Consider the following 56,932-nt stretch of genomic DNA (forward strand, 5'->3'; position numbering starts at 1 on the left):
ACCACGATGCTGCGCCATAATGGACATCGGTTAAAAGCCGATTTAAGTTCTTAACTTCGTTAATGGTTTTCGTTTCGACTAGCAGAGTGTGTTTACCACCTTGCAAATACGGCGCGTCGTGACCGAAAGTGATGACCTCGTCATCGTTGCCTGTCGCCACAGCAACATGGGCAAAGTACTTCGCCCCTTTCGCTGAGAAGAACACGATATCTCCCCGATTTGGTGGGTTTGAAAACATCCCTTTTTTGGTTAAGTTGCCATGAATCCACCGACCTGGCTCGCTTCCATTCATTCCGCTTTGCATTTGATTAATAATTAAGTCACCGGCTTCATCTTTTGATAAACGGCCAGTTTCAATCCCTGCTGCTATGGGCAAATGAAAACAGCACAGTCCACATGTCATAAATTCTGGCTGATTATTATTTTTTGAATCGGTTACCCAATGGTGGAAACCACCTGTTCCTGCAGCGATCCACTTAAAGCCAAAGTTTTCAAATTGCTCTAGTTTTCTCGTAACAACTTCGCTCATTTTATTTCTCCACCCTAGTAAAACGTAGTAAAGTCTCTTTACCTACTAATATGCATTTGCGTGCATTATTTAATTCTATGAACCATTTGGGTAACTGAAAAATATGGATAAGTAAAAAAGATAAGCAGGTTGCATTTTGTACTGTAATCAGTAGGTAGGATTCAATTGAACAACGGGACCTCAATGGATACGTCACGTTTATTTAAACGCATGTTTGAATGACGTAACAAATAAATTACAATGTTTCAGGTCAGACCTCTACAAAAGGAGATTTCATGAGCACGCTGGAAGTAAAAACGCGCTCGGGTGAGCGCGTTGCTATCGTTGCAGGGTTAAGAACACCGTTTGCACGTCAAAGCACAGAATTTATTAAAGTTCCTGCTGTGGATCTTGGAAAAATGGTGGTAAGTGAGTTGTTAGCTCGAACCAATATACAACCCGAGTTAGTCGATCAGTTAGTGTTCGGCCAAGTAATACAGATGCCTGAAGCGCCAAATATTGCCCGTGAAATCGTCTTGGGCACCGGTATGAATGTTGCTACCGACGCCTATAGTGTGACCCGCGCCTGTGCGACGAGTTTTCAATCAGTCGTAAATGTGGCTGAAAGCATTACGTCAGGGAGTGTCGATATTGGTATCGCTGGCGGTGCGGATTCTTCTTCCGTATTGCCAATTGGGGTCTCCAAACGGCTTGCTGCAGGGTTACTTGCATTAAGTAAATCTAAGACTTTAAGCCAGAAGCTGAAAATCTTAAAAAGCTTGTCTTTGAAAGACTTGTTACCTGTTCCACCAGCAGTCGCTGAATATTCTACTGGCCTATCGATGGGACAAACGGCCGAGCAAATGGCAAAGTCTCACAGCATTAGTCGCCAAGAACAAGATGCGCTAGCACATCAGTCGCATTCGCGGGCTTCTGAGGCTTGGAATAGCGGGAAAATATCAGGCGAAGTGATGACCGCTTTTCCAGAGCCTTATAAAAAGTGGCTCGATAAAGACAACAACATTCGTGAAGATTCAAGCCTAGAAGGTTACGCAAAACTTCGACCCGCATTTGACCGCCAATACGGGACGGTGACCGCGGCAAACAGTACTCCACTCACAGATGGTGCTGCTGCGGTTTTGGTGATGAGAGAAGGTAAAGCGAAGGAGCTTGGCCTTGAACCGTTAGGCTATATTCGTTCATATGCCTTTTCAGCTATTGGTGTCGAAACAGATATGTTAATGGGGCCTTCCTATGCGACGCCCATTGCATTAGATAGAGCAGGGGTAACTCTGGCTGATTTGGATTTAATCGATATGCATGAAGCTTTTGCTGCGCAAACTCTGGCAAACGTAAAAATGTTCGCAAGTAAGTCTTTTGCGAAGGACAAACTTGGGCGTAAACAAGCCATAGGCGAAATTGACATGGATAAGTTTAATGTGCTCGGAGGCTCAATTGCTTATGGACATCCATTTGCTGCGACTGGTGCGAGAATGATTACGCAAACGTTAAGAGAATTAAAACGTCGAGGCGGAGGACTTGCACTGAATACTGCATGTGCCGCTGGTGGGTTAGGGGCAGCGATGGTTTTGGAGGTTGACTCATGAGCACGAAAGAGAAAACAGCGTTTAAGTTAACGGTAGACAGCAAAAGTTTAGCCTGGCTTGCTATCGATGTTCCCGGCGAAAAAATGAATACGTTGCAAGCTGAATTTGCACAAGAATTACAGCAAGTATTTGAGCAACTTGACGAACAAGCTGCACTGTTAAAAGGGTTAATCATCCATTCCGCCAAGCCTGATAACTTTATTGCTGGGGCAGATGTCAGAATGCTGGATGTTTGCAAGAGCGCTTCAGAAGCAGAAGGTTTGGCAAAACAGGGACAAGAGCTGTTTCAACGAATTTCCGATCTTCCTTACCCAGTAGTCGCCGCCATTCACGGCCCTTGCTTAGGTGGTGGAATGGAGTTGGCTCTAGCCTGTGATTATCGGGTATGCAGTGATTCTGATAAAACGCGATTAGGTTTGCCAGAAGTGCAACTTGGCTTACTGCCGGGCTCGGGAGGCACTCAGCGTTTGCCACGTTTGATCGGTTTATTGCCGTCACTTGATCTTATTTTAACGGGTAAGCAGTTAAGGGCGAAAAAAGCGAAAAAATTAGGTTTAGTTGATGCTTGTGTCCCCAATACTATTTTGCTGCAAGCTGCAGAAAATATGATAGAAAAGTCGGCTAAAAAACGGGAAAAGCCAAAGAAAATCACATTAAAAGAAAATATCATCACTAATACTAACTTCGGTCGCAAGTTCGTTTTTGAGCAAGCAGGAAAAAAGAGTCAGAAGAAAACTCGTGGTAATTATCCCGCAGTACCTGCCATTTTGGAAGTAATGCGTGTTGGTTTTGAGCAAGGTATGAATGAAGGTCTTCAGGTTGAAGCTAAGCGGTTCGGTGAGCTAGTCATGACGCCCGAATCCAGAGCGTTGCGCTCGATATTCTTTGCTACAACAGAGATGAAAAAGGATCGGGGTGCCGATGCTGAACCTAAGCCTCTGTCTGCTGTAGGTGTGTTGGGTGGCGGGCTTATGGGGGCAGGAATTAGTCATGTGAGTGTGGGCAAGGCTGGAGTGCCCGTTCGAATTAAAGATGTTTCCAACGATGGTGTGTTGAATGCGCTAGCGTACAACTACAAATTATTTGAAAAGCAAAGAAAACGGAGAATATTATCGAAAGCGCAATTACAAAAGAAAATGATGATGCTTTCTGGTGGAACAGACTTTACCAGCTATCAAAAGGCAGACATCGTTGTGGAAGCCGTTTTTGAAGATTTAGCACTGAAAAAGCAAATGATCAGTGATATTGAGCTCAATGCGAGTGAGAGCACTATTTTTGCTACAAATACGTCTTCTTTGCCAATTCATCAGATTGCGGAAGACGCGAAAAGACCAGAAAATGTGGTTGGCCTTCATTATTTCAGTCCTGTTGAAAAAATGCCTCTTGTCGAGGTTATCCCTCATGATGGCACGTCGGCACAGACCATCGCTAGCGTCGTTGAATTTGCTCGCAAGCAGGGGAAAACACCCATTGTAGTGAAAGATAAAGCGGGTTTTTATGTTAACAGGATCTTAGCTCCATACATGAATCAGGCAGCGTATATGCTGATGGAAGGTGAGCCAATAGAAAGGTTGGATGCCGCTCTATTGAATCAAGGCTTTCCAGTAGGCCCTATTACCTTGTTAGACGAAGTTGGCATTGATATCGGGGCTAAGATAACACCAATACTAATCAATGAGCTTGGCATTCGATTCCGTGGCCCAGAAGTATTCGATACTCTACTTAATGATGGAAGAAAAGGTCGTAAAAGTGATAAAGGCTTCTATCACTATAAAGGCAAAAGGAAACAGGTCGATAAATCGGTCTACAAACTTCTTTCTATCAAACCTGAGTCCAAGTTGTCTGAAGAAGAGATTTCTATGCGCTGTCTTCTCCCAATGCTGAATGAAGCCGTACGTTGCTTAGATGAAGGAATCATTAAAAGCCCACGTGATGGTGATATTGGAGCCATTTTCGGTATTGGCTTCCCGCCATTTCTCGGAGGCCCGTTCCGCTATATGGATCAGCTAGGGCTAAAAACGTTAGTCGAGCTAATGAATGATCATGCGCAAAAATTTGGAGATGTATTTGCTCCGTGTGATGGGCTACTCACTAGAGCTGGAAAAGATAAGAGTTTTTATTAGCGGTTAGACGATGACCAAGAAACTCTACTTTTAGTGAGATGTAAAAAAGCCACCATATCATATGGTGGCTTTTTTGAAAAATGGCTCCCCCTGCGGGACTCGAACCTGCGACATACGGATTAACAGTCCGCCGTTCTACCAACTGAACTAAGGGGGAATTGCTTGAAGCGCTGCGAATATTATCTTTAGGACGAGATCCTGTCAACCTCAAAAATAAGACAAAGTGAAAAATATAGTTATTTAAAAACCTTTACTTTTGCGAATCCCTTACGACTATTACCCTTTATTTACTTATCCACCAAAACTGTGGATAACTGTGTTGGTGGTTGGTTGAAATAGAAAACTTGATTGAATAATAACCGAATGTTTTGCGCTACTATTCCATGCTTACGTTGTATTCATTTGATAATTCAGACTTTTATTCGTCTACTGTTCGGCAACTGTTGATATTTAGTCAAATTGTACAGACAATATACAGGTTATTTTTTTGACCGTGGATTAGTTAACCTCTGCTTTGGATAAGCTAATCCACTCAGCACGTCTCTTTGAGCGTCTAACGTTTTTAAAATCAACGCAATAGACTCGCTATTACCTTATGATTTTGCCTTGCTATCCATCTTAACTAGCCATACTGAGTTATTAAGCTTGATGTTCATTTGAAATATAAGGTGTTGATGACTTTCTGATCCAAACCTGAGGTTAGTTAAGCAATATGGATTTCTGATTTGATGTAAATGGCAGATAAAGCGAGAATAGGTACGATATACAGCTAATGCACATTTATCTGATGTATTGAATGGATTATTAATGAGGTTGGTATGAGTAAAGTGTTCGATTTAGTGTCTGAGTATCGTCCATCGGGAGATCAGCCTACTGCGATAAATCAGCTACTTGAAGGGTTAGACTCAGGACTAGCGCATCAAACGTTATTAGGTGTTACCGGATCAGGTAAAACCTATACATTGGCCAATGTTATTGCTCAGGCACAGCGGCCTGCGATTGTACTCGCCCCTAACAAAACACTGGCCGCCCAGCTTTATGGAGAAATGAAGTCGTTTTTTCCAAATAACGCTGTCGAGTACTTCGTGTCTTACTACGATTATTATCAGCCAGAAGCCTATGTCCCTACTACGGACACTTTTATTGAAAAAGATGCGTCAGTAAATGCCCATATCGAACAAATGCGCCTGTCTGCCACTAAGGCATTGTTAGAGCGAAAGGATGCGATCATAGTGGCTTCCGTTTCTGCTATCTATGGTCTTGGGGATCCTGAGTCGTATTTACAGATGATGCTGCATATACGGCGGGGGGACTTTATCAACCAACGTGATATTTTGCGCCGACTTGCCGAGCTACAATATTCGCGTAATGAAGTTGCTTTTCAACGAGGACAATTTCGAGTTCGTGGAGAAGTGATTGACGTTTTTCCCGCAGAGTCAGATCAAGACGCTGTGCGGATAGAAATGTTTGATGATGAAGTGGAATGCATCAGTATTTTTGACCCGCTGACTGGAGCAATTAAGCAGAGGGATATCCCTCGCTACACAATTTACCCAAAAACTCATTATGTCGCACCACGTGATCGCATCTTAGAAGCCATTGAAAACATTAAACAAGAGTTACGTCTACGGCAAACCTATTTACGCGACAACAACAAATTAATAGAAGAGCAGCGTATAAGCCAAAGAACTCAGTTTGATGTTGAAATGATGACTGAGCTTGGTTTTTGCTCAGGGATCGAGAACTATTCAAGGCACCTTAGTGGTCGCAACGAAGGTGAACCACCACCGACACTATTTGATTATTTGCCTCATGATGGACTGCTAATTATTGACGAGTCTCATGTCACTGTCCCGCAAATTGGGGCAATGTATAAAGGCGATCGTTCACGAAAAGAAACACTGGTTGAATTTGGCTTTCGCTTACCTTCCGCATTGGACAATCGACCGCTGAAGTTTGAAGAGTTCGAGTCTTTGGCACCGCAGACAATTTTTGTTTCTGCTACCCCAGGTAACTACGAATTGGATAAGTCAGCCGGTGACGTCGCCGATCAAGTTGTTCGACCTACTGGTTTACTAGACCCAGAGTTAGAGGTTCGCCCAGTAGCGACTCAAGTCGATGATCTTCTCTCTGAAATAAGGATTAGAGCGAAGAAAGATGAGCGAGTGCTTGTCACGACTCTAACTAAACGTATGGCTGAGGATTTAACTGAATATTTAGATGAGCATGACGTAAAAGTTCGCTACTTGCATTCTGATATAGATACTGTTGAAAGGGTTGAGATAATACGAGATTTACGCTTAGGTGAATTCGATGTGTTGGTTGGAATTAACTTGTTGCGAGAAGGTCTCGATATGCCAGAAGTATCTTTGGTCGCTATCCTTGATGCTGATAAAGAAGGTTTTTTACGATCAGAGCGATCACTAATCCAGACTATTGGCCGTGCGGCAAGGAACATTCAAGGCAAAGCTATTTTGTATGCTGACTCGATAACAAAGTCGATGAAAAAAGCAATGGATGAGACTCATCGCCGTCGAGAGAAGCAACAAGCTTACAACGAGGAAAATGGTATAACTCCAACGGCGCTGAAACGTAATGTACAAGACATTATGGAGCTTGGTGACATCGCGAAATCTAAAAAGCAGAAATCAAGCAAACAAGTGCCGTTATCAAAGGTGGCTGAGCCTTCTCAAACCTATCAGTCTTTTTCGCCTCAAGAGCTGGAAAAGGAAATTTCGAAATTGGAAGCGCAAATGTATCAGCATGCTCAGGATCTAGAATTTGAGCTCGCTGCAGAAAAACGAGATAAAATCGAAGTTATGCGTAAGCAGTTTATATCGAACAGCTAGAATAAAAATCAGGTAAAAAAATAGCCAATAGAAAGAGGTTCTATTGGCTCATATTTGTGAATACTAAGTTCACTAACAACGTCAGTTGGCTAGGTAACCCGTTAGGGTTAGTTATTACTCAGCATATACCGTGCCAATTATATATTACGGATAATTGATATATTTTGGTTATTTTTAAGGAAAAAATTTGCAAAATGCAATTCGTAATGCAATCATTTATACAAAATGCAAAGCATTATGGCTAGGTTATGCAACAATCAACACTGAATCAAAAAAATAAGTATTTGCTGATGGTGGAGGACACCGCATCAGTCGCAGTTTTGTATCGTTCATATCTAACCCCGTTAGGGATAGACATCAATATTGTTGGTACAGGTAGAGAGGCGATAGAAAGCTTAACCTTTCGTACTCCAGACCTCATTCTCCTCGATCTGCGCTTGCCTGATATGACAGGTATGGATGTGCTTTACGCCGTCAAGCAAACACATCCGGGTGTTCCAATCATTTTCATGACTGCACATGGCTCTATCGATACGGCTGTTGAAGCTATGCGCCATGGCGCTCAGGACTTTCTTATTAAACCTTGTGAGGCTGATCGTCTCAGAGTGACGGTGAACAATGCTATTCGCAAGGCGACCAAATTAAAAAATGAAGCGGGCGATCCTAGTAATCAAAAATATCAAGGTTTTATAGGTAGTAGCCATACAATGCAGGCTGTCTACCGTACTATAGATTCTGCGGCTTCAAGTAAAGCAAGTATTTTCATCACGGGCGAGAGTGGTACAGGCAAAGAGGTTTGTGCTGAAGCGATACATGCAGCAAGTAAGCGCGGGGACAAGCCGTTTATTGCCATTAACTGCGCCGCAATACCAAAAGATTTGATTGAAAGTGAGTTGTTCGGCCATGTAAAAGGCGCTTTTACTGGCGCTGCAACAGATAGGCAAGGTGCGGCTGAGCTAGCTGATGGAGGCACTCTTTTTCTAGATGAGCTTTGTGAAATGGATTTAGATTTGCAGACCAAGTTGTTGCGTTTCATACAAACTGGTACGTTTCAGAAAGTGGGCTCTTCAAAAATGAAAAGTGTTGATGTACGTTTTGTATGTGCGACAAACAGAGACCCATGGAAAGAGGTTCAAGAAGGCCGCTTCAGAGAAGACTTGTATTATCGATTGTATGTTATCCCTCTCCACTTGCCTCCATTAAGAGATAGGGGCGAAGATGTCATAGAGATTGCATATTCTCTTTTGGGCTTTATGTCTCACGAAGAAGGAAAAGATTTTATTCGGCTGGCTCCAGAGGTTGTTGAGCGCTTTAATCACTATGAGTGGCCAGGAAATGTGCGTCAGTTGCAAAACGTGTTGAGAAATGTCGTGGTTTTGAACAATGGTAAGGAAATCGATCTTGATATGTTGCCGCCGCCACTGAATCAGCCAAATGACAACTTGATACGGGTTCAGAAGCAAGATATTGCAAGCCTGACAGTTCAAGATATCTTCCCACTTTGGATGACGGAAAAGGTTGCAATCGAGCAGGCAATTGAGGCTTGTAACGGCAATATTCCCAAGGCTGCGGGATACTTAGATGTTAGCCCTTCGACAATTTATCGAAAACTTCAGGCTTGGAATTCAAAAGAAAAGGAAAATCTATAAATGGCATTGGAAGTTCTGAATCAAGAAAAAATAGATCGACTTGCGGCTGAAGTAGGCAAAGAAAATGTGCCTGTATTATTGGAAATATTTCTTGGTGAGCTAGACGCTTATATTACTAACCTCGTATCCAATCCAACAGGGAGTCTTTCCGAATATTTAAAAGAGATTAGCCATGCTTTAAAAAGTAGTGCAGCGAGCTTCGGAGCAGAAGCCCTGTGCGCTAGTGCAATTGCGATTGATGCAAAAGCTAAAGCAGGGCAACCGGTAGACGAGAAGAAGGATACTGACGAGATGCTAGAAGTGCTACAACAGACCTACAAGCGTTATCGCCAGATAGTATCGCAATAACCTACTTTTTCTTCACAATATACTCTCAATGGCGCTCTGCAGCTTTGTTCTGTCATGACGCCATCCTCTGTTTGGAGAGGCCAATTCAACATTTCTGCAGGTCCAGTCACTTTCAATAGCAGAATAGTCATCTTCACCAATAACGATATCGATTTTCCTTGCTTGGCATGCTCGTTCAACCCATTGCAATTTTTGTTGTAGCGTCATGCGGCCCGCCGGTCCAGTTTCAGGTGCTAAGTTGTCGATAAATATGAACTTTGCGTTATTATTATTCGCAATGGCATAACCGATATCTGGCAACAGCAAGGGTGGCATTATACTGGTCAAAAAACTACCTGGGCCAATGATGATCAAGTCAGCTTGCTCGATAGCGTGAACGCCTTCTTTCGTTGCCGGAACACTAGGCGCTAATTCTAATCTACAAAGGTTTTCCACCATTTCGTCAATACTGGTTTCTCCTGTAACCCAGCGTCCATCGACGGATAGAGCAGACAAATCAGAAGGGTGCTCAGACATTGGGATTATGTTGACATTCACCTTTAACATGTCGCGGATTAGATTGATTGCATCTAACGGCCTTACGGAAAGGTTATCCAAACCCGTTAGCATCAAATTGCCTAGATTGTGTCCATCAAGTTCACCTGCGCCTTTAAATCGATACTCAAACATCATAGAGCTGATTGAAGGTTCGGTGATCAGCTGATTAATGCAATTGCGAGTATCTCCCCAAGCAATTCCACCTTGGCAGTCCCGAATGCGGCCAGTAGAGCCGCCATTATCTGTTGTAGTAACAATACCGGTGGCGTTGCTACCGAAGTCATTTAAAGCCGAAAGTACTCTTCCTAGCCCGTGGCCTCCACCTATCGCCACTATTTTCTTATCTGTGTACAGAGTCATACAAACAATCTCTCGCCCATTATTGGTCTTTAGGTCTTTATTGAGCGTGCTTATTTATTATTATTTAGGTCAACAAACCTTGTATCCCAAAAAGAATAATTTGTTATTGGATAATGTTTGTCAAAGTTCCATTGAGCTAGAGCAATGAAAATGTTGACGTGCATTGATATTAATTATCGGCAAAGATATTTGGTTCTTTGGTTTTTTTGGGGCGGTTTTAGAGCTAATATCTATTAGTGAGTGGGTAAACGCTACCCATTCACAGAATATTTTGAGCTATCTCTGGTATTTTATCAATTGATAGGTAAAATCCCACACTCAAAATAGGTTTAATTAGCTACCAATGGTCGGTTTACCACTATTGGTTGCCATAGCTCCGAGCTCATCGAGCTAAGTTCACCCGTGAATAAGCTTTATGAGCCAGTGACTGAAGTCACAAGGGCACAGTTGGAAATGACTATGCCTCCCGTGTTTGGAAAGGTGTTGAATGGCGCAACAATTCGAAGATAAATTTCAGCGCAAGTTTTATTATTTGCGTTTGTCAGTTACTGACGTTTGTAACTTTAAATGTACTTATTGCCTCCCTGAAGGTTATCAACCTGTGGATGGCGAAAAATCCTCTTTTTTAAGTCTGCCAGAAATCAAACGTGTGGTTAAAGCGTTTGCTGATTGTGGTACCTCAAAAGTACGTATTACTGGTGGTGAACCTAGCCTTCGGCGCGATTTTAGCGATATCATTAACACTGTCGCTAGTATGCCGGGTATTGAGAAAGTAGCGACCACTACCAATGGCTATCGTATGGCTAAACAAGTTGAACAGTGGCGAGATGCGGGGTTAACTCACATCAATGTTAGTGTTGATAGTTTGAGCCCAAGAATGTTTCACCAAATAACAGGTGAAAACAAGTTTAATCAGGTAATGGCAGGCATCGATAAAGCTTTTGAAGTTGGGTACGAGCAAGTTAAGGTTAACGCTGTTTTAATGAATAACTTTAACTCGCGGGAAATTCCGGCTTTTCTAAGTTGGATTAAAGAACGGCCGATTCAATTGCGATTTATTGAGCTGATGCAAACCGGAGAAATGGATGAGTTTTTCCAACAAAACCATGTCTCTGGAGCTCTGATTCGCACTCAGTTACTCAATGATGGCTGGCTACCAAAAGTCAAGCAAGCGAATGACGGTCCTGCTCAAGTGTTTGTTCATCCTGACTATCAAGGCGAAATTGGTTTAATCATGCCTTACGAGAAGGGCTTCTGCGAAACTTGCAATCGATTAAGGGTATCTGCGAAAGGTAAACTTCATCTTTGTTTGTTTGGTGATCATGGGGTTGAGCTGCGTGATCTGTTGCAAAATGACGAGCAAGAAGAAGAGCTAATTACCCGAATTCAAACCCAATTAGAGTCTAAATCGGTTAGTCATCATTTGCATGATGGCGACTCAGGGGCGACACCACATCTAGCGTCTATCGGTGGCTGATATTTCCGATCCGATATAACGTGTTTCATAAGAAAAAACTTTAATACTGTCCCAAGTAACTAAACTTGGGAATCCTATATAAATCGACTTAAACAGGTGAATACGATGGGCCACGCAGCAAGTGTATTTAAACCAGCAAAAATTGCAGTTTTAACTGTTTCCGATACTCGCACAGAGGAAAATGATACGTCAGGTGGTTATTTAGCAGAACACGCAAAAGAAACCGGGCATGAAGTCGTCGATAAACAAATCGTTATTGATGATAAGTATAAGATTCGCGCTATCATTTCTAACTGGATTGCTGATGAAAATGTTCAAGCGGTTCTAATCACAGGTGGAACTGGGTTTACATCTCGTGACAGCACTCCAGAAGCCATCACGCCACTATTTGATAAACATGTAGAAGGATTTGGTGAGTTATTCCGCGCAGTTTCTTATGAAGAAATCGGCACATCAACCATCCAATCACGTGCAGTTGCGGGTTTCGCGAATAATACCGTTATTTTCGCAATGCCGGGTTCAACTGGTGCATGCCGCACAGCTTGGACAAAAATAATTAAGCAGCAGTTGGATGCGACCAATCGTCCATGTAACTTCATGCCACATCTTTCTGCCGAATTTTGTCAGGGCTAACTAATGAGTAAACTTTCCCACATCAATACTTCAGGTGAGGCGAATATGGTTGACGTTTCCGCGAAAGCGGAAACGGTTCGAGAAGCTCGCGCAGAAGCTTTCGTAGAAATGTCTACCGAGACACTGCAATTGATTGTTTCAGGGAATCATCACAAAGGTGATGTGTTTGCTACAGCGAGAATCGCAGGCATTCAAGCTGCTAAGAAAACGTGGGACCTCATACCACTTTGTCATCCCTTGTTACTTTCAAAAGTAGAGGTTCACCTCGAGGCCATAGAAAGTGAAAATCGTGTTCGTATTGAATCGGTTTGCAGACTCTCTGGTAAAACTGGAGTCGAGATGGAAGCGTTAACTGCTGCTTCAGTCGCAGCACTAACAATTTACGATATGTGTAAAGCAGTGCAAAAGGATATGGTGATAAGCTCAACTCGGCTTTTGGAAAAATCTGGCGGAAAGTCAGGTCATTTCAAGGTACAAGAATGATAAAAGTACTTTTTTTTGCTCAAACTCGAGAACTCATAGGTCAGGATTCTCTCGAACTGGAATCTAACTTTGCTACGGTAGAAGAGTTGCGCAATTACCTCGCAAGTCAACCAGGTAAGTGGGCGCTTGCTCTGGAACAAGGTAAGTTACTCGCAGCCGTCAATCAGGTGATTGTCTCTTTCGATAACCCTGTTGTTGATGGAGATGAAGTCGCATTTTTCCCTCCGGTTACTGGTGGTTAATATGGCAATAAATATTTCTGTTCAACTTGAACCATTTTCGATCAGTGATGAATATCAGAGGCTTTCCGCCGATCCTTCTGCAGGATCTGTCGTGACATTTATTGGTAAAGTTCGAGATATGAATTTAGGTGATGATGTAAAAGGTCTTCGCTTAGAACATTACCCTGGAATGACAGAGCAATCTTTGCTTGAAATTTGCCAGCAAGCGGATGAACGTTGGCCGCTTTCAGAAATTACCGTTATACACCGTGTCGGTGATTTAGACGTGGGTGAGGAAATCGTTTTTGTGGGTGTTGCCAGTGCTCATCGAGGTGCTTCGTTCGAGTCATGCGAATTCATTATGGACTACTTGAAGACCAAAGCGCCGTTTTGGAAAAAAGAACGGACGAATGATTCTGAGCGGTGGATTGAATCACGTGATTCCGACTTAGAAGCTGCAAATCGCTGGAAGAAAAGTTAGTTCCTCCAAATACCAATTCCATCAATTATTTAATCATTGTTCAGCGTAATATTCTGATCACTTAATTAATGGCATTGGTATAATCGACAGATTTGAAATTAGGGAGTGCCCTAATTTCATGAATTCCTTCTTTAAAATCTCCATTACCCCTCCTCTTTTTACTGAAAAGCTTATTAGTGTGTCTCCCGTAAAATTTGATAGGCATCACCTATTAGTAAAATTAGTGAAATCCATTTAGTAAATTCAAGAAATTAAACAACAATTAAGGTATAGCTATTTTGTGTTTTCGCGTATTTAGGAGATGAGGGATGGAATCACTCAAAGTTAAAGATTATATGACGACGAAAGCCGTCACGTTTAAAGCTGAAATGTCGTTAAGTGCTGCCTTAGAAAAAGTGATGAAATCTCCTCATATGGGCGGACCTGTAATCAATGATAGGGAAGAGGTTATTGGTTTTCTCTCTGAACAAGACTTGTTGGAAAAACTCGTTAAGGTCAGTTATTTCTGTCAAGACACTCACATTGTCGGGGACTGCATGCATGGTGAAGTGCTGTCAGTTTCGCCTGACACTAGCATTATCGAATTGGCGGATAAAATGAAGGTAGGTAAGCCGAAAGCCTATCCGGTTGTTGATGGTGGAAAATTAGTTGGAATTATCACTCGTTCTGATGTATTAAAAGCTATCGGTAAAAATCTCAATGATTGTTTCCAGCACCCAGTTTAACTTTATAGCTGCTCTGTCTGAGTAAAAGAGCCGCTCTAAACTGCTGTTCACGATTGAGGCGCTGATTGCGCCTTTTCTTTTTTTTGGGGAATTCTATGTCGAATCATCACGCCAAATTTGTCGAAGGTTCGACAATGAAGCATATTTTGGTAATGACTGGAGCAGGCTCAGTTGGGCTGATGGGGCTATTTGTCGTCGACTTACTGGATATGCTGTTTATCAGTATGTTGGGACAAGTAGAGCTTGCAGCTGCGATAGGATTCGCTGGCACTTTAGTCTTTTTCTCTACCTCTATTTCAATCGGCACTTCTATTGCCATGGGGGCTTTGGTATCGAAAGCCATAGGTGCTAAACAGCGCCAAAAAGCGAGAGAGTTGGGTACTAGTGTGGTAATGACCGCATTCATTATTAGCTCTATCGTTAGCGTAATCATGTTTTTGTATATCCCCGAATTGCTACATGCAATAGGTGCACAAGGGCTTGCGGCTGAGCGAGCGGCAGATTATTTGCGAATTTTAATCCCATCTGGTCCAATACTTTCCCTTGCTATGTCCTGTGGCGCTGGCTTGCGGGCTGCAGGAGATGCCAAACGGTCAATGTGGTCGAAATTATATGGCGGCATTGTTAATGCTGCGCTTGATCCAATTTTTATCTTTGCGTTTGGTTGGAACGTTGAAGGAGCTGCGATAGCTTCGGTTATTGCTCGGTTCACTGTGCTGTTTTTCTCGATATACCCGTTGATAAAAGTGTATGACTTATTGGCTATGCCTTCTGTGACAAGATGGTTTAACCACCTAAAGTCGATCTGTAGTATTGCTGTACCAGCCATTATTACCAATACGGCTACACCAATTGGAAATGCAATCATTACGGCATTTATCGCTAAATTTGGTGAGGACTATGTTGCAGGGTATGCAGTGATTGGTCGTGTTGTGCCCGTGACATTTTGTATCGTATTTGCGCTGTCTGGTGCTATTGGACCGATTATTGGTCAGAACTTTGGTGCTGAGCGCTTTGATAGAATCAGAGATATTCTTAAAAACTCGATTGTTGTTACCATTTCTTACGTGCTTGTCGTTTGCATCATTCTTTACTTTGCTCAAGGGCTGATAATCGAGGCATTTAAGCTAACAGGTGACGCAGCGGTCATCGTCGCAACGTTTTGCACTTACATTGCGATCAGTTATATCTTTAATGGCACATTGTTTGTTGCCAATGCGTCATTTAATAACTTAGGCAAACCACTTTACTCGACGGCACTCAACCTTGGCAAAGCGACGATCGGTACTTATCCATTTGTTTATATTGGTGCTCATCTATCCGGGGCCGTCGGTGTTTTGTATGGTAGTGCTATTGGAACACTCGTTTTTGGCTCACTGGCGATTGTTGTGCTAAGACGTCACATTACGCATTTAATGCAAGGTGAAGAACTTGCGGTGGCGGTGGACGATCCGTCTATCAAGTGTGTCAATACTCAACCTTTTTGTTCTCACGATGCGATGTTGATTGAAGAGGTGAGTGCTGCGACTAAGAACAGTGAAGATGAATACTCTCGCAAAACTTAGATATTAACTTTAAAATTTTCTCTTGACCTTGGAGTATGCTCCAAGGTTTAAACTTAGTGTACATTCAATGAAGGAGACAGAATATGTGCACTAAACATCAAGCTTGTCGCGTAAGCAAACAAATATTTAATCCAGGTTTTAATGCAGCGTGTTCCTCGCCAAAATTAACGTCCATTCAGATTGAAGGTGTGACAGCATTAGATTCGTGCTGTGGTAGCAGTTCGTGTTCCAGTTCTAGCGACGAATCGTTAGAAGAAGAAGGTGAACGGCGAAAGGCTGAAGGTCGCTATGTAACAAAAAGTTGGCTTGTAGCAGGAATGGACTGCCCATCTTGTGCAAGTAAAATAGAAACAGCAGTCTCCAATGTCGACGGGGTACTAGAGACGAAAGTGCTCTTTGCTACCGAAAAATTAGTAGTAAAAATCGAAGACGATTCAGTCGTCGATAAAGTAAAAACGATAGTCAAAAAAACGGGTTTTACACTAAAAGAGAGTGCAAATTCTACCTCTCAATCAAAACAAACATCAGGCAAGCTACAATTCCTCAAAGAAAACTTCCATGTTATCTCTGTTGCTCTCGCTGTTGGTATTGCTGCATCTCTCAATCCATTTTACCCGTTAGTGAGTGAGTGGATATTCATTTTTACCTGCATCATTGGCCTTTATCCAATTGCTACAAAAGCGATAAGGCTTGCAATGTCTGGTACTCCGTTTGCTATTGAAACATTAATGAGCGTAGCGGCTCTTGGTGCTTTATATCTAGGTGAAACAACGGAAGCCGCAATGGTGTTGCTGCTCTTTTTGATTGGTGAACGGCTAGAGGCCTTTGCAGCATCTAGAGCAAGAAGTGGCGTTCAAGCGTTAATGAAACTTGTCCCTGAAAATGCGATAAAAATCGTCGATGGAGAAAGGGTAGAAGTGGCGGCGAGTGAACTTAAACCGGGAGATGTTATTGAGGTTGCTCCGGGAGCAAGGTTACCAGCAGATGGTAAGTTGATTGACGCTGCTGCCAGTTTTGATGAAAGTGCATTAACTGGAGAATCCATCCCTGTTGAGCGTTATCGAGATGAAGCAGTTATGGCTGGCTCGGTTGTCGTGGATAAGGTGGTGAGATTCGCTATTACTTCAGAGCAAGGTGAAAATGCAATCGATAGAATTTTACACCTTATTGAACAGGCTGAATCTAGAAAAGCACCACTTGAAAGGTTTCTCGATAAGTTTAGCCGCTGGTATACACCAGCAATGATGTTAGTCGCATTGGCTGTCGTAATAGTGCCGCCGTTGTTCTTTGCACAACCTTGGGATACTTGGGTGTATCGTGGTCTTGCTATGTTACTCATTGCTTGCCCTTGTGCTTTGGTTATTTCGACACCTGCTGCCATTACATCTGGGCTTGCCGCAGCAGCGCGTCGTGGAGCGCTCATCAAAGGTGGAGCCGCACTTGAGCAGCTGGGTAAAGTTGAAACGATTGCTTTTGATAAAACGGGTACGTTGACTAAAGGCAAACCCGACGTAACTGATGTTTTGCCATACTCGGGTCTTAGCGAACATGAGTTGTTGGTAGCGGCTGCGGCGATTGAAGTCGGGTCGAGCCATCCACTAGCGGTTTCATTGGTAAAAAGAGCGGAAAGCTTAGACATTACATTGCCTGAAGCAGTAGATAAACAGGCATTAATCGGTAGTGGAGTCACGGGTATTGTCGATGGCATTCGATATAGTGCTATCGCACCAAGCAAGGTTAATATCCAACTGGATAGTGACATCGAGTCACAAGTACAACGCCTTGAAAGTAATGGTAAAACGGTTGTCGTGGTGATTAAAGATGAACGGCAAGTCGTTGGAATTATTGCTTGGCAAGACACACTGAGAGAAGACTCTGAGCAAGCCGTGCGTCAACTAAAAGCACTGGGTATCAATTCAATTATGCTTACGGGAGATAACCCAAGAAGTGCTGCCGCAATGAGCGCCCAAATTGGTATCGATTATAAAGCAAGCTTGTTGCCCCAAGACAAAGTCGATTATGTGGAACAAATGTCTCGTGAACACCACGTAGCGATGGTGGGTGATGGTATCAATGACGCGCCAGCGATGAAGGCAGCGAGTATTGGTATCGCTATGGGAGGAGGGACAGACGTTGCTCTTGAAACGGCAGACTCTGCAATTACCCATAATCGCTTGGTTGAGCTTGCGAATATGATTGAGTTGTCTCGCTCCACTCTGGCTAATGTTAAGCAGAATATTACTTTGGCCGTTGGTACGAAGGCAATATTTTTAGTCACTAGCTTGTTAGGGGTGACAGGGCTTTGGGCAGCAGTACTTGCCGATAGCGGTGCAACTGCTTTGGTTACTCTAAATGCGTTGAGACTATTGAGTTATAAGCCGAAGTTAGCTAAAAAGTCTAAGTAATCGTTAGGCACTCAAGCCCACTTTGAATAAGCGCTCACATTTAATGTGAGCGCTTTTGCTATAGGTACTTGTTGAATATTACTAAATGTGATGCAAACCGATTAACTATGCAATTTCCATTATTTGATTACCACTATATGTGTTTTTTATCACATAAATTAGAGTAGTTAATCTATAAATTATCCGTCTAAACTATGAATCAATACAAAGGCAACAAGCCAAGCAAGGAGCTCATATGTCCGAAGCGGTGTTTCATTTAGGTATCACACAACCAGATTTAAAGGGTGCGACGTTAGCGATTATCCCGGGCGATCCAGCTAGGGTTAAGAAAATTGCAGAGCTGTTGGAAAACCCTGTGTTTCTAACTAGCCATAGAGAGTACACCTTATATTTGGGTGAATTGAACGGTCATTCGGTAGTTGTGTGTTCTACTGGTATTGGTGGACCTTCTACTTCTATTGCAGTTGAAGAGTTGGCTCAGTTAGGAGTGACTAACTTCCTGCGCGTTGGAACTACGGGGGCTATTCAACCTCATGTAAATGTAGGTGACATCATTGTTACCACAGGCTCGGTTCGTTTAGATGGAGCAAGCCAACACTTCGCGCCGTTAGAGTTTCCAGCTGTACCAGATTTTGACATTGTACTGGCTATGCGCGAAGCAGCAATAGAGTCTGGCAGCTCAGTGCACATGGGTGTAACCGCATCAAGCGATACATTTTATCCAGGGCAAGAGAGATACGATACGTTTTCAGGTCGGGTAGTTAAACGCTTCCAAGGCTCGATGAAAGAGTGGCAAGAGATGGGCGTGCTCAATTTTGAAATGGAGTCTGCTACTTTGCTGACTATGTGTGCAAGTTCGGGTCTAAAGGCTGGTTGTGTCGCGGGTGTGTTGGTAAATCGCACGCAAAAAGAGATACCAGATCAAGAGACTTTGAAATCTACGGAAGTACGGACAATTCAGGTCGTCGTGGATGCTGCACGTAAGATGCTAACGTCATAATGTTATGCGAAACTCACCTTTGGCAATGGTGCGTAAAGTTGCTCTGTAAGGTCTGATAATATTTGGTCATATACCCTAGCAATATTAAGAGAGATATCCGAAGTTAGCTGATATAGGCAGTCGATATCTCTCTCATAATTTGGGTTACTAACGAGCTCTTCTAAAGTTCTTAACGCTTTACCGCAGGCCGGAGAAGTCAGTGTCAGCGGCGAGATAATTGAAAGCAGATTTATTTTTCGACGCATTTTGGTGCAGTAATACTTAGAGCGCTCATAACCTTCAACACTATGTATATCTTGTAGGGAAATTCTTAGCTGAGTCAGAACTTCCATTGAGTCTGCTACCTGTTGCCAGTTTTGGTGATATTCAACACTCAAGTCTTCTCTTCCCGCTTCAACTAGCCATGTAATAACAATTTCATCGATAAGAAATAAGCAGTGGCGAATCGTCTTTCCATGGATCATTTGATTCCGCGCTACCGATCGATCTTGCCACTCTCTCGATAAGGCTCGCAACATAAGCTGGAACACTCGATAAGTTGATTTACTTTCAAATGGAGAGAGAGCGATTAATTGGTTGGACTTTTCTTCAAGTTGTGCGGTGATATCGAGTACTTTGCTATTGGTATTTTCATTTAACACTATATTGCAGTGAGTGTAGCTACGAGATTTACGGATTAGAAGTAGAATTTCGCGCAAGATAACGACGACGTCGTACTTGCGTGTGAATGTTGTTTCCCTTTGCTTTGAAAGAAACATTAGGGAGAGTAAAACGCAGCACGATACTAAGATCGAGATAAGTATGAACATGGGCTCTCCTCCTCCAGTGATTGAAATGTCCTTGGCCAATATGACATTTCGAAGCATTTCATTTCGTTGAAGCAGATAACATGCCAAGGGTAAAGTCATTTAAAATCAATCAATTATAAATGTTGCTTTATGAGGAGTGTATCAAGTTGGTGCAATTTGCCCTAGAAAGAAAATCCCCAGCTTGAAAGCTGGGGATTTGAATAAAACCAATGCCAGCAACTAATTGATCAAAAATTGCTGTAATAGGTATAAGTGTTAAGAGAGATCACATGACGCGCATTCCAGGTTGAGCGCCTTCATGCGGTTCGAGGATCCAAAGATCGCTACCACCAGGACCTGCTGCCAGAATCATGCCTTCAGACATACCAAACTTCATCTTGCGAGGTTTTAGGTTGGCAACCATCACTGTCAATTTGCCTTCTAGCTCTTCAGGCTTGTAAGCAGATTTAATACCTGAGAATACTTGACGGGTTTCACCACCAATATCCAATTGGAATTTAAGCAGTTTGTTTGCCTTTGGCACTTCTTCACAAGAGATGATTTTTGCAATGCGCATGTCTACTTTAGCAAAGGCGTCAAACTCAATCTCTTCCGCAATTGGGTCTTTGCTCAGTTCAGTTTCGTTTTGAGTCGCTTCCGCTTTTTCTTTTGCTGCCACCTCAGCTGCCGCATCTTCTTTTGATGCTTCAACCATAGCATCAACTTTTTTCGGGTCGATACGGTTAAACAGGGCCTTGAACTTGGTAATTGTATGGTCAGTTAACGGTGACTGCATACCTTGCCAAGTGAGTTCTTCATTTAAGAAAGACTCTGAGCGAGCAGCCAGTTCAGGCATCACAGGTTTTAGGTATGTCATCAGAACGCGGAACAGGTTAATACCTACAGAGCAGATATCTTGTAGCTCTTGATCTTTGCCTTCTTCTTTCGCAACAACCCAAGGCGCTTTCTCATCAACGTATTGGTTTGCTTTGTCTGCTAGTGCTGTAATTTCACGAATTGCTCGGCCGAACTCACGAGTCTCATAAAGCTCAGCGATACGGTCAGCTGCTGCAACGAACTCATTGTATAGTTCTGGCTCAGCGAAATTCGCAGATAATTTGCCTTCAAATCGTTTGCTGATAAATCCAGCATTGCGTGAAGCAAGGTTAACAATTTTGTTTACTACGTCTGCATTAACACGTTGAGTGAAGTCTTCAAGGTTAAGATCTAAATCGTCGATGCGGCTATTTAGTTTCGCAGCGTAGTAGTAGCGGAGACATTCTGGGTCGAGGTGGTCTAAGTATGTACTTGCTTTGATAAACGTGCCTTTAGATTTAGACATCTTAGCGCCATTTACCGTGACATAGCCGTGTACGAAGACGTTATTTGGTTTGCGGAAACCAGAGCCTTCCAACATTGCAGGCCAGAAAAGGCTGTGGAAGTAAACAATGTCTTTACCGATGAAGTGATAAAGCTCCGTTTGGCTATCCTTGTTCCAGTACTCATCAAAATCAAGATCATCGCGTTTGTCACATAGATTTTTAAATGAACCCATGTAGCCGATAGGTGCGTCTAGCCAAACATAGAAAAACTTGTCTTTTTCGCCCGGGATTTCGAAACCAAAGTATGGCGCATCACGGGAAATATCCCACTGCTGCAGACCAGACTCGAACCACTCCTGCATTTTGTTTGCTGTTTCTGATTGCAAAGTACCAGAGCGAGTCCACTCTTTAAGCATGCTTTCGAACTGAGGCAAATCGAAGAAGAAGTGTTCAGAATCCTTCATTACAGGAGTCGCACCAGAGACTGCTGATTTCGGGTCAATCAATTCAGTTGGGCTGTAAGTTTCACCACAGTTGTCACAGTTGTCACCGTATTGATCTTCTGACTTACACTTCGGGCAGGTGCCTTTAACAAAGCGGTCTGGTAAGAACATCTCTTTCTCAGGATCGTAAAGTTGAGAAATGGTGCGGCTTGAGATGAAGCCGTTCTTTTTGAGTTGTAGATAGATGTGCGAAGCCAGTTCACGGTTCTCATCTGAGTGAGTACTGTGGTAGTTATCAAAGCTAATATCGAATCCGGCGAAATCTTTTTGGTGCTCTTCGCTCACTGCGGCAATCATCTCTTCAGGAGAGATACCCATCTGCTGTGCTTTCAGCATGATTGGCGTGCCATGTGCGTCATCGGCACAGATAAAATTCACAGTGTTGCCGCGCAGGCGTTGATAGCGTACCCAGATATCAGCTTGAATATGCTCGAGCATATGGCCAAGGTGAATTGAACCGTTAGCATACGGGAGGGCGCAAGTTACCAGCAATTTTCTAGAAAGAAAGTTTCTTGGATCGGTTGCCATACTTATTATTTCGCTTTTCGATAGGTATAAAAATGATGAGTAATACTAACTCATGACTTCATTAAATCAAAGGACTCCACTAAACGAAAAACCGTATAAGCCTTGGGTTTTGTCTTGCTTGGCGAGATGGTAGGATTAGGCCAAACGGAGGATATATGCGTCAGTTAATTTCCAAACAAGATTTTTCTCAATGGCTGAATGATTTTCAGCACCCTCAGCTCATCGAAAATTGGGCTGCTCAACCACATGTTCTGACTGAGCCGGATGGCAGCAATATTGGCATCACCCTGCCATTCGCTTCCAATAGTATTGAGACACAACTGCAAGATTGGGTTAAACAGCAACTTGAGGCAAACCAGATTCCTCCAGTGAATGTGACGATAAAAACCGAGGTCAAAGCCCTTGAGTCGCATATCGCTAAATACACCAAAGGTGTAAAAAACATCATTGCTGTTACTTCTGCAAAAGGTGGTGTTGGTAAGTCCACGACTTCAGTCAACCTTGCTTTGGCAATTGCACGTAGCGGAGCAAAAGTCGGCCTGTTAGATGCAGACATTTATGGACCTTCTGTCCCTATGATGCTCGATCAACAAGATGCGAGTCCTTTAGTAAAAGACAACAAGTGGATGCAGCCAATTAACGCTTATGGCCTTTATACTCATTCGATAGGTTATCTCGTCGACAAAGAGCAAGCAGCAATTTGGCGTGGTCCTATGGCATCTAAGGCTCTCGGACAGTTACTTGAGGAAACTGAGTGGCCAGATCTTGATTATCTTGTTATTGATATGCCACCGGGCACAGGTGATATCCAACTGACCTTATCGCAAAGGTTTCCAGTGACGGCTGCAGTTATTGTAACAACGCCACAAGATCTAGCACTAGCAGATGCCCGCAAAGGCGCGACAATGTTTGAGCAAGTAAAAGTGCCAGTGTTAGGTGTGGTCGAAAATATGAGTTATCACGTTTGTAGTCAATGTGGACACCATGAGCATATTTTCGGTCATGGTGGAGCGGAAAAAATGGCGACCGATTACGGATTATCTCTTTTGGCACAAATACCGCTGCATATATCGATGCGTGAAGATATTGATGCAGGTAAGCCAACAGTGATTGCAAGGCCAAACAGTGAGCATGCGAAATATTATCTGGATCTTGCGGATAATGTTTGTAGCCGCCTGTATTGGCAAGGTAAAGAAAAACCTGACGCTATTCCTTTAACAATGGTTGAGTAGCTTGAGCCTAACATGCTCGACTTGATCGGTATCATTTAGCCGAGATATTGGTTGAGCAGAAACGAATAAATCTTCAGACATATCTAGTATCTGAAAGATGAAGCTCGTATAATCAGGCGGTTTTTATTAAGGGTGTTGTTAGATTAATCAATTATGATTTATCTGAGGATATCCTTAAATTTTTACCATACTATCATCAGGTGCGATAGATAATGTCTATTAATAATCAATGCGTAATCGTCGGTATCGCTGGCGCTTCTGCTTCCGGTAAGAGTTTAATCGCCAACACTATTTATAATGAACTTCGAGCTAAAGTTGGCGATCACCAAATTGGTGTGATCAAAGAAGATTGTTACTACAACGATCAAAGTCACCTGAGTATGGAAGAAAGGGTTAAAACCAACTATGACCATCCAAAGGCGATGGATCATGAGTTACTTTGCTCTCATCTAGAACAGTTGATTGAAGGAAAATCAGTAGAGCTTCCAGAATATAGCTATGCAGAGCACACTCGCATGGCAGAAACGACCACGATGACGCCAAAGAAAGTGATCATTTTGGAAGGCATCTTACTGCTGACTGACCCAAGACTTCGTAATCTAATGCACGCGACAGTGTTTATGGATACCCCGCTTGATATCTGTTTAACTCGCCGTTTGAAGCGTGATGTAGAAGAGCGCGATCGGACGATGGAATCCGTATTGAAGCAGTACCAAGACACGGTCCGTCCAATGTTCATGCAGTTTATCGAACCTTCCAAACAGTACGCGGATATTATTGTTCCACGTGGTGGTAAAAACAGAATCGCTATCGACGTTCTAAAAGCGCATATCACAAAGTTGCTTCGATCTTAACGCAGTACTAACTGAGCAATCTTTATTTTTCTCTTGATAAGTGGCACCTTAGGTGCCACTTTCTTTTTTTGGTATCAAGAAACTTGCAAGGAAAATGCGAATGAAGAAATTGCTGCTGATCGTTGCCATTCTCATAGTCGTCGTTGCTGGAGCTATCACTGCTTTAGTCACATTGGTTAATCCCAACCAATTTAAGCCTCTTATAGTCGAACAAGTCAAAAAACAAACGGGTTTGGATCTCGTTATTCAGGGTGATATTCATTGGCAGTTCTTCCCTTCAATTGGATTTGAGCTCGGGAAAACCGAGTTGAAAAACCCGAAAGGCTTTTCTAATCCTGATATGTTCAAAGTCAATCAAGTCGGTATTAATGTTTCAGTTCTTCCACTGTTAGACAAAGAGCTAAGAATTGGTAATGTGACGCTTAAAGGCGCTCAGATTGACGTAGAAACTTTAAAAGATGGATCAAAGAACATTGATGCTTTGTTGAGTAGTAATAAAGCAAGCACTGACACCAATACTTCTGCACCTACTCAGGCAGATACTACCGCGAGTGAACAAGAGAGCTCTGCGTCGAAAAGTGCCACAACGGCACCTGCTGCCAATAAGTGGACGGTAGATTTAGAAGGCGTCACCATCGAAAATGCAACGCTGCAAATGACCGATAAGCAAACAGGAAGTTTTACCAAGCTTTCTGATATGTCTCTTAACTTATCTGGGTTTGCTGCGGATCAGTGGACCAAAGCAACATTTTCTGCCAATGGACAAAATAACCAACAATCCTTTACCACCGAAGGTAGCTTGGAGTTTAAATTATCAAAAGATTTCTCTCAGTATGAGCTTAGAAATGTCTCTGTAACCAGCAGCTTTAAAGCTCCGGACATCAATATTGGTAAGGTTCATTTTGAATTGAATACTTTCCAACTGGATAAAGAGAATAAGTTAAGTTATTCCATCCAAGGTGGGGCTTCTAATTTATCCTTTGACCTTAAAGGCACTGGTATTTTGAGTGTCGACCATATGTTTTCTACCGTGGCGCTGAGCAATTTTAAGTTGGATGGCGATCTCAAAGGTCAAGCCTTACCCCAGTCTCCAATGAAACTCAACGTTTCTACCTCGCTAAGCTTCGACATTGCAAACAAGCACCTTTCTTTGCAGTTAGATAAGTTGCAAGCCAACGCTTTGGAGTTGGATGGAACGTCAGATGTGACGTTGTCGACCATTCCTAAGGTTCGCTTTAACTTGCATAGCCCAGATATTAATCTAGATGAGTTTTTGAGTTCTCAAAACAAAGCTCAACCTGAATCTAAAGGTGGTGAGGCTCAAGCAGCCAATAACGCCCAAGCGGTAGAGCCTTCAAAAAGCCCAACAAGTCAGTCCGGCGAAGTCGAACCTGAACTGTCGGCGCTGAAAACAGTGGATGTTAAGGGAACGATAGCCATTGATAAGTTTCAAATGCAAAACGCAAAAATGCAAAATGTAAAAGCGAGCATTTCGGTTAAAGATGGTATCGCGAAGCTCACCTCATTCACGTCGAACCTTTATGATGGGAAAATCACGGCGAATGGGACTCTAGATGCTCGTAAATCTCCTGCAACTTATAAAGTCTTGAGTAAGATTACGGGTGTGAAAGTACAGCCTCTACTTAAAGATGTAGTGAACAACGATAAGCTAGAAGGTACTGGTAACATCGACGTAAACATCCATGGAAAAGGTTTAACTCCACTAGGGATTAAACAAAATGTTGCGGGCACAATCGTCATTAATTTTGCTGATGGGGCGGTTAATGGCATCAATATCGCTCAGATGATTCGTACAAACTATGCCAAGATAAAAGGTGAGCCCGTCGGAAACACAGAGGAAGTACAAAAAACCGATTTTAGCTCCATGCAAGCCACCATCAAATTAGCGAATGGTGTAGCAACTACCGATGATTTAAGTGCTAAATCGCCGCTTCTCCGTGTTCATGGGCAAGGCTCGGCCAATTACGTTAAGGAAACGGTAGATGCTCTGATTCGAACGTCTATTGTCGGCTCTTTAAAAGGGCAAGGTGGCCAAAGTATCAATGAGCTGAAGGATGTCACCATTCCCGTTAAGATTACGGGAAGCTGGTCAAAGCCGAAATACAAAGTGATATTAGATGATGCTTTGAAGCAAAAAGCTAAGAATGAGTTAGAAAAAGGTATCGATAAGTTAAACAAAAAACTTGGCGACAAAATAAATAATGAGAAAACCAAACAAGCGGTAGATAAATTACTTAACAATTTGTTTAAATAAATATTCAGGCTCGGCAATCATATTGTCGGGCCTATATATTATGCAATAGAAGACCTATCCTAAAATAATCTCCCATGTAATGCTTTTGATGATCGAATGTTAAAAAAAATATTTGATCTACATCTCACTTAATTAGTCAAAATTTAATCACTTTTCTTGATCCATCACAAATGTTTGTCAACTATTTTTCTTTATTTGACCAAATTTGAACTTAGAACGAAATTTGTTCAGTTATAAAATCACTCATGCAAAAAACATATTGGCAACGAAATTTAATATTTGTAACAAAATAAATTGATCTGTATCACGTTTGTTTATTAATTGAACTTGAATGCAATATGCAACATGATTAATAAGTTGGTCAATTTTTAACGATTAAAGGGGCAAAATTGAAATGAAAGTATTCATTTTTTGAGACTTTAATCACCTTATCAATAGGGGTATCTTGGTATCGAGCCGATAAAGAATGAGTGCTGGTATCTATATTTTTAAGTGTAACTAAATGTTAACAACTTTAGTTGCTGAAGTATTATTGCCGCGAATATGTACGCTCTATGGCTATAACTCAAAGGTATAAGCATGGTAGACAGTACAACGAGCGAAGACATACTTATAGCAATAAAGAGAATGATGCGAAGTCAGTTATTTTTCGGGTTGCTGGTTATTATCTATCAGATATTTTCTGGGGATATTGCTCGCATAGAGTCAGCTTCTATTGGTGTTGTAGTGGCGATTATTCCAGGTTTATTTGGAATGTATTTAGCCAGTGTTAAAGCTAAGAAGAACCCTGATGCCGAAATAAAGGACCTCATACAATTTAGCAGGAAGGTTAAACTCGTTTATACCGTTATTTTGTTCGCCATTGTTTTTCGTTTAATGGACGTAGAAAATATTGTTGTAATCGCAAGCTACTGTATTACATTCATCGGGTACTTCGTCTCTCCATTTTTAAATAAAAAAGAAGATGATTTAAGGATAGGGTAAGGTGGAAAAAGTACTAACCGCTCATGATTATATTGAGCACCATGAAACATTCTTCACAATAGGTAAGGGCTTTTGGTCGATTAACCTCGACTCAATGATCATGGTTTGGATTCTTGGATTGCTATTTATCGCTGTATTCCGTTACGCGATATCTAAAAGCACGAAGGGAGTACCGAGTCGTTTTCAATGCTTTATCGAAATCGTGTTCGAATTCGTCAACAACCTCGCCAAAGAAATATTTCAGGCTGAAGACAGACTTATTGGTCCTTTAGCGTTGACGATATTTGTTTGGGTCTTCCTAATGAATTTCATTGACTTATTACCAGTTGATTTTATTCCTTATGTAGCGAGAGCGCTTGGCGCGCAACACTTTAGAGATTTACCATCAGCGGACGTGAACGTCACAATGTCTATGGCATTGGGAGTGTTTGTAGTAATGATTATCTACACTCTCAAAGCAAAAGGTCTTGTTGGCTTTGTTAAGGAATTGACTACTCAACCGTTTGATTCACCGTTTCTTTATCCAGTGAACTTTGTATTAGAGCTAGTAACGCTAATCTCTAAACCAATTTCTCTGGGTTTACGACTATTTGGCAACATGTACGCGGGCGAAATGATCTTCATTTTGATCGCATTAATGCCTTGGTGGATTCAATGGGCACTAAGTGTACCTTGGGCACTGTTCCATTTGTTAATTGTTTCTTTGCAAGCATTTATATTTATGGTTCTGACCATCGTTTATATGGCCTTAGCAGTAGAAAAACACTAACTGGCCAACTTAATTAACTAATTTATTTAACCTTTATTAACTATTTATATATTGGAGTTTTCAATGGATATTGTAAGTGCAGTTCTATACGTTGCTGGTGCTCTACTAATTGGTTTGGGTGCAGCAGGTGCCGCTGCCGGTATCGGTAATCTAGCTGGTAAATACTTAGAAGGTGTTGCTCGCCAACCAGACCTTACTCCTATGCTACGTACTCAATTCTTCATCATGATGGGTCTTGTTGATGCGGTTCCTATGATTGGTGTTGGTATCGGTCTATATATCATCTTTGCGGTAGCGTAACTTCCTCCCTCTATTCAACTTAAAGAGAACCATCAGCGAATTAAGAGAGGACGGGATGAACTTAAATGCAACCATGTTAGGCCAGGCAATATCGTTCGTGATATTTGTCTTGCTATGTATGAAGTATGTCTGGCCGCCACTTAGCCAAATGCTAGAAGAGCGCCAGAAAGACGTTGCCGAAGGCCTTCGTAATACTGAAATGGCGGCTAAAGAATTAGCACTGGCTAAAGAAAACGGTAATCAACTTATTGAAGATGCGAAAAAAGACGTCAGTAAGATGATTGCTCAAGGCCAAAAGCGTCGTGAACAGATTATCGAAGAAGCCATTCAAGAGGCAGAAAAAGAAAAAGCCCGCATTATTGCTCAGGGTGAAGCCGAAGTAGAAAGCGAGAAGAATCGCGTTCGCCAAGAACTTAAAGACGAAATGGCTGATCTTGTTATCAATAGTGCGCAGAAACTGATCAATAAAAACTTGGATACGGATTCGAACCGTGCACTGGTTGATCAATTGATCAAAGATATTTAGCGCACAAGGGGAGCAAAATGTCCGATTTAAAAACCATTGCTTACCCATATGCTAAGGCAGCTTTTGAGTTTGCAAAAGAAAAGCAGACTCTAGACGAGTGGCTTTCGATGCTCACTGTTGTTGTCGATGTAATCGAGCAACCACAAGTTGCTGCCCAAGTAAAAAACCTTGAACAAGGTGGGAAAACAGAATCTGATGAGTTCCTTCATTTTCTATTTTCCGTGTGCCAAGGCTTTCTCGATGATCATGTGCAAAACCTGATAAAGGTGATGGCAGAGAACCAACGCTTAATCGCAGTGCGAGAAGTACTAAGCGTATTTGAAGAGCTAAAGAACGAAAACGACAAAATGTTAGATGCGACCGTTGTTTCCTCTGAGCCATTGAGCGAAGAGCAACTTGAGGCGCTAACGAAATCTCTAGAGAAAAAACTAGATAGAAAAGTATCGTTAGCCAATGAAGTTGACAGCGATTTAGTCGGCGGCATTGTGGTCAAGGCTGGCGAACTCGTCATCGACGGTTCTTTAAAGTCCTCTATCCATCGTCTTGCAACTAGCTTGCACATGTAATAGGTATTTGAAATGCAATTAAATTCAACAGAAATTAGCGATTTAATCAAAGAACGAATCGCAACCTTCGATGTGAGCAGCCAAGCCCGCAATGAAGGTACTATCGTGTCAATCAGCGACGGTATCATCACTATCAACGGCCTAGCCGACGTCATGCAAGGCGAGATGATTGAATTGCCAGGTGGCCGTTACGCACTAGCACTTAACCTTGAGCGTCACTCAGTAGGTGCGGTTGTAATGGGTCCTTACGCTGACCTTAGCGAAGGCATGAAAGTAACCGGTACTGGTCGTATCTTAGAAGTGCCAGTTGGCCCATCACTGCTTGGCCGTGTAGTTAATACACTAGGTCAGCCAATCGATGGCAAAGGCGAAATCAAAACAGATTTGTTTAACGCGGTAGAAATCATCGCCCCAGGCGTTATCGACCGTAAATCGGTAGATCAGCCAATCCAAACTGGTTATAAAGCCGTTGACTCTATGGTGCCAATCGGCCGTGGTCAGCGTGAGCTTATCATCGGCGACCGTCAGACTGGTAAAACAGCGATGGCAATCGATGCGATCATCAACCAGAAAGATTCTGGCGTTAAATGTGTATACGTAGCAATCGGTCAGAAAGCATCGACTATCGCTAACGTAGTACGCAAGCTAGAAGAGCACGGCGCACTGGAAAACACCATTGTTGTTGTAGCTTCTGCTTCTGAATCAGCAGCTCTACAATACCTAGCACCTTATGCGGGTTGTACAATGGGTGAATACTTCCGTGACCGCGGTGAAGATGCACTTATCGTATACGATGATTTGTCAAAGCAAGCTGTTGCTTACCGTCAAATCTCACTACTTCTAAAACGTCCACCGGGCCGTGAAGCATTCCCTGGTGACGTATTCTACCTCCACTCACGTCTACTAGAGCGTGCTGCTCGTGTAAACGAAGAGTACGTAGAGCGTTTCACTAATGGTGAAGTAAAAGGTAAAACAGGCTCTTTAACTGCACTACCTATCATCGAAACGCAAGCGGGTGACGTATCAGCGTTCGTACCGACCAACGTAATCTCGATTACTGATGGTCAGATCTTCTTGCAAACTCAGCTATTCAACGCAGGTCTACGCCCAGCAGTTGACCCAGGTATCTCGGTATCTCGTGTTGGTGGTGCAGCGCAAACTAAGATCATCAAGAAACTGTCTGGTGGTATCCGTACCGCACTTGCTCAATATCGTGAATTGGCAGCGTTTGCTCAGTTCTCATCTGACCTAGATGAAGCAACTAAGAAACAGCTTGACCACGGTGAGCGCGTGACTGAATTGATGAAGCAAAAGCAATACGCACCAATGTCTGTGGCTGAGCAAGCGACGATCGTATTCGCAGCTGAAAAAGGCTACCTAAGCGGTGTTGAGTTGTCTCGAGTTGGTTCATTTGAAGAAGGTCTTCTAGCACACGCGAAATCAAACGCGCCTGAGCTTCTTAAGACTATCAATGAGACTGGAAATTACAACGATGATATCCAAGCTCAGCTAACCAAGCTTCTAGATGATTTTGTTGCTTTGCAGTCATGGTAATCGCACCAATCTCAATTAATTAAGAGGGGAGCTAACCATGGCCAATACAAAAGAAATTCGCACTAAAATCTCGAGTGTAAAAAGCACTCAGAAGATCACTAGTGCGATGGAAATGGTGGCAGCCAGTAAAATGCGTAAGGTACAGGACAACATGGAAAAAGCCCGTCCTTACGCTGAGAGCATGCGCAGAGTGATTAGCCATGTTGCATCAGGCACACTCGAGTATAGCCACCCATATTTAGAAGAGCGTGAAGCTAAGCGTGTCGCTTACATCATTATCTCTTCTGATAGAGGTTTGTGCGGCGGATTGAATACAAACCTGTTTAAGCAAGTACTGACTGAAATGGCAGAATGGCGCGAGAAAGGCGTGGATGTTGAAACCACCCTTGTTGGCTCGAAAGCTATCGGCTTTTTCCATAGTGCAGCCAAAGTGGTCGCACAAACATCTGGACTTGGTGATGAGCCAAAGGTTGAAGACCTACTTGGTACAGTAAACGCGATGTTGGAATCGTATAACGAAGGTCAAATTGATCGTCTTTATATTGTGTACAACGAGTTCGTGAATACCATGGTACAAAAACCTACGGTGAAGCAGTTACTGCCTTATCCAAAAGATGAACAAGACTCAAAGTCAAATGCTCGTTGGGACTATATCTATGAACAAGATCCTCGAGTAATATTAGATGACTTGGTGCATCGCTATATTGAGTCTCAAGTGTATCAAGGTACAGTTGAGAACATCGCTTGTGAACAAGCTTCTCGAATGGTTGCTATGAAAGCTGCGACAGATAACGCTGGTAAGTTGATCGAAGATCTACAACTTGTCTACAACAAAGCTAGACAGGCAGCGATCACTCAAGAATTGAGTGAAATCGTGTCGGGTGCGCAAGCGGTTTAAAGATTTCCGAGGTAAATAATGAGTATCGGTAAGATAGTAAAAGTCATCGGCGCGGTCGTTGACGTAGAATTTGAACACAACAGTGGCCCGCGCGTATATGACGCACTTCGCCTTGTTGGTGAAGAGAGCACATCACTTGTTCTTGAAGTTCAACAACAACTTGGCGGTGGCGTTGTTCGTGCCATCGTTATGGGTAGCTCTGACGGTTTACGTCGTGGCATGAAAGTAGAGAACACTGGTGCGCCAATCTCTGTGCCTGTAGGTACTAAGACTCTTGGTCGTATCATGAACGTTCTTGGTGAAGCAATCGATGAGTGCGGCGAAATCGGTGCAGAAGAGCACTATGCAATTCACCGTCCAGCACCAAGCTACGAAGAGCAATCGAACGAAACTGCGCTTCTAGAAACAGGCGTTAAAGTTATCGACTTGGTTTGTCCATTCGCTAAGGGTGGTAAAATCGGTCTGTTCGGTGGTGCGGGTGTAGGTAAGACCGTTAACATGATGGAGCTTATCAACAACATCGCACTTCAACACTCAGGTCTATCTGTATTCGCTGGTGTTGGTGAGCGTACTCGTGAAGGTAACGATTTCTACTACGAGATGCAGGAAGCGGGCGTTGTAAACGTTGAGAAGCCTGAAGAATCAAAAGTAGCGATGGTTTACGGTCAGATGAACGAGCCACCGGGTAACCGTCTACGTGTTGCTTTGACTGGTCTAACAATGGCTGAGAAGTTCCGTGACGAAGGTCGTGACGTACTACTGTTCATCGATAACATCTATCGTTATACACTTGCGGGTACTGAGGTATCAGCGCTGTTAGGCCGTATGCCATCAGCGGTAGGTTACCAGCCAACTCTTGCAGAAGAGATGGGTGTACTTCAGGAGCGTATCACGTCAACTCGTTCTGGTTCTATCACGTCTGTACAGGCGGTATACGTACCTGCGGATGACTTGACTGACCCGTCTCCAGCAACAACGTTTGCTCACTTGGATGCAACAGTTGTACTTAACCGTAACATCGCCGCTATGGGTCTATACCCAGCGATCGACCCGCTAGATTCAACGTCTCGTCAGCTTGACCCTCTAGTTGTTGGTCAAGAGCACTATGACATTGCTCGTGGCGTACAGCAAACACTGCAACGTTATAAAGAGCTAAAAGATATCATCGCTATCCTAGGTATGGATGAGCTATCTGAAGAAGATAAGCAAGTGGTATCTCGTGCACGTAAGATTGAGCGTTTCTTAACTCAGCCTTACCACGTAGCAGAAGTCTTTACTGGTGACCCAGGCGTATACGTACCTCTAAAAGAAACACTACGTGGCTTTAAAGGTCTGCTAGCGGGTGATTATGATGATATCCCAGAGCAATCTTTCATGTACTGTGGTTCAATTGACGAAGTACTAGAAAACGCGAAAAAAGCTTAACAGCGGGGAGGTAACATGGCTATAGGTGTAAGTGAGAACACATTTGACCTTCAAATAGTCAGTGCAGAAGGGGTGATTTTCTCTGGTCCCGCCCACGCTTTAGCGATTTCTGGTGCGGATGGTGAATTGGGTATTCGTCCAGGTCACTCTCCGTTGATCAGTAAGATCAAACCGGGTGTTGCTAGCTTTGTCGCTGACTTAAAGCAACCAGAAGAAGTACTATACGTCTCTGGTGGCTTAGTGGAAGTTCAGCCTGAAGTTGTCACTGTAATGGCTGATACGGTATTGCATGGTGAAGAGATTGATAAAGCAAGAGCGGAAGCTGCACGTCAGATGGCTCTTGAAAATATCAACCGTCACGATGGTGATATCAACTTCGCTCAAGCGCAGCTAGAGCTAGCGAAAGCGCTTGCACAGTTGCGAGTGGTTGAGCTAACAAGCCAGCGCAGAAGATAAGCCTGCTTTTCTTTATATCGAAAAACCTCTGCTTTTTGAGCAGAGGTTTTTTATTTCCTGCTAATTGCTCTCTCTTTTTTACTACGTCCCAATATATAACCATTTGTTTTCTATTCGCATTCCTTGGTGGAATACCCATATTCTTTTTAATTTATTGTTACTTCATATAGATTGCCATCGAACATGAAATATATCCAATACGAGGTTTACTATGTCGTCGCAGCTGTATAGGGCAGATAGAATTAATTGGAATGTGGTGTTAGTAGATTGTCCAAGTAGCAAATATCCAGCTATGGATTCTGATGGATATGAAATATATAACAACACCCACTTTAAAACAGAAGAGGAAGCTTGGCATTCATTATTGATCGAAGTCGAGGCTTGGGTTACTTCAAGCAACCGTAACTTCAAACAAAGTGAGGCCGTATTATACCGGAACCGAAAGCTTTTGGAGGAAGCAAACGAAGCACATGAGGTGCTTAAAGGACATATGAAAAGAATGCATTCTTCCATATAGAAACTCTCCAATCTTAAGTCATTTAATTCTTTGTAATGCGTAGCTAGTTTTCTCTACTGCTATCTAATTCTTAAAACACTTTCCTCTAGATTTAATATTTATATTTCTCTCTATTTTTAATTAACTGATTTATATGAATATTCCCCAGAGGAATATTCATATGCCTTTGGTTTTATAAACTGTTCATTTAAATTGCAATTAGGGCAAATTAAGCATAGGGAGAGGAAATATTTGTATAAAACACGTTCGCTTTTTAGTACTTCGAGACGGTTCTTAGACAGATATTTTGTAGCAAATTTATTAGGAGTCAGTTCGTATTGTTTAGTTTGCTAAACCCTTCCTGTTGAAGAGAGTGAGGCGTATTTATGGGCAGTATACAAGATAGAATTTCCTTTTTTGAAAACAAAATTTATGAATCTTTAAATGTACCGACTTTTGAATCATTTAAGAAAAAATCTAATAAAAGACTTCAAAAACAAAAATATAAAAAGTTAGCAGCGGAAGCAGCAAAGAAAGCTCGCTTTCTAAATGATACTGAACAAGCGGCTAAACAGAATATGTCTAAAGTCTTAGGGCAAATCAAAAACCTAGGAGGAGGGTTGTCACAAGGGTTCAACCTTGTTAGCAAAGAAAAGCTTAAAAATGCGAAAAGTTTCTACAATGAGTATCGTGCCAATGCTCCCTTAAATAAGGGGGAAGACGATACATTGGAAATTATGTTTAACTGTCTCAAAAGTGATGCTCATCTCACCCAATATCTGGATAAAACATACCAAGAAGAAATTAAGAACAGTACTGGCAAACTCAGCTATGGGGCTAGGAGGCAACTTAACAACGTTCGTTTTAAAACCAAGCAACTATTCATTCTATATAAAAAGTTCATCGAGGCTCAAATAGAGCTATTGTCGTTTGCGGATAAAATAGCCAGTATCAGCGATGGGACAGTAGTTCAACCTCCCGGAGCTTTCCAAGGCACTAAGTCTTTTAAAGGAGCACTGCAAAAAGTGACTATCCGTGAGCGAAGCTCCGACATAGGAAATTTAAAAGACTGCGCGCGAGCGACCATTATTTTTAAAACAACGGCGGATCTTATTCGAGCAAAGAATGATGTTGTTAAATCTCCAGCCTTTCAAGCTGTTCAGAATCATCAAAAAGCATTAAAAGACCGCTATGATTCTGGCTCCGGTGATTTGGAGAAATTCAATGTTGGCGCTCAAGATTCTGGCTATCGAGACATCAAGTTCTTTATACAAATGCCGAATTCTAAAACTATTGCTGAGCTACAGTTAAACACTGGCGTAATGGCGGAAGCAAAAGAGCAAGAGCATGTTATTTATGAGATTTTACGAACAACAAAAGATACGAGTCGAGCTTTTACCGTTACAAATGTCGACATACTAAAAGGTGTGCAAAAGCATATGAACTCAAGTTGGTTTGATAAAGCGCGCAGGACTACTTTAGGTGTGAATATGGAGCTTAAAGTGCTTGAAGGCATGATTCAGCAATTTAAGAATACAAAGTATACCCAGTTAAACGTAAGTAAACAGCAAGCTGAAGCTTTAATGAAAGTAGCAAACAGTTTATACGCTTACGCAACGAGTAAACTAGCAACTTAGTCTATTCGACTTTAGGGATTGAACATAAATAGTGCTCATTTTTAATGAGCACTATTTATGTGGGGCTGAGTTATTGTCTTAAAATGCGGTCAACAGACATGGTTTGTTCAAAGTCACTGCGGAAAGGGTTGATGTCCAAGCCACCACGGCGAGTATAACGAGCGAAAACGGTCAATTTTTCTGGGTTACAGCAACGCTTGATATCACTGTAAATACGTTCGACACATTGCTCATGAAACTCGTTGTGATCTCTAAATGAGATGACGTATCTCAACAAAGCTTCTTTATCTATAGCAGGGCCAGTATATTTTATGTATACGCTACCCCAGTCTGGCTGGTTGGTAACTAGACAGTTGGATTTTAGTAAATGCGAGCATATGTTTTCTTCTACAATATTTTCCGACGTGTTGTTTAGCAAACTGTCTTCATTATATTCATAGCAACTTACTTCTATATCTAAGTCATCGATGCACTGAAATCCTGCATTACTATCTTGCATCTGAAAGGCTTCAGTCACGTCGTGTAGCTTTATTGCCACAGCACCTCCAGCCGCTTGACTTAGGTCAGATGTCAGTGCTTCTGTAACTTGCTGTGCAGTGTTGAATTTCGATTGGTTGAATGAATTCAAATATAGTTTAAATGACTTTGATTCAATAAGGTTTGGGCTGCTCGCAGGAATCTTAAATTCAGCGACGGCAACCATTGGTTTTCCTTTTGAATTTAGCCAAGAAAGCTCATAACCCGTCCACAAGTCGTATCCAGTTAAACCTCTATCACTAAACTGCTTGATATTGCTCCTGCCTCCGGCTCTAGGGATAGGGTCGAGTAGGCTTGGGGAGTAAGTAGAAACATACTCGGTTTTTTTACCTAAATTCTTAGAATAATCCATGGGTATACCTTTAAGAGCTTTATCAGTTTGGCATTGTAAAACAGGCGTTCAGCCGGCTCATATATCGGGTGGCAAATTAGCATAATTTGCGGGGAAATGTTACCGATTTAGCTGAGCTAAGTGGCAGATTAAAAACTTTAGGCTAACAACGAAACTCAACGTCAAGAGGTTAAAATTGATTACGCACTATTTTAACTGAACCATAACAAATCTAACTTGAAGAGAGTCGTACAAAGTGCTAAAGATCAAGCACTTTCCATGACAGGTTAGAGCAATGAAAGCTTCAAAATGGTTATTGGTACTGATGACATTCATGCCTTTTGGATATGGGTTTTGTCAGGGATTCTCAAGCGAGTTAGAGCAAATTCTAAAGACCAGTAATAACAGAGATATTGGCATCTCAATACTGGACTTGAAATCCGGTAAGCCTGTATACAGCCACAATGCTTATGATTATTTTGTTCCCGCCAGCAACATGAAGATATTAACTTCGGCGGCGTCTCTATATATGTTGGGCCCTGATTTTGAGTTCACGACTCAAGTCCTTGCTGATAAAAAGCTTATCCACAATAAAGTATTAAGCGGAGACTATTACCTTTCTTTTAGCGGTGATCCAACGTTGACGGTTGAACAACTACAAGACTTAATTAAACAGTCAAATATTAAAAAGATCACTGGAAATATATACGTAGTAAACCCCTACGATGGTATGACGGTTCCGCCTGGAGCAACTAGTGATGATCTTATGTGGGGCTATGCGTCGCCGGTCAACGGTTTCATTCTTAATGAAAATCAGTTTTCTGTGACAATCACTCCTTCAAATACGATAGGCCAACCAGCGCAACTGCAAGTTGGCGACGACTTTATTCATAATCTCAAAGGAGAGGTTAGTACGCAGACCTATGCGGATTGCCCAGCCAGTGTTGATATCAATTATGTTAACCATTCAACGTTAGAAGGCTGTGCTCGGGCTAGTGCTAAACCCTACAAACTTAAGCTATCAATCCAGAATAGTAGGGAGTATTTACGTAATGTGTTAGCAAAGGTTTTTACTGATAACGGCATAGACTTTAGCGGTCATATCTTATATGTCCATCAGATGCCACAGGGGCTTGACACTTTGAGTACTCATAGCTCAGAAGATCTGCAAAGCATTCTAAAATATGCACTCAAAAACTCGGATAACTTGTACATAAACGCCATATTGAAAAAAATGGGACAGGTGTATAAAAATAACGGTGAAAATGGCAATTTTACCAATGGTATTGACGCCTTGGTTCGTACCATAAACTCGAACACAAATCTGAGTTTAAACAGTAAAGACTTTGCTGATGGCGCTGGGCTATCTATCTACGACAGGTTACAACCTGCTCAAATTACTCATGTGCTATTTAATATTTTAAATAACCAAGATCTCGCTTCTGTTTACAAACCACTGTTGCCTATCGCATGCACTGATGGAACGCTCTGGAAGCGAATGTGTTCACAAGATATTAAAGATAACGCTTATGCAAAAACAGGAAGTATGGAACGCTCAGGTGTATCAAGCCTATCGGGTGTCGTTACAACGTTCAAAAATCACAAAATTGTCTATTCAATTTTGATCAATCAATCGAGTGATATACATAAGGCTAGGCAGTTGCAGAATAAAGTTGTACAAGCGATTTATAGCCAACTATAAGCAGCGAAAGAGGAGAGTATAGTGCTTTGATTTTTAATATGATTTTGGCCTTTTCTCTAGTTGGTGTTACACACTTTTACAAATTGACGCATTGTCTTAAACAATACACATTGTTTGAGCATCAATATGAATATAGAGTTTAGACTCAACTCCTGTAGAAAATTATGTTGTGTTATTGCAGATGCGGTAAGCGAACCTCCCCCCTAATTCGCTTACCGCATATTTTTTATTTATTTCCAAAAAAGATAATTCCGACTCCCAACAAAATGACCATGGCACCTGATACGTCCCATCTTGTGGGCATGACCCGTTCAACTCCCCATAGCCAAAAGATCGCAGTAACCACGTATATCCCGCCATACATTGCATAAGTTCTACCTGCATCATCTGGATGAAGAGTGAGTAGCCAAGAAAATATCATCAAGCTCAACCCTGCTGGCAACAGTAACCAAACAGATTTATTTTGATTGAGCCATAAGTAGGGGAGGTAGCAGCCAATTATTTCCGCGATGGCAGTAAGTATAAATAATCCGATTAAATAAGAGTTTTGAAGCATAACGTATGGTTATTAGTAAATAATAAGGCAGTTAGAAGATAAAACTGCCTAGTCTTTATTGTCAATTTATATTTTGAATAATTCTCATTAACTATCTCTTGATGTTTTTATTACATTTTAGATACTATTCCAGTGCAGATTGATGAGCTCAGTAAAATGACCATCTAATTAAGCAGAAAATGAGATGTTTTAATACTAATTAAATAAATATCTGCAATAACGTCAGTCGTGCACGCTTTAACTGGGGATCACTTATGTTTGTCAGCGCATCCACACTTGGTATATTTATTCCGACATTCTTTTTCGTCTCTGCCACTCCCGGAATGTGTATGACGTTGTCGATGACACTGGGTATGTCGGTAGGTGTTAGGCGCGCAATGTGGATGATGTTTGGAGAATTAATTGGTGTAGGCTTGGTTGCAATCGCAGCTGTTTCTGGCGCTGCGACGGTTATGTTGCTTTACCCAATAGTGTTTACTTTTATGAAGGTTTTAGGGGGTATTTATCTCCTATACCTAGGAGTTCAGCTCTGGCGTTCTAAAGGAAAAATGGCGGTATCTGCCGATAATACGTCCAGTATCGTAAAGTCACGTTATGAATTGGCGTTACAAGGGTTCATGACGGCAACAACAAACCCTAAAGGCTGGGCGTTTTTTATAGCCTTACTGCCTCCATTCATCAGTACGGCTTCTCATGTTGTTCCTCAAGTAATGAGCTTAGTTGGAATCATATTGATTCTAGAATTTACCTGCTTGTTGCTTTATGCCATAGGAGGACGTTACCTCAGCCAATTCTTACATCAAAGTGGTAACGTAAGATTCATTAATAGAATAGCTGGCACACTAATGATAGGTGTTGGTATATGGCTCGCATCAGCTTAGGGCGTGTTGGTCTTTTGCGATGATTTTTGCAGCAGTTTGTCGCTTGTTTCTACAAGGAAGTGGTGGTGCCGTGTAGTCACCTACACAAATCAGCACTGACGCCGTAGAAGGGAGCGACAAGCGCTGCCCTAGTCTTCAACGTCCATTTCCACTCGATCGCGACCGTTTTCTTTAGCTTTATAAAGAAGGGCATCTACTCTCTTTAGCATGCTGTCGATATTGTCGCCTTCTTTTATCGAGGTAACACCAACACTCACAGTAAGCGGTACTGGTTTACCGTTGCTCTTTAGCTTTAGAGATCGAATGCCATCGATTAGTCGGTCTAAGACATAAGTAGATTCGTTGGCAGATGTTTTTGGGAATACTGCGAGAAACTCTTCTCCACCCCAGCGCCCATAAACGTCCCCTTTTCGGCCTACATTTTCTACAACGAGTGCAAACAATTTGAGGGCTTCGTCACCGACATCATGACCAAAGTTGTCATTGATGGATTTGAAATGGTCAAAATCTAATAGTGCTATGACAAGATCGCGGTTGTATCGAAGACAGGTACTGATTTGTTCTGTGAGCACTTTTTCTAGGCAGCCCCGGTTGTATAGACCAGTCAGTGCATCGGTATTAGCCATGATTTCCAACCGAGAACGGGCGTCTTCAAGTGCGGCTAAGTCTCTCTCTCTTGCGATTTCGTGGCCAACCCATTCGGCAAATAATCGCACCAGTTCAATATCTTGACGTATGTAGTTACGAGTGGGGTGAGGGCTGGAAAAGTTTAGTGTTCCATAGCGTTCACCATCAACGAAAATAGGTGAGCCCAAATAGGCTTCTAGGCCAAAATTTTCGAAGCACGGATGTCTGGCGATAGAGCTGTTGGATACATGATGAAAGCCTTGTACATCGTTGGCGTTAAATACATGTACGCAGTAGGTGATACCAAGGTCAAACTTCATTCCTGGCTCAAGGGCATCATCCGGATGAACTGCTCTCTGGACAATGTATTCTTGCTCTTCAATTTTGCTAAAAATACCGATAGGGAGCCCAAAATGCTCGCAGCCTAAGCGTAAAATAGCGTCCACACGTTGTTGAAAGTTTAGTTGGCGGTCAGAAGTTATAACATGTAGTTTATTGAGTGTATCTTCAGCTGAAATGCGAGACGACTCATCTTTAACCATAGTGACATAGTATTGAGTCTTGCCTTGCGAATTTTTGATTGCACCTCCAGTCGAGACACCATGAAAAACATGGCCTAATCGAGTTTGATACTCGACTACATATGAATCTTCTGAGTAGTCTGCTCGTTCATTCAGTAGTGGCTCTTGATCTGACTTAAATTCAGGCTCTTGTGCGTATAAAGCATGGATATATTTACCATTGATATCTTCATTTTTGTAATCAAAGAGTGCTTCCGCCGCTTTATTGAGATTGACTATTTTTCTTTCTGCGTTAGCAATAATGACGGCGATATCAACATTTTTAAACACTAAAGCAAGTGTCTTCGTATCTATGTTTAGCTGTCTATCATATATACCTGATGTATTCACTTTCTTTTCCTTAGATTATGAAACTAAACAAATAAACAATATTTAGTAATGGTGCTGAAATGAATGAGTACGATGCAATCATGTATTAATATATAACGCATGTGCATTTACGCTTATATAAGTTGGTGCTCTTATTGCTGCATTTGTATCATGAATGCGCAATGTTTAAAGTTGCTACGGGTTACATAACTTAAGCAATATGAATTTTTCCACCGAATGGAGAATTACCAGTAACACTAGCAATTACATGATGAGAGTTAAAGTCGGCTCCATCAAAAATTTTCAATTAGGTTAGAGGGTTGCACTAGATTTTTGGGCCTAACGTTGCTCCCCAATCCATTGCATAGTACACACTTATATGAAAACTTACCTATACTTGTTGGACCTATATAAAATATCCTGCATATCAATGATAGGGGAAAAGAATGACGCAACAAGCGTTAGTTGTAGATGATGACCAGTACATCCGTCAATTTGTAAACACGCTTTTGAATAAAGAGTTTGGTGAGCAGCTATCTGTTGCTATGTGCTGTAACGGCAAAGAAGCATTGGAACTGCTCGAAAGCCAGTCGTATAACCTTGTCATTACTGATGTGATGATGCCTGAACTCGATGGGTTTGAGCTAATAGAAAACCTTCGTAGAAGTTATGATTTGCCGATAATCGCCATGTCAGCAGGGTTTAGAAACGCAGACTCGCAATCTGTACTCAAAGTTGCTGATTCCTTAGGTGCTGACATTGTTATTGATAAAGCAGACCTCAGCAAAGAGCTTGTCAGCAAAGCTAGGTTGTTTTTAGGTTAACGATTTGTAGCGCTAGCAATCAGATCACTAACCTATTTGACGACTTTTGTCCGTTCTTCATAGTTTTTGTATCGAATTCTCAATTTCAATAATTCTTATTTAGTGCTGTATAACTACTCTAATCTCTATCTATAGTTAAAAGTATCGATAAGAGAAAAGGGTAAGAGAATGGACTCACATTATCTTTTGTTTCTTTGTAAACGTGCGATTACCGTACTAATAAAGAAAGCTAAGACACTTGTTGGGTGTTTGTTACTTATAGTGGGCAGTTCCGCGTGGGCCTCGGAACCGATTAAAGTTACTATGTTAAATCCTGATCCTCCGGGCGATCCATTCTGGGATCAAGTGGTTTCTTTTATGCAGGCTGCTGCTAAAGATCTAAATATCGAACTGAAGGTTATCAATTCGAGATCTCAAGATCGGTTCTATTACTTAGAGCTGGCTAAAAAAGAGATGGAGTCAGAAGATAAGCCGGATTATTTTGTCGCCATTTTATTGAATAGGATTGGTCCTTGGATGCTCAAATCTGCCCAAGAGAATGGAGTCAAGGTATTTACAATCAATACCGATGTTTCTGAAAACGATAATACTGAGATAGGCAAACCCAGAGGCAAATATAAAAATTGGATCGGCAAAATGCATCCTGATGATCGTTATGCGGGATATCTTTTGGGCAAAAAACTGCTTGAGCAAGCCGAGAAGAAAATAGATGGCTCTGGTAAGAAAGTAGAAGTGATAGCAGTTACTGGTGGTAGAGCAACAGCGGTGGCTGAGCAAAGAGTTAACGGTTTAAGGGAAGCTATCGAAGAGTCTTCTCAATCGAAATTAGTACAAGTTGTGTACACAGATTGGAGCTCTACGATGGCCGCTCAGAAAACGGCCTCTCTGATGAGACGTTACCCAAACATTAGCGTGGTGTGGGCTGCGAGTGACTTTTTATCTTTTGGTGCTTTGTCTGGTGTACAAGAGCAGACTGGAGAGTCAAGTGGTCGCGTTATATCGGGTGGGATTGATTGGACAAATGAAGGCCAGCAAGCAGTCTTGAATCATAAAATGGCTGCAACGGTAGGTGGGCACTTTATGGAAGGGGGGTGGGCCCTCGTACTACTGCATGATTACCATCATGGAAAAGACTTTGAGCCGTTACTTGGATTGCAGATTAAAACTAAGATGAGTGCTCTAGATGAGAATAATATTGGACCTTACATGCAAAATTTTGGTACCAACGATTGGGATAAAATAGACTTTAAGCAATTTTCTAGAGTATATAACCCAGACATGAAAAAGTATCAATTTAATTTAGAAAACGTAGAACTAAAATAGCTTCTGGTTATTTTAGTTCTTTACCACTTGAGACTATTATGGGGCTTATATATGTATTCATAACTTTGATATAATAAATTTACTTGTCAATTGTACTTACAAATCTTCAAGTTTTAATAACTACTCTAAATCATACATCCCTATATAATATATTGTTATCCGGCTGCTGACTGAAGAGTAATTTACTGTAATGTAAGCTATTATTGTTCTGCGGTCGTCTAAATTAACAAAATTTCTATTGTTGCAAGTACTCGAAAGCTGTTTTCCATTTATGCGGTTTATCCTAAGGTGACTGATTTGGTAAGCTTACTCTCAATATATGCTACTTAGATGCAAATATAGAAAATATACTTATATAGCGCATAGCAAACTTTATCTAAGCTCGTTTTTAATAATTATATGAATATAGTAATACTTATTTAACGCACTAGATAGAAATAAAAGGAATGTCTAAAGTATTGGGAAGTTGAAATGCTACGCCTCTAAAGTTGATATCATAAATCAAATAAATACAATGATAACATTGTTAAGGTAAAGCCAATATGACGACAAGTACGCTCGATTTACCAATCAGCAAGTGGGAAAGTGTCATTTCAGATCTTTTGTCTCACTCACCTATTCAGCTCAACGGCTCTCGAAACTATGATATTCAGGTACTTAACCCAGACTTTTACAAACGTGTTCTCGTAGAAGGTTCAATCGGTTTAGGTGAAAGCTATATGGACGGCTGGTGGCAATGTGCGGATCTTGACCAGATGTTCTATTACCTACTTAAGTACCAGATTGATGAAAAGCGCCCAGATAGGTTTAGCGACATCATGTTTGTACTAAGATCTCGCCTTTTCAATATGCAAACTAAAAAACGGGCTTGGATTGTTGGCGAAGAGCACTATGATTTAGGCAATGATCTTTATGAGAGAATGCTTGACCCTTATATGCAGTATTCCTGTGGTTACTGGAAAACCGCTGAAGACTTGGCTACAGCGCAAGAAGATAAACTCAAACTCATTTGTGAAAAGCTACAGCTTAAGCCTGGTGAAACACTGTTGGATATCGGTTGTGGTTGGGGTGGTCTCAGTGAATTTGCGGCAAAATACTATGGTGTAAAAGTCACAGGTGTCACCATCTCTAAAGAGCAGCAGCAATATGGCATGCTACGTTGTAAAGACTTACCTGTTGATCTTCGCCTGTGTGATTACCGAGACCTAAATGAACAATTCGATAAAATTGTCTCAGTTGGTATGTTTGAGCACGTTGGGCCGAAAAATTATCAAGCTTATTTTGACGTAGTATCACGTTGTCTTAAGCCTGAAGGTCTTTTCTTACTGCATACTATTGGTAGCAATCAAACAATGGTTAACGTTGACCCTTGGATCAATAAATATATCTTCCCAAATGGCGTTTTACCTTCTGTTGAACAAATCAGTCATATCAGTCAGAAATCGTTGGTGATGGAGGACTGGCATAACTTTGGCCCAGATTACGATAGAACATTGATGGCATGGAAAGAGAAGTTTAAAGAGAGTTGGCCAGAGATTAAAGATAATTACTCGCCTAGGTTCTACCGAATGTTCAACTACTATTTAAGTTCATGCGCAGGCGCATTTAGAGCTAGAAATATTCAGCTTTGGCAGGTGTTATTTAGTAAAAATGGCGTCGAAGGCGGAATACGAGTACCGAGATAATAGATGAAGTCATGAGAGGCGCGTAAAGCGCCTCTTATTGTCATTCTGTTACGACAGAATGGGTGACATCCCATACACAGGCACCTGCATAAGCAAAACCCCAAATAATACAAGCAATGAGCCGCCTAGCAGTTGTAAAACCACCGCAGCTGTAGAAGTCGAATGAGTGCTTGCTCCAAGGTATTTAGATACCACCTTCTTTCCGGATATCGTCATTAAAGCAATGGTTGACGTGGTTAGTGCAGTACCAATTGACATCACAAAAGCACTTACGACACCTAGCCAATATGCCCCCACAACATTGGCAAATAACAGAGCCAAGATTGCGCCAGTACAAGGGCGAATACCGATGCTTATAATAATGCCGATATACTCACGCATACTGGAAGCCTTGTTAATTGCTTCAGCGCTGGCAAAGTGAGTATGTCCGCAGCCACAGTGACCATTTTCATCATGTTGATGTACATGATTTTTAGCAGAGTTGAAGTTAGGAGCTTTGAGCAGTTGAAGACCATGTTCTGCTTTGGCTTCTAATTTTTGGAATGACTGATATGGGCCGCTTTCAACCGCTAAATCAGCAGGCTGAAATTTAACTTTAAACCTTTGCCAAAGCTGTTTTGCACTACGATAAATAATGATCGCACCCAAAATTGACATAGCGTAAAAGCTAAGACTAATGAATCGGTTAGCTTCACTGTTGACTTCCCTCATCGTTGAATTAAATGCCATCAATAAAACTGTTACCAGCACTATTGCTACGATTGCTTGAAGGAAAGCAGACAAAACCGTCAGTACGAGGCTGACTTTCACTTTGGTGGGATGGGTTGCGAGATAAGTAGTGACAATCATTTTGCCATGCCCAGGCCCAATCGAATGTAATGCGCCATACAAAAAACTGAACCCTGCCAAATATAATCCAGCTGTCACACTATGAGCTTTGGCTTGATAAAGTAAGTCGGTCAATTGCATATTTATTTCACGTTGCCATTTGATGCTGCTGAGCAAAATCACGGGCCAGGCGTTTAATAGCATGTAACCAATACTGCCGAGGATCATCAAGGCGATGGCAGCGCTTAGGTAGTAACGGACACGAGAGTTTGATCTCATGCTATTTTGGTTGCTCATTAACTTTCTCCTGAGCTTTATTATTAGAGGCTTTTGGAACGTTGCAATGGAACTTTATGGTCTGGGTGAATAATTGACCTAATGTATTGTCAGGATCGGCATCCGGTGGGAGTGACATTGCATAGCTAACTTCTTCTGGGGTTGGATGAGCAGGAATAAGTTTAAAAGAACATGTTTTTGCTAGCTCTGGCGATAATTTAATGTCGCTGGCATTATCCCACGTCATATCCATATAGTAGGTTGGTTCAAATACCCGTAAAACAATTGAGTCAGCGGTTACTTTTTTAGGATGAGCAAGTGGTAATTCGAATGTCAGGGTCGCTTTTGGGCCTTTCTGCGAAAGGGTGCCATCTTTAGCAACTAAATACTTTATTGGAGTATTTTTGTCGTAAAAATAAGTGTAGTAGTGGCTATTTAAAAGGTTTTTCATCACAGAATCCGCCACTTTTTGCATCGTTGCTTTCTTGTGAGCAGGACTCATATCTTCACCATCAAACATGTAAGCTGTTGTCATCGGATCGAAGGTCCATTCTTGTTTGAAACCCGTGATGGTATTTTTCGCGCCTTGAACGTAGGTTTTCATGCTTACCCATGAATGTGGGTGAGCATTGCTAGCAAAAGGCAGCAACGTTATTGCAAAAGCCAATAAAGTTTTAATACAAGGTATTGAGGTTTTGGCCGGTTTTTCTTTAGCAAGACCTGCGCATTGAAAAAGGATTGTCCTCATTTAAAGGCTTTCTCCAGACGATAAGTACAAGTGACACCAAAAAGTTGGGTGGAAGCAAATGTTACAGTATTACATTAGCATAAATTAGAAAAGCAAAAACAATGTCAGCAATTCATGGTGTTCCACAGTGTATCTAGCTGAAAGTTAAACGAGAAGTAAGTGCAGAGTCGGTCTCGGGTCAAACAAATGTAAATGAAAGTAAAAAAGAGAGAAAATTAATTACAAAATGCGATAATCCCTTGCCGTAAACTGCCGGTGTAGCGAGCTGAGGTAAGTGGCTCCGAGTTTACTTGTCATCGACTTCTTATTTTTTGGGATTTTTCAATATGAGACACAAAAAGCTTGCCATTAGTTTAAGTGCCATTGTTATATTGGCAGCGGCTGGCGCTAGTTATTTTTATCTCGGGGAGACAACTCATAAGAGAGAATTTGCTCCCACGCAAGTTGAAACGCAACCTATCACGACCCGTACTTTGTCTGACCAAGAATATGGTTATGGCAACATCTATTCAAAAGACTACGTTACTCTTAAAAGCCTTCAAACCAATCGTATTACTGGGATAAAGTTTTATGGTGGCGAAACCGTATCCAAAGGCCAAGTATTACTTACCCAAGATACTCGTACCGCAAAAGCTCAGGTGGCACAGGATCAAGCTCAGCTGACTCAAGCGAAAAATGAGTGGCAGCGTCAGGAGAACCTGCGCAAAAAAGGCCTAATTTCTCAAAGCTCTTATGACGATGCCTATAGTAGCTATAAACAAGCAAAAGCACTGCTAGAACAAGATACAGCTGTGCTATCCGAGTTAACCATCAAAGCGCCATTTTCTGGTGTTATTAGTACGACTGACTACCATGTTGGCGATTTATTAGATGCTGGTAGTAGTATTGCCACGTTGTACGATCCAATTCATCTCACCGTCCAATATCAACTTCCAGCTTCGGCTCGGTCAGACTATAAAGTCGGCCAGCTCGTGACTATCGAGTCCGAGCTGAACTCAGATAGTAAAGCAGAAGGCAAAGTTATTTACGTAGCGCCAAGTATAGATACTGGACTAATAACACTGAAAGCGGCTGTCAATGTTGGTTCTAGCTTCAAGCCGGGTCAAAATGTGAAAGTGGTCCAGCAAACTAAGGTACTTAAGGATCAAGTGATTATCCCAACGGGGAGCTTACTGACCAACCTAGAAGGCACCCAAGCATTTATTGTTGAAAACGGTAAAGCAGTACTGCGAAATGTAAAAGTCGGCAATTATTACAACGGTTATGTTCAAATTCTGTCTGGTTTGAAAGTGGGTGAAGCATTAGTCACCAATGGACAGAATTACCTTCATTCCGATGAAAAAGTGATAGTGAACAATAGTGGCCAAATTCTGACTAAAAACAGCAAAGAATCTGGAGTGAAAAAATGAAACTGACGGAGTTATGTATACGCCGTCCTGTTTTATGTACGGTGTTATGGTTGATCCCAGTGTTTATCGGGATTTTGATCAGCCAAAAACTGTCATTGCGCTACACTCCCCAGTTAGCACAGTCAAAAGTACAGATATCAGCTAGAGACAGTGCACTTGCCGCGCAAAATATGATGACTGAAGTGCTCATCCCTATACAGGATGAGATTGCGGGAACCGAAGGTATCGCGCATATGACTGCAACAGCTAGGCGCGGCAAAGGCGAAATTACCATTGATGTCGCTGACGGTGTTAGCGATGCTGGCATTGACACTTTAGTCAGTGAAATCCACAACGATATCTCAAATATTTCTAGCAAACTGCCAGACAATATCGAGCCGAAAGTAAGCAAATCCGACGACAAAGGTATGCCCGCAATGCTGATCGGTTTGACGCCAGGTCCAAACCAGCCGCAGTACGAATTCCGTCAATATGGAATCAACACTTTGCTACCAAGGCTAGAGCAATTACCATCTGCGGGCTCGGTAGATGTGGCTCCTAGCTCATCTCAATCCGTATTGATCACGCTAAACCCAGACAAAATTCAGCGTTATGGATTAGATCTGAACACTATTATCGATAAGATCAGTGATATGGATGATATTACTGCGATCAGTGGAACCACCTCTGGTTCAAAGAGTCAATATCAGCTTATTTCAAGTGGGGCTATCGACAGCCTAAATAGCATTCGTGATATCGTGGTCGCCCAATACGATGCTCAACCTGTTCGTTTGTCGGAAATTGCGAAAGTGACGATCGGAACGCCAGGCAACCAGCCTGACATCGAGCCGCTGGTCGACTTTTCAAAAAAACGCTCAATGCTCTTCGTATTGAATCCACAGTATACCGCAACGGCGAATGCTTTAGTCCTTTCCAACCAAGTGCACTCACTATTGAACAGTATGCAACTACCAAGTGGAATGAAAGCCAGTGTTTTGCTTGATAAGTCGGATTTCATTAAAAGCTCATTGCATGATGTTTACCTTGCAATTGGACTGGCTGTAATACTTGTTGCGGGGGTCATTTGGCTATTCTTGGGTAACTTGAGAATCGCGTTAATTCCAGTTGTGACGATACCTGTTTGTTTGGCGTGCTCATTTATTATCATGAAGTTAGCAGGGTTTAGTATCAACTCATTGACTTTGCTCGCAATGCTACTTGCAGTTGGCTTAGTGGTTGATGATGCCATCGTGGTCACAGAGAACGTTCATCGACAGATGAAATATCAGTCTTCTATACGGAAAGCGACAATTATAGCCTGCCGACAAATAGGCTTCGCTATTATTGCGACAACGCTAACGCTAGCAGCAGTATACATACCAGTTGGATTAGTTGATGGTATTACCGGTGAGTTGTTCAAGCAGTTTGCCTTTACACTAGCGGGGACAGTGATCATTTCAGGAATGGTGGCGCTTACCTTGTCGCCAATGATGTGTAGCAACATGCTCAATCACAAACCCGCAGGTCGATTTGAAGTATGGATCAATGACAAACTGGATCAGCTGGCAGAAGTTTATCATCGAGTATTGCGTTATAGCATTGACTATCGAAAGACGACTCTGGTCTTACTGATCGCCATTTTCGCAACCAGTTACTGGCCGCTTACTCGTAGTCCATCAGAGATGATACCTGCTGAAGACTCAGGCCAAATATTTATGTTTCAACCATTATCCGGTGGAAGTGATGACGCTTCTGAAGAGAAAATGATCGATAGCATGAGTAAACGACTGAGTAAGATCCCGGGGATTGAGCATGTGGCGGTATTAGCCAGCACCGACTTCATTCGTGGGTTTATTACGTTAAAGCCGTGGAGTGAGAGAAAACATAGTGCGAAACAAATCAGTCAAATGATTGATGTGGCGTTGCGTCAAGGCGGTAACGTTGTCTTTACAGGTGTGATCCCAGCAGTGGATACAGGGAGCGGTAGTAAGGGTAATAGTGGTGGTATCGATATTAATGTCACTAGCTCGGCTAGCTACCAAACGTTATCCAAGCAGATGGCGTTAGTTGCTCGCAAGCTTGAACAATCACCCATGTTCTCTCATGTACGTGATGCTTTGAAATTTGATGAGAACCAGTTTCAGATAAAAATTAATCGTGTTGCGGCCTCACAATACGGTGTGCCAATGAAAGATATTCAAGATGTACTGAAAGTATCTTTGAGTGGCAAAAGTTTTGATAACGATATGAGCTATCAAGGCGTTAACTACTCTCTTTATGTACAAATGCTAAAAAGCTATACCGAAATACCAACGTCATTGAAGAATCTGAAAATCAAAAATGATGATGGTAAGTTAATTCCTTTAGGTCAATTAATTAGTATAAAAAGTCAAGTTGGGCCGCGTTCGATTGAGCAATATGACAGGGCAACGTCGGCGTCATTGTCTATTCGATTAGCCAATGATGTGAGCATGGGACAGGGGATTGATGAAGTCAATAAATTGCTTCCTCAAATCATGCCTGAGGGGGCAAGCTATCATTATGTAAACGACGCAGAGCAGTATTTGCAGACCAACCACCAAATGCTATTTGTTTTTGCTGCTGCGTTAATATTCATCTACATGGTACTGAGTGCTCAATTTGAAAGTATTGTCGATGCGTTCGTTGTGATGTTGTCACTTCCAATTACGTTATCTGCTGCTCTTTGGGTGCTGTACTTTAGTGACTACACCTTAAATGTCTATTCCGAAATAGGGCTGGTGACTTTAATTGGTCTGATATGTAAGCACGGTATATTGATTACCGAGTTTGCTAATGAGCTGCGACGGGAAGGCAAGCCACCAAGGGAAGCTATCCTAACAGCGACGAAAACTCGATTGCGACCGATACTCATGACGTCATTGACCATGATATTAGGTGCTGTGCCGTTGATTGTTGAAACGGGGCCAGGAGCAGTCTCAATGGGATCGTTAGGTATTATTATTATTTCGGGTATGGCAATTGGCATTGTTGACCCGTTGTTTGTGGTGCCTTGTGTCTATCTCATGATGCAAAAGCTGAAAAAACCGATGAAGAAACAGGATGAAGATGACGAGCCATCGCTTCCAGTCACACCTTCCTCATCCGCATAGATGAGTTCTCTTTACTAACGAGAGCCCGTTGCTTTGTTCAGCGGGCTTTTTTGTTTCACTCTATAGTGAGGTCATAACATCAAAACTTTCTAGCTAGATTTTACGTCCCGCTACCTTGTTTTGCTACCCATTACGTCTAGTGTAGTTTGCCCCAAATACTTCTGAGCTTATAGGGGTGGGGATATCTTTCCTAATTCTGGCTATTTCATTTTCTGACAATTTGTTGGTCCACCAACAAAGCGAGCATATCTCATTTTATCCCAAGTTATCCTAGTTTTTATCTGAACGCTTCTGCTGTTCCTGATGATGGAAACAGATCCATTTTTTCGGTCGTAAGAATAGACGAAATTAAAAAACCACATACAGGATAATGTTCTGTTTGATCTAAACCAAAAAATGACAATTCTTTAGGTGAGAGCCGCCACAGCAATGAATTTTGCTAGTTTTTAATGTTAATAAAAGGTTGTAGCTTGGTTTAAAGTATTGTTTTTTGATATATTTGTAGACTAAATGAAACTAAAAACCGATATGAAATATTTTTTTAGATTATGTTACTAAATTTTTCATTTCGAATGGTGTTTTTTACTCGTTTGTTTCAAATTACGTGGAATTATGCATCTTTTTACTACATTTTTATGGCAAATTTGTTCGATGATTGGTAACGTTTGCCGTCATCTTTGCGGATTTTTAGATTTTTATGCTTATTTTTAGCTCTAAATAAATCTAAATCACTGGAGCCGTTCTAGTAGTCCTTGCTGATAAAAATAGCCAAAGAATTCATGGATGCAATACATAAGACTGGAGTTAAAAAAGTATGTATAAAAATAAAATTACTAAAGCTCTCCTGTTAGGAGCTAGCTTTGCAGTGGCAGCCGCATCGACGGCGTCATTTGCGGCAAATGTTCCAGCAGGAACGCAGCTCGCAAAAGTACAGGAACTTGTTCGTGGTAATGGAGCAGAAGTTGCTTCTATTGACCCTCAAAAAACGGAAGGGGTACCTGAGTCAAACGTGATTCGTGACCTTCTTGAAGGATTAGTAAACCAAGATGCCGATGGCAACACTATTCCAGGTGTAGCCGAAAGCTGGGAAACCAAAGACAACAAAACCTACATCTTCCACCTACGCGAAAATGCGAAATGGTCTAACGGTGATCCAGTTACTGCTGAAGATTTCGTCTATACATTCCAACGTGCTGTCGATCCAAACACAGCTTCGCCATATTCTTGGTATCTAGAAATGACCACTATGGTCAACGCCGCAGACATCATTGCTGGTAAAAAAGATAAAAGCACTTTAGGTGTTAAAGCCATTGATGATCACACACTACAAATTGACCTAGAGTCAGCGCTACCATATTTCGTTAAGATGATGGGTCACACCACTGTGAAGCCTGTCCACCGTGCAACGGTTGAGAAATGGGGTGAGGAGTGGACCAAGCCAGAACACTTTGTTGGTAATGGCGCATTTGTACCAGAGAAGTGGGTTGTGAACGAGCGCTTAGTGCTTAAGCGCAACCCAAACTATTGGGATAACGAGCATACCGTACTTGATAAAGTGACATACTTGCCAATTGAAAACCAAGTCGCAGAGATGAACCGTTTCTTGGCAGGCGAGCTTCAGATGACTTACGAGGTGCCAATCGAACACTTTAGACGTCTGAAAAAAGAGCATCCAGAAGATCTAAAGATCACGGGTAACCTTTGTTCTTATTACTACGGTTTTAATACCGCGAAGAAACCATTTGATGACGTCAGAGTCCGTAAGGCTCTATCTTATGCTATTGATCGTAACATTATTGCCAATGCGATAATGGGGCAAGGTCAATTGCCAGCTTATAATTTTACACCTGATATAGTCGCAGGTTTTACTCCAATCCCACCTGAATACAGCAAATGGACTCAAAAAGAGCGTATCGAAAAAGCGAAAGAGCTGTTAAAAGAAGCAGGTTACGACAAGTCTCATCCTCTCTCATTCAGCTTGTTATATAACACATCTGAAAACCACAAGAAGATTGCTACTGCTATACAATCTATGTGGAAGAAGTCTCTAGGTGTGAACGTTACGTTAGAAAACCAAGAGTGGAAGACTTTCCTAGATACTCGTCGTGAAGGCAATTTCGATGTGACTCGCGCGGGTTGGTGCGGGGATTATAACGAAGCGTCTACTTTTCTAAACTTGATGATGTCGAACAACGGCAACAACGACTCTAAGTACTTCAATAAGCAGTATGATGCAGATCTGAACAAAGCAATGGAAGTGACGAGTGATAAAGAGCGTGATGCGCTGTATAACGATGCTGAAGCTCTGCTTGCTCGTGATATGCCAATCGCACCAATTTATCAATATGTTCGAGTTCGCTTAGTGTCACCAACCGTTGGTGGTTATCCAATGCACAATGCTGAAGATAAAGTTTATTCGAAAGACTTATATATCAAAGCCAACTAAACACAACAATTCTTAAAGCAATAATAAATTAAATAAAGGCCTGCATGTTTTACGCATGCAGAGCCTCATTAATAATTTTTATGTCACAGACTGAAAGAGTGAGTTTATGCTTAAATTCATAGCCAAAAGAATACTGGAAGCAATACCGACCATGTTGGTATTGATTACCATATCGTTCTTTTTAATGCGTTTCGCGCCAGGTAATCCATTCTCAAGTGAGCGTCCACTTCCACCAGAAGTAATGGCAAACATTAATGCCAAATATGGCCTTGATAAGCCCGTATGGCAGCAATACGCGACTTATTTAACCAATATCGTTCAAGGCGATTTTGGTCCTTCATTTAAATACAAAGACTACACAGTAAACGAGCTTATCTCGACGGCACTACCAGTCTCCGCGAAAATTGGCTTTGCTGCGTTCATTTTTACCGTAATCATGGGGGTATCTGTTGGCACAATCGCTGCGCTTAAACAGAATACTTGGCTCGATTATTCAATTATGTCCACCGCCATGCTCGGGGTGGTAATGCCATCCTTTGTGTTGGCACCTGTACTCATCTATGTTTTTTCTATCAATCTTGGTTGGTTCCCCGCAGGGGGCTGGATGGATGGTTCATTTAAATACATGGCGCTACCCGTTCTAGGTATGTCATTGCTCTATGTAGCAACTTTCGCGCGTATTACCCGTGGTTCGATGATTGAAACGCTAAATAGTAACTTTATTCGAACTGCGCGAGCGAAAGGGCTGAATTATCCCTACATCATTATGAGACACGCGCTTAAACCAGCACTTCTACCTGTGGTCTCTTATATGGGCCCAGCTTTTGTTGGCATTATCACTGGTTCTGTTGTTATCGAAACCATATTTGGTTTGCCGGGAATTGGTAAACTGTTCGTCAACGCAGCCTTTAACCGTGACTACTCGTTAGTAATGGGGGTCACTATTCTGATCGGCTTCTTGTTCATTATGTTTAACGCCATTGTAGATGTGCTGTTGGCATATATCGATCCTAAGATTCGCTACTAGGTTGAGGTGTTGAATATGTTAACGAAAAAAGAAAACTTAGAAGCGATTGAGAAATTCTCAGAGAGCTTAGAAATTGAAGGTCGTAGCCTGTGGCAAGATGCGCGCATTCGTTTTATGCGTAACAAAGCTGCGATGGTCAGTTTGTTTATTTTGGTGCTAATGACACTTGCGGTCATCTTCCTGCCGATGATTGCACCTTATACCTATGAAGATACTGACTGGTATGCCATGCACGCAGCGCCATCTCTGGAACACTACTTTGGCACGGATAGCTTAGGTCGTGACCTTTATGTGCGTACCTTGGTGGGTGGCCGAATTTCAATGATGGTGGGTGTATTGGGCGCATTGGTTGCGGTGGTGATTGGTACACTTTACGGCGCAGCATCCGGCTTTATTGGTGGTCGTACTGACCGCGTGATGATGCGTATTCTAGAAATCCTTTATGCGATCCCATTTATGTTCTTGGTGATCGTATTGGTGACCTTCTTTGGTCGAAATATCATCCTTATCTTTGTTGCGATTGGTGCAATTGCGTGGCTGGATATGGCGCGAATTGTGCGTGGTCAAACATTGAGCTTGCGTAGCAAAGAATTTATCGAAGCGGCCCATGTGTGTGGTGTGAGCAAGTGGCGGATCATCACTCGTCATATTGTGCCAAACGTCTTAGGTATCGTTGCGGTTTACTCAACTCTGTTGGTACCGAGCATGATACTGACTGAATCATTCCTTTCTTTCCTTGGTCTAGGTGTTCAAGAGCCAATGACCAGTTGGGGAGCGTTACTACAGGAAGGGGCAAATACGATGGAAGTCGCTATTTGGCAATTGGCTTTCCCTGCTGCCTTTATGATTGTGACGCTATTCTGCTTTAACTATGTTGGTGATGGCCTGCGCGATGCGCTGGATCCAAAAGACAGATAATCGATAAAGGAAAGAATGATGAGTTTATTAGATGTCAACGATCTGCGTGTCGAGTTTACCACTCACGATGGTATTGTCACCGCAGTGAACGATTTAAATTTCGCCCTCAACCAAGGGGAAACCTTGGGTATTGTGGGTGAGTCGGGCTCAGGTAAATCGCAAACCGTGTTTGCTTTGATGGGCCTGTTAGCTAAGAACGGCAAAATCAGTGGCAGTGCCAAGTTTGAAGGCAATGAAATCCTCAACTTGCCTGAGAAAGCGCTCAACAAAGTGCGCGCTGAGCAAATTGCAATGATTTTCCAAGATCCTATGACCTCGCTGAATCCCTACATGAAAGTCAGCGACCAGTTGATGGAAGTGCTGATGCTGCACAAAGGCATGGGTAAATCGGAAGCGTTTGAAGAATCGGTGCGCATGCTAGAAGCGGTAAAAATTCCCGAAGCCCGCAAGCGTATTACCATGTACCCGCATGAGTTTTCAGGCGGGATGCGTCAAAGGGTGATGATAGCGATGGCGCTATTGTGCCGTCCAAAACTGCTGATTGCCGATGAGCCGACGACGGCACTAGACGTAACAGTACAAGCGCAAATCATGGAACTGTTGAACGAGCTCAAAAGTGAGTTCAATACCGCGATTATCATGATCACCCACGACTTAGGTGTGGTGGCGGGCTCGTGTGACAAAGTGCTGGTCATGTACGCAGGGCGCACTATGGAATATGGAACAGTAG

48 protein-coding genes, 1 tRNA gene and 1 riboswitch (1 of these 50 running past the window's edge) are annotated in these 56,932 nt (G+C 42.1%); of the genes, 39 read left to right on the forward strand and 10 right to left on the reverse strand.

The window, feature by feature from the left end; translation table 11 throughout:
• Window positions 1–529: the 5' portion of a hypothetical protein gene (locus ACM2FC_RS18115; protein ID WP_498482395.1), read on the reverse strand. Its footprint begins 2 nt before the window's first position; only the first 529 of its 531 coding nucleotides appear in the window; the start codon lies at window positions 527–529; only part of the stop codon is in view: it crosses the left edge, with 1 base visible at window position 1.
• A gap of 275 nt (window positions 530–804) precedes the next feature.
• Here ACM2FC_RS18115 and fadI point away from each other — a divergent pair, with 275 nt between their 5' ends.
• Both fadI and fadJ read left to right on the forward strand, forming a co-directional pair.
• The gene (fadI, locus tag ACM2FC_RS18120; protein ID WP_498482397.1) at window positions 805–2,115 is read left to right on the forward strand and encodes an acetyl-CoA C-acyltransferase FadI; all 1,311 of its coding nucleotides are present in this window, start codon (window positions 805–807) and stop codon (window positions 2,113–2,115) included.
• On the forward strand, window positions 2,112–4,238 hold the full coding sequence (gene fadJ, locus ACM2FC_RS18125; RefSeq protein WP_498482398.1) for a fatty acid oxidation complex subunit alpha FadJ: 2,127 nt from the start codon (window positions 2,112–2,114) through the stop codon (window positions 4,236–4,238). The genes fadI and fadJ overlap by 4 nt, the downstream gene beginning before the upstream one ends.
• Window positions 4,239–4,319: 81 nt before the next feature.
• Here fadJ and ACM2FC_RS18130 read toward each other — a convergent pair.
• Window positions 4,320–4,395: transfer RNA gene (locus ACM2FC_RS18130), tRNA-Asn, on the reverse strand.
• A 661-nt stretch (window positions 4,396–5,056) separates the two neighbouring features.
• On the opposite strand from ACM2FC_RS18130, the gene uvrB reads away from it, so the two are divergent.
• The 3 genes from uvrB (at window position 5,057) to luxU (ending at window position 9,084) form a co-directional block, all read left to right on the forward strand.
• Entirely contained in the window at window positions 5,057–7,087 is a 2,031-nt protein-coding gene (gene uvrB, locus ACM2FC_RS18135; protein WP_498482399.1) for an excinuclease ABC subunit UvrB, read from the forward strand.
• A 248-nt stretch (window positions 7,088–7,335) separates the two neighbouring features.
• Window positions 7,336–8,736, forward strand: a complete 1,401-nt coding sequence (luxO, locus tag ACM2FC_RS18140) for a quorum-sensing sigma-54 dependent transcriptional regulator LuxO (RefSeq protein WP_498482400.1) — start codon at window positions 7,336–7,338, stop codon at window positions 8,734–8,736.
• A complete protein-coding gene (gene luxU, locus ACM2FC_RS18145) occupies window positions 8,737–9,084 on the forward strand; it encodes a quorum-sensing phosphorelay protein LuxU (RefSeq protein WP_498482401.1) in 348 nt (115 codons plus the stop codon).
• Window positions 9,085–9,096: 12 nt separating this feature from the next.
• Here luxU and yvcK read toward each other — a convergent pair whose 3' ends face one another.
• Entirely contained in the window at window positions 9,097–9,981 is an 885-nt protein-coding gene (gene yvcK / locus ACM2FC_RS18150; protein WP_498482402.1) for a uridine diphosphate-N-acetylglucosamine-binding protein YvcK, read from the reverse strand.
• Between the two features lie 362 nt (window positions 9,982–10,343).
• Window positions 10,344–10,480: riboswitch (molybdenum cofactor riboswitch) on the forward strand.
• Between yvcK and moaA the strand changes: the two genes are divergently transcribed.
• The 9 genes from moaA (at window position 10,469) to udp (ending at window position 18,971) form a co-directional block, all read left to right on the forward strand.
• Window positions 10,469–11,458 (forward strand): GTP 3',8-cyclase MoaA, encoded by a 990-nt coding sequence (gene moaA / locus ACM2FC_RS18155; protein ID WP_498482403.1) that lies wholly within the window; start codon window positions 10,469–10,471, stop codon window positions 11,456–11,458. It overlaps the preceding riboswitch by 12 nt.
• A 105-nt stretch (window positions 11,459–11,563) precedes the next feature.
• Window positions 11,564–12,091, forward strand: coding sequence for a molybdenum cofactor biosynthesis protein B (moaB, locus tag ACM2FC_RS18160; protein ID WP_498482404.1), 528 nt, complete (start codon window positions 11,564–11,566; stop codon window positions 12,089–12,091).
• Between the two features lie 3 nt (window positions 12,092–12,094).
• Window positions 12,095–12,574: a cyclic pyranopterin monophosphate synthase MoaC gene (moaC, locus tag ACM2FC_RS18165; RefSeq protein ID WP_498482405.1), complete on the forward strand. Its 480-nt coding sequence runs from the start codon at window positions 12,095–12,097 to the stop codon at window positions 12,572–12,574.
• The gene (gene moaD / locus ACM2FC_RS18170) at window positions 12,571–12,816 is read left to right on the forward strand and encodes a molybdopterin synthase sulfur carrier subunit (RefSeq protein ID WP_498482406.1); all 246 of its coding nucleotides are present in this window, start codon (window positions 12,571–12,573) and stop codon (window positions 12,814–12,816) included. The genes moaC and moaD overlap by 4 nt, the downstream gene beginning before the upstream one ends.
• Window position 12,817: 1 nt before the next feature.
• Window positions 12,818–13,276 carry a molybdopterin synthase catalytic subunit MoaE gene (gene moaE / locus ACM2FC_RS18175; protein ID WP_498482407.1) on the forward strand — a complete coding sequence of 153 codons (459 nt, stop codon included), beginning with the start codon at window positions 12,818–12,820 and terminating at the stop codon, window positions 13,274–13,276.
• 308 nt (window positions 13,277–13,584) lie between these two features.
• Window positions 13,585–14,001 carry a CBS domain-containing protein gene (locus ACM2FC_RS18180; RefSeq protein WP_498482408.1) on the forward strand — a complete coding sequence of 139 codons (417 nt, stop codon included), beginning with the start codon at window positions 13,585–13,587 and terminating at the stop codon, window positions 13,999–14,001.
• A 95-nt stretch (window positions 14,002–14,096) separates the two neighbouring features.
• The gene (locus ACM2FC_RS18185; protein WP_498482409.1) at window positions 14,097–15,566 is read left to right on the forward strand and encodes an MATE family efflux transporter; all 1,470 of its coding nucleotides are present in this window, start codon (window positions 14,097–14,099) and stop codon (window positions 15,564–15,566) included.
• A gap of 83 nt (window positions 15,567–15,649) precedes the next feature.
• Window positions 15,650–17,971: a zinc/cadmium/mercury/lead-transporting ATPase gene (locus tag ACM2FC_RS18190; RefSeq protein WP_498482410.1), complete on the forward strand. Its 2,322-nt coding sequence runs from the start codon at window positions 15,650–15,652 to the stop codon at window positions 17,969–17,971.
• 235 nt (window positions 17,972–18,206) lie between these two features.
• A complete protein-coding gene (gene udp, locus ACM2FC_RS18195) occupies window positions 18,207–18,971 on the forward strand; it encodes a uridine phosphorylase (protein WP_498482411.1) in 765 nt (254 codons plus the stop codon).
• Window positions 18,972–18,973: 2 nt separating this feature from the next.
• On the opposite strand, the gene ACM2FC_RS18200 is transcribed toward udp, so the two are convergent.
• Window positions 18,974–19,780, reverse strand: a complete 807-nt coding sequence (locus tag ACM2FC_RS18200; RefSeq protein ID WP_498482412.1) for a hypothetical protein — start codon at window positions 19,778–19,780, stop codon at window positions 18,974–18,976.
• 265 nt (window positions 19,781–20,045) lie between these two features.
• Window positions 20,046–22,112 carry a methionine--tRNA ligase gene (gene metG, locus ACM2FC_RS18205; RefSeq protein ID WP_498482413.1) on the reverse strand — a complete coding sequence of 689 codons (2,067 nt, stop codon included), beginning with the start codon at window positions 22,110–22,112 and terminating at the stop codon, window positions 20,046–20,048.
• A 155-nt stretch (window positions 22,113–22,267) separates the two neighbouring features.
• Here metG and apbC point away from each other — a divergent pair, with 155 nt between their 5' ends.
• The 14 genes from apbC to ACM2FC_RS18275 all read left to right on the forward strand — a co-directional run bounded on the left by apbC (window position 22,268) and on the right by ACM2FC_RS18275 (window position 36,084).
• Entirely contained in the window at window positions 22,268–23,344 is a 1,077-nt protein-coding gene (gene apbC / locus ACM2FC_RS18210) for an iron-sulfur cluster carrier protein ApbC (protein ID WP_498482414.1), read from the forward strand.
• A 212-nt stretch (window positions 23,345–23,556) separates the two neighbouring features.
• The gene (gene udk, locus ACM2FC_RS18215) at window positions 23,557–24,198 is read left to right on the forward strand and encodes a uridine kinase (RefSeq protein ID WP_498482415.1); all 642 of its coding nucleotides are present in this window, start codon (window positions 23,557–23,559) and stop codon (window positions 24,196–24,198) included.
• Between the two features lie 100 nt (window positions 24,199–24,298).
• Complete coding sequence (locus ACM2FC_RS18220; RefSeq protein WP_498482416.1) at window positions 24,299–26,473, forward strand: AsmA family protein; 2,175 nt, start codon at window positions 24,299–24,301, stop codon at window positions 26,471–26,473.
• Window positions 26,474–27,052: 579 nt separating this feature from the next.
• Window positions 27,053–27,457, forward strand: coding sequence for a hypothetical protein (locus ACM2FC_RS18225; protein WP_498482417.1), 405 nt, complete (start codon window positions 27,053–27,055; stop codon window positions 27,455–27,457).
• Between the two features lies 1 nt (window position 27,458).
• Window positions 27,459–28,226 (forward strand): F0F1 ATP synthase subunit A, encoded by a 768-nt coding sequence (atpB, locus tag ACM2FC_RS18230; protein WP_498482418.1) that lies wholly within the window; start codon window positions 27,459–27,461, stop codon window positions 28,224–28,226.
• 63 nt (window positions 28,227–28,289) lie between these two features.
• Entirely contained in the window at window positions 28,290–28,526 is a 237-nt protein-coding gene (atpE, locus tag ACM2FC_RS18235; RefSeq protein ID WP_004727739.1) for a F0F1 ATP synthase subunit C, read from the forward strand.
• A 55-nt stretch (window positions 28,527–28,581) separates the two neighbouring features.
• On the forward strand, window positions 28,582–29,052 hold the full coding sequence (locus tag ACM2FC_RS18240; protein ID WP_498482419.1) for a F0F1 ATP synthase subunit B: 471 nt from the start codon (window positions 28,582–28,584) through the stop codon (window positions 29,050–29,052).
• A 17-nt stretch (window positions 29,053–29,069) separates the two neighbouring features.
• Entirely contained in the window at window positions 29,070–29,618 is a 549-nt protein-coding gene (locus tag ACM2FC_RS18245) for a F0F1 ATP synthase subunit delta (protein WP_498482420.1), read from the forward strand.
• Window positions 29,619–29,630: 12 nt separating this feature from the next.
• A complete protein-coding gene (gene atpA, locus ACM2FC_RS18250) occupies window positions 29,631–31,172 on the forward strand; it encodes a F0F1 ATP synthase subunit alpha (RefSeq protein ID WP_498482421.1) in 1,542 nt (513 codons plus the stop codon).
• 37 nt (window positions 31,173–31,209) lie between these two features.
• Window positions 31,210–32,070, forward strand: coding sequence for a F0F1 ATP synthase subunit gamma (gene atpG, locus ACM2FC_RS18255; protein WP_498482422.1), 861 nt, complete (start codon window positions 31,210–31,212; stop codon window positions 32,068–32,070).
• 18 nt (window positions 32,071–32,088) lie between these two features.
• Window positions 32,089–33,495: a F0F1 ATP synthase subunit beta gene (gene atpD / locus ACM2FC_RS18260; RefSeq protein WP_498482423.1), complete on the forward strand. Its 1,407-nt coding sequence runs from the start codon at window positions 32,089–32,091 to the stop codon at window positions 33,493–33,495.
• Window positions 33,496–33,510: 15 nt separating this feature from the next.
• Window positions 33,511–33,951 carry a F0F1 ATP synthase subunit epsilon gene (locus ACM2FC_RS18265; protein WP_498482424.1) on the forward strand — a complete coding sequence of 147 codons (441 nt, stop codon included), beginning with the start codon at window positions 33,511–33,513 and terminating at the stop codon, window positions 33,949–33,951.
• Window positions 33,952–34,162: 211 nt separating this feature from the next.
• Window positions 34,163–34,468, forward strand: coding sequence for a hypothetical protein (locus ACM2FC_RS18270; RefSeq protein WP_498482425.1), 306 nt, complete (start codon window positions 34,163–34,165; stop codon window positions 34,466–34,468).
• A gap of 365 nt (window positions 34,469–34,833) precedes the next feature.
• Window positions 34,834–36,084 carry a hypothetical protein gene (locus tag ACM2FC_RS18275; RefSeq protein ID WP_498482426.1) on the forward strand — a complete coding sequence of 417 codons (1,251 nt, stop codon included), beginning with the start codon at window positions 34,834–34,836 and terminating at the stop codon, window positions 36,082–36,084.
• Window positions 36,085–36,154: 70 nt separating this feature from the next.
• Here ACM2FC_RS18275 and queF read toward each other — a convergent pair whose 3' ends face one another.
• Window positions 36,155–36,973, reverse strand: coding sequence for an NADPH-dependent 7-cyano-7-deazaguanine reductase QueF (gene queF, locus ACM2FC_RS18280; RefSeq protein WP_498482428.1), 819 nt, complete (start codon window positions 36,971–36,973; stop codon window positions 36,155–36,157).
• Between the two features lie 274 nt (window positions 36,974–37,247).
• On the opposite strand from queF, the gene dacB reads away from it, so the two are divergent.
• Complete coding sequence (dacB, locus tag ACM2FC_RS18285) at window positions 37,248–38,654, forward strand: D-alanyl-D-alanine carboxypeptidase/D-alanyl-D-alanine endopeptidase (RefSeq protein WP_498482429.1); 1,407 nt, start codon at window positions 37,248–37,250, stop codon at window positions 38,652–38,654.
• Between the two features lie 226 nt (window positions 38,655–38,880).
• Here dacB and ACM2FC_RS18290 read toward each other — a convergent pair whose 3' ends face one another.
• A complete protein-coding gene (locus tag ACM2FC_RS18290; RefSeq protein WP_498482430.1) occupies window positions 38,881–39,210 on the reverse strand; it encodes a YnfA family protein in 330 nt (109 codons plus the stop codon).
• Between the two features lie 254 nt (window positions 39,211–39,464).
• Here ACM2FC_RS18290 and ACM2FC_RS18295 point away from each other — a divergent pair, with 254 nt between their 5' ends.
• Entirely contained in the window at window positions 39,465–40,091 is a 627-nt protein-coding gene (locus ACM2FC_RS18295) for a LysE family translocator (protein WP_498482431.1), read from the forward strand.
• 128 nt (window positions 40,092–40,219) lie between these two features.
• Here the strand turns inward: ACM2FC_RS18295 and ACM2FC_RS18300 are convergent, their stop codons facing one another.
• Entirely contained in the window at window positions 40,220–41,629 is a 1,410-nt protein-coding gene (locus ACM2FC_RS18300; RefSeq protein ID WP_498482432.1) for a bifunctional diguanylate cyclase/phosphodiesterase, read from the reverse strand.
• Between the two features lie 425 nt (window positions 41,630–42,054).
• On the opposite strand from ACM2FC_RS18300, the gene ACM2FC_RS18305 reads away from it, so the two are divergent.
• The 3 genes from ACM2FC_RS18305 to cfa all read left to right on the forward strand — a co-directional run bounded on the left by ACM2FC_RS18305 (window position 42,055) and on the right by cfa (window position 45,440).
• Window positions 42,055–42,432 (forward strand): response regulator, encoded by a 378-nt coding sequence (locus tag ACM2FC_RS18305; RefSeq protein ID WP_498482433.1) that lies wholly within the window; start codon window positions 42,055–42,057, stop codon window positions 42,430–42,432.
• A gap of 168 nt (window positions 42,433–42,600) precedes the next feature.
• Window positions 42,601–43,755, forward strand: coding sequence for an ABC transporter substrate-binding protein (locus ACM2FC_RS18310; protein ID WP_498482434.1), 1,155 nt, complete (start codon window positions 42,601–42,603; stop codon window positions 43,753–43,755).
• 542 nt (window positions 43,756–44,297) lie between these two features.
• The gene (cfa, locus tag ACM2FC_RS18315; RefSeq protein ID WP_498482435.1) at window positions 44,298–45,440 is read left to right on the forward strand and encodes a cyclopropane fatty acyl phospholipid synthase; all 1,143 of its coding nucleotides are present in this window, start codon (window positions 44,298–44,300) and stop codon (window positions 45,438–45,440) included.
• Between the two features lie 48 nt (window positions 45,441–45,488).
• Here the strand turns inward: cfa and ACM2FC_RS18320 are convergent, their stop codons facing one another.
• Together ACM2FC_RS18320 and ACM2FC_RS18325 are read right to left on the reverse strand one after the other, a co-directional pair.
• Window positions 45,489–46,565, reverse strand: coding sequence for a nickel/cobalt transporter (locus ACM2FC_RS18320; RefSeq protein ID WP_498482436.1), 1,077 nt, complete (start codon window positions 46,563–46,565; stop codon window positions 45,489–45,491).
• Entirely contained in the window at window positions 46,549–47,292 is a 744-nt protein-coding gene (locus ACM2FC_RS18325; RefSeq protein ID WP_498482437.1) for a DUF1007 family protein, read from the reverse strand. The genes ACM2FC_RS18320 and ACM2FC_RS18325 overlap by 17 nt, the downstream gene beginning before the upstream one ends.
• A 326-nt stretch (window positions 47,293–47,618) precedes the next feature.
• On the opposite strand from ACM2FC_RS18325, the gene ACM2FC_RS18330 reads away from it, so the two are divergent.
• The 6 genes from ACM2FC_RS18330 to ACM2FC_RS18355 form a co-directional block, all read left to right on the forward strand.
• On the forward strand, window positions 47,619–48,701 hold the full coding sequence (locus ACM2FC_RS18330) for an efflux RND transporter periplasmic adaptor subunit (protein ID WP_498482438.1): 1,083 nt from the start codon (window positions 47,619–47,621) through the stop codon (window positions 48,699–48,701).
• Window positions 48,698–51,811: an efflux RND transporter permease subunit gene (locus ACM2FC_RS18335; RefSeq protein ID WP_498482439.1), complete on the forward strand. Its 3,114-nt coding sequence runs from the start codon at window positions 48,698–48,700 to the stop codon at window positions 51,809–51,811. The genes ACM2FC_RS18330 and ACM2FC_RS18335 overlap by 4 nt, the downstream gene beginning before the upstream one ends.
• A gap of 814 nt (window positions 51,812–52,625) precedes the next feature.
• On the forward strand, window positions 52,626–54,257 hold the full coding sequence (locus ACM2FC_RS18340) for an ABC transporter substrate-binding protein (RefSeq protein ID WP_498482440.1): 1,632 nt from the start codon (window positions 52,626–52,628) through the stop codon (window positions 54,255–54,257).
• A 106-nt stretch (window positions 54,258–54,363) separates the two neighbouring features.
• Window positions 54,364–55,284: an oligopeptide ABC transporter permease OppB gene (gene oppB / locus ACM2FC_RS18345; RefSeq protein ID WP_498482441.1), complete on the forward strand. Its 921-nt coding sequence runs from the start codon at window positions 54,364–54,366 to the stop codon at window positions 55,282–55,284.
• Between the two features lie 15 nt (window positions 55,285–55,299).
• Window positions 55,300–56,202, forward strand: a complete 903-nt coding sequence (gene oppC / locus ACM2FC_RS18350) for an oligopeptide ABC transporter permease OppC (RefSeq protein ID WP_498482442.1) — start codon at window positions 55,300–55,302, stop codon at window positions 56,200–56,202.
• Window positions 56,203–56,220: 18 nt separating this feature from the next.
• Window positions 56,221–56,932 (forward strand): ATP-binding cassette domain-containing protein (locus ACM2FC_RS18355; RefSeq protein ID WP_498482443.1); only part of this gene is annotated, 712 nt, incomplete at its 3' end.

The organism is Vibrio sp. A37 (assembly GCF_059777565.1).

Bases quoted from the DNA above. Each gene is read 5' to 3' on its own strand.
- ACM2FC_RS18265 (WP_498482424.1), top strand. From the start codon at position 33,511: ATGGCTATAGGTGTAAGTGAGAACACATTTGACCTTCAAATAGTCAGT.
- atpD (WP_498482423.1), top strand. From the start codon at position 32,089: ATGAGTATCGGTAAGATAGTAAAAGTCATCGGCGCGGTCGTTGACGTA.
- oppC (WP_498482442.1), top strand. From the start codon at position 55,300: ATGTTAACGAAAAAAGAAAACTTAGAAGCGATTGAGAAATTCTCAGAG.
- ACM2FC_RS18245 (WP_498482420.1), top strand. From the start codon at position 29,070: ATGTCCGATTTAAAAACCATTGCTTACCCATATGCTAAGGCAGCTTTT.
- ACM2FC_RS18330 (WP_498482438.1), top strand. From the start codon at position 47,619: ATGAGACACAAAAAGCTTGCCATTAGTTTAAGTGCCATTGTTATATTG.
- uvrB (WP_498482399.1), top strand. From the start codon at position 5,057: ATGAGTAAAGTGTTCGATTTAGTGTCTGAGTATCGTCCATCGGGAGAT.
- ACM2FC_RS18310 (WP_498482434.1), top strand. From the start codon at position 42,601: ATGGACTCACATTATCTTTTGTTTCTTTGTAAACGTGCGATTACCGTA.
- apbC (WP_498482414.1), top strand. From the start codon at position 22,268: ATGCGTCAGTTAATTTCCAAACAAGATTTTTCTCAATGGCTGAATGAT.
- ACM2FC_RS18340 (WP_498482440.1), top strand. From the start codon at position 52,626: ATGTATAAAAATAAAATTACTAAAGCTCTCCTGTTAGGAGCTAGCTTT.
- ACM2FC_RS18240 (WP_498482419.1), top strand. From the start codon at position 28,582: ATGAACTTAAATGCAACCATGTTAGGCCAGGCAATATCGTTCGTGATA.
- atpA (WP_498482421.1), top strand. From the start codon at position 29,631: ATGCAATTAAATTCAACAGAAATTAGCGATTTAATCAAAGAACGAATC.
- ACM2FC_RS18290 (WP_498482430.1), bottom strand. From the start codon at position 39,210: ATGCTTCAAAACTCTTATTTAATCGGATTATTTATACTTACTGCCATC.
- luxU (WP_498482401.1), top strand. From the start codon at position 8,737: ATGGCATTGGAAGTTCTGAATCAAGAAAAAATAGATCGACTTGCGGCT.
- ACM2FC_RS18305 (WP_498482433.1), top strand. From the start codon at position 42,055: ATGACGCAACAAGCGTTAGTTGTAGATGATGACCAGTACATCCGTCAA.
- moaD (WP_498482406.1), top strand. From the start codon at position 12,571: ATGATAAAAGTACTTTTTTTTGCTCAAACTCGAGAACTCATAGGTCAG.
- udk (WP_498482415.1), top strand. From the start codon at position 23,557: ATGTCTATTAATAATCAATGCGTAATCGTCGGTATCGCTGGCGCTTCT.
- oppB (WP_498482441.1), top strand. From the start codon at position 54,364: ATGCTTAAATTCATAGCCAAAAGAATACTGGAAGCAATACCGACCATG.
- fadJ (WP_498482398.1), top strand. From the start codon at position 2,112: ATGAGCACGAAAGAGAAAACAGCGTTTAAGTTAACGGTAGACAGCAAA.
- ACM2FC_RS18270 (WP_498482425.1), top strand. From the start codon at position 34,163: ATGTCGTCGCAGCTGTATAGGGCAGATAGAATTAATTGGAATGTGGTG.
- udp (WP_498482411.1), top strand. From the start codon at position 18,207: ATGTCCGAAGCGGTGTTTCATTTAGGTATCACACAACCAGATTTAAAG.
- moaC (WP_498482405.1), top strand. From the start codon at position 12,095: ATGAGTAAACTTTCCCACATCAATACTTCAGGTGAGGCGAATATGGTT.
- ACM2FC_RS18320 (WP_498482436.1), bottom strand. From the start codon at position 46,565: ATGAGCAACCAAAATAGCATGAGATCAAACTCTCGTGTCCGTTACTAC.
- moaE (WP_498482407.1), top strand. From the start codon at position 12,818: ATGGCAATAAATATTTCTGTTCAACTTGAACCATTTTCGATCAGTGAT.
- moaB (WP_498482404.1), top strand. From the start codon at position 11,564: ATGGGCCACGCAGCAAGTGTATTTAAACCAGCAAAAATTGCAGTTTTA.
- cfa (WP_498482435.1), top strand. From the start codon at position 44,298: ATGACGACAAGTACGCTCGATTTACCAATCAGCAAGTGGGAAAGTGTC.
- ACM2FC_RS18275 (WP_498482426.1), top strand. From the start codon at position 34,834: ATGGGCAGTATACAAGATAGAATTTCCTTTTTTGAAAACAAAATTTAT.
- ACM2FC_RS18190 (WP_498482410.1), top strand. From the start codon at position 15,650: ATGTGCACTAAACATCAAGCTTGTCGCGTAAGCAAACAAATATTTAAT.
- ACM2FC_RS18335 (WP_498482439.1), top strand. From the start codon at position 48,698: ATGAAACTGACGGAGTTATGTATACGCCGTCCTGTTTTATGTACGGTG.
- queF (WP_498482428.1), bottom strand. From the start codon at position 36,973: ATGGATTATTCTAAGAATTTAGGTAAAAAAACCGAGTATGTTTCTACT.
- atpE (WP_004727739.1), top strand. From the start codon at position 28,290: ATGGATATTGTAAGTGCAGTTCTATACGTTGCTGGTGCTCTACTAATT.
- moaA (WP_498482403.1), top strand. From the start codon at position 10,469: ATGGCGCAACAATTCGAAGATAAATTTCAGCGCAAGTTTTATTATTTG.
- ACM2FC_RS18185 (WP_498482409.1), top strand. From the start codon at position 14,097: ATGTCGAATCATCACGCCAAATTTGTCGAAGGTTCGACAATGAAGCAT.
- ACM2FC_RS18325 (WP_498482437.1), bottom strand. From the start codon at position 47,292: ATGAGGACAATCCTTTTTCAATGCGCAGGTCTTGCTAAAGAAAAACCG.
- ACM2FC_RS18180 (WP_498482408.1), top strand. From the start codon at position 13,585: ATGGAATCACTCAAAGTTAAAGATTATATGACGACGAAAGCCGTCACG.
- ACM2FC_RS18225 (WP_498482417.1), top strand. From the start codon at position 27,053: ATGGTAGACAGTACAACGAGCGAAGACATACTTATAGCAATAAAGAGA.
- ACM2FC_RS18200 (WP_498482412.1), bottom strand. From the start codon at position 19,780: ATGTTCATACTTATCTCGATCTTAGTATCGTGCTGCGTTTTACTCTCC.
- atpG (WP_498482422.1), top strand. From the start codon at position 31,210: ATGGCCAATACAAAAGAAATTCGCACTAAAATCTCGAGTGTAAAAAGC.
- dacB (WP_498482429.1), top strand. From the start codon at position 37,248: ATGAAAGCTTCAAAATGGTTATTGGTACTGATGACATTCATGCCTTTT.
- metG (WP_498482413.1), bottom strand. From the start codon at position 22,112: ATGGCAACCGATCCAAGAAACTTTCTTTCTAGAAAATTGCTGGTAACT.
- ACM2FC_RS18220 (WP_498482416.1), top strand. From the start codon at position 24,299: ATGAAGAAATTGCTGCTGATCGTTGCCATTCTCATAGTCGTCGTTGCT.
- luxO (WP_498482400.1), top strand. From the start codon at position 7,336: ATGCAACAATCAACACTGAATCAAAAAAATAAGTATTTGCTGATGGTG.
- yvcK (WP_498482402.1), bottom strand. From the start codon at position 9,981: ATGACTCTGTACACAGATAAGAAAATAGTGGCGATAGGTGGAGGCCAC.
- fadI (WP_498482397.1), top strand. From the start codon at position 805: ATGAGCACGCTGGAAGTAAAAACGCGCTCGGGTGAGCGCGTTGCTATC.
- ACM2FC_RS18295 (WP_498482431.1), top strand. From the start codon at position 39,465: ATGTTTGTCAGCGCATCCACACTTGGTATATTTATTCCGACATTCTTT.